The organism is Bacillus sp. LNXM12-1 (assembly GCF_003004375.1).
Lineage (GTDB): Bacteria > Bacillota > Bacilli > Bacillales > Bacillaceae > Bacillus.
The window spans coordinates 230686-288356 of record NZ_PVWX01000001.1; the positions used below are offsets into that span (position 1 = coordinate 230686).

General features: G+C 41.6%; 57 protein-coding genes (2 of these 57 only partly in view). All 57 read left to right on the plus strand.

Going from position 1 to position 57671, the window contains the following annotated elements; all coding sequences use genetic code 11:
- On the plus strand, positions 1-98 hold the end of the coding sequence (gene sucD / locus C6Y07_RS01190) for a succinate--CoA ligase subunit alpha (protein ID WP_003212080.1). The gene continues 805 nt to the left of window position 1, outside the view; only the last 98 of its 903 coding nucleotides appear in the window; its start codon lies off the left edge, out of view; it ends in the stop codon at positions 96-98.
- Between the two features lie 63 nt (positions 99-161).
- Entirely contained in the window at positions 162-1064 is a 903-nt protein-coding gene (gene dprA / locus C6Y07_RS01195; protein ID WP_106061506.1) for a DNA-processing protein DprA, read from the plus strand.
- 193 nt (positions 1065-1257) lie between these two features.
- A complete protein-coding gene (gene topA, locus C6Y07_RS01200; RefSeq protein WP_060596250.1) occupies positions 1258-3333 on the plus strand; it encodes a type I DNA topoisomerase in 2076 nt (691 codons plus the stop codon).
- A 70-nt stretch (positions 3334-3403) separates the two neighbouring features.
- Positions 3404-4708, plus strand: a complete 1305-nt coding sequence (gene trmFO / locus C6Y07_RS01205; RefSeq protein WP_034662383.1) for an FADH(2)-oxidizing methylenetetrahydrofolate--tRNA-(uracil(54)-C(5))-methyltransferase TrmFO — start codon at positions 3404-3406, stop codon at positions 4706-4708.
- Between the two features lie 62 nt (positions 4709-4770).
- Positions 4771-5688 carry a tyrosine recombinase XerC gene (gene xerC / locus C6Y07_RS01210; RefSeq protein WP_060596252.1) on the plus strand — a complete coding sequence of 306 codons (918 nt, stop codon included), beginning with the start codon at positions 4771-4773 and terminating at the stop codon, positions 5686-5688.
- A 14-nt stretch (positions 5689-5702) separates the two neighbouring features.
- Positions 5703-6248, plus strand: coding sequence for an ATP-dependent protease subunit HslV (gene hslV / locus C6Y07_RS01215; protein ID WP_003211247.1), 546 nt, complete (start codon positions 5703-5705; stop codon positions 6246-6248).
- A 16-nt stretch (positions 6249-6264) separates the two neighbouring features.
- Positions 6265-7665, plus strand: coding sequence for an ATP-dependent protease ATPase subunit HslU (gene hslU, locus C6Y07_RS01220; RefSeq protein ID WP_106030838.1), 1401 nt, complete (start codon positions 6265-6267; stop codon positions 7663-7665).
- Between the two features lie 34 nt (positions 7666-7699).
- Positions 7700-8479, plus strand: coding sequence for a GTP-sensing pleiotropic transcriptional regulator CodY (codY, locus tag C6Y07_RS01225; protein ID WP_012009951.1), 780 nt, complete (start codon positions 7700-7702; stop codon positions 8477-8479).
- Positions 8480-8766: 287 nt separating this feature from the next.
- A complete protein-coding gene (gene flgB, locus C6Y07_RS01230) occupies positions 8767-9156 on the plus strand; it encodes a flagellar basal body rod protein FlgB (RefSeq protein ID WP_012009952.1) in 390 nt (129 codons plus the stop codon).
- A complete protein-coding gene (flgC, locus tag C6Y07_RS01235) occupies positions 9156-9608 on the plus strand; it encodes a flagellar basal body rod protein FlgC (protein WP_012009953.1) in 453 nt (150 codons plus the stop codon). Before flgB ends, flgC begins: the two co-directional genes overlap by 1 nt.
- A gap of 11 nt (positions 9609-9619) precedes the next feature.
- The gene (gene fliE / locus C6Y07_RS01240; RefSeq protein ID WP_007499609.1) at positions 9620-9937 is read left to right on the plus strand and encodes a flagellar hook-basal body complex protein FliE; all 318 of its coding nucleotides are present in this window, start codon (positions 9620-9622) and stop codon (positions 9935-9937) included.
- A gap of 49 nt (positions 9938-9986) precedes the next feature.
- A complete protein-coding gene (gene fliF, locus C6Y07_RS01245) occupies positions 9987-11579 on the plus strand; it encodes a flagellar basal-body MS-ring/collar protein FliF (protein WP_060596256.1) in 1593 nt (530 codons plus the stop codon).
- A gap of 11 nt (positions 11580-11590) precedes the next feature.
- Positions 11591-12607 (plus strand): flagellar motor switch protein FliG, encoded by a 1017-nt coding sequence (gene fliG / locus C6Y07_RS01250; protein WP_008344808.1) that lies wholly within the window; start codon positions 11591-11593, stop codon positions 12605-12607.
- Positions 12600-13364, plus strand: coding sequence for a flagellar assembly protein FliH (fliH, locus tag C6Y07_RS01255; protein ID WP_106047791.1), 765 nt, complete (start codon positions 12600-12602; stop codon positions 13362-13364). The genes fliG and fliH overlap by 8 nt, the downstream gene beginning before the upstream one ends.
- Entirely contained in the window at positions 13361-14677 is a 1317-nt protein-coding gene (fliI, locus tag C6Y07_RS01260) for a flagellar protein export ATPase FliI (protein ID WP_034662365.1), read from the plus strand. Before fliH ends, fliI begins: the two co-directional genes overlap by 4 nt.
- 8 nt (positions 14678-14685) lie before the next feature.
- Positions 14686-15129 carry a flagellar export protein FliJ gene (gene fliJ / locus C6Y07_RS01265; protein ID WP_034620036.1) on the plus strand — a complete coding sequence of 148 codons (444 nt, stop codon included), beginning with the start codon at positions 14686-14688 and terminating at the stop codon, positions 15127-15129.
- Between the two features lie 11 nt (positions 15130-15140).
- The gene (locus C6Y07_RS01270) at positions 15141-15839 is read left to right on the plus strand and encodes a MotE family protein (RefSeq protein ID WP_066030910.1); all 699 of its coding nucleotides are present in this window, start codon (positions 15141-15143) and stop codon (positions 15837-15839) included.
- The gene (locus C6Y07_RS01275) at positions 15840-17162 is read left to right on the plus strand and encodes a flagellar hook-length control protein FliK (RefSeq protein WP_106061505.1); all 1323 of its coding nucleotides are present in this window, start codon (positions 15840-15842) and stop codon (positions 17160-17162) included.
- Entirely contained in the window at positions 17162-17608 is a 447-nt protein-coding gene (gene flgD / locus C6Y07_RS01280) for a flagellar hook assembly protein FlgD (protein ID WP_060596260.1), read from the plus strand. The genes C6Y07_RS01275 and flgD overlap by 1 nt, the downstream gene beginning before the upstream one ends.
- A 17-nt stretch (positions 17609-17625) precedes the next feature.
- On the plus strand, positions 17626-18417 hold the full coding sequence (gene flgG, locus C6Y07_RS01285; RefSeq protein ID WP_066030908.1) for a flagellar basal body rod protein FlgG: 792 nt from the start codon (positions 17626-17628) through the stop codon (positions 18415-18417).
- A 37-nt stretch (positions 18418-18454) separates the two neighbouring features.
- Positions 18455-18670 carry a swarming motility protein SwrD gene (gene swrD / locus C6Y07_RS01290; RefSeq protein WP_034662354.1) on the plus strand — a complete coding sequence of 72 codons (216 nt, stop codon included), beginning with the start codon at positions 18455-18457 and terminating at the stop codon, positions 18668-18670.
- On the plus strand, positions 18667-19095 hold the full coding sequence (fliL, locus tag C6Y07_RS01295; protein ID WP_034662353.1) for a flagellar basal body-associated protein FliL: 429 nt from the start codon (positions 18667-18669) through the stop codon (positions 19093-19095). The genes swrD and fliL overlap by 4 nt, the downstream gene beginning before the upstream one ends.
- Positions 19096-19127: 32 nt before the next feature.
- Positions 19128-20126 (plus strand): flagellar motor switch protein FliM, encoded by a 999-nt coding sequence (fliM, locus tag C6Y07_RS01300; protein ID WP_003212239.1) that lies wholly within the window; start codon positions 19128-19130, stop codon positions 20124-20126.
- Positions 20116-21240 carry a flagellar motor switch phosphatase FliY gene (gene fliY, locus C6Y07_RS01305; protein ID WP_106047794.1) on the plus strand — a complete coding sequence of 375 codons (1125 nt, stop codon included), beginning with the start codon at positions 20116-20118 and terminating at the stop codon, positions 21238-21240. The genes fliM and fliY overlap by 11 nt, the downstream gene beginning before the upstream one ends.
- 27 nt (positions 21241-21267) lie before the next feature.
- On the plus strand, positions 21268-21630 hold the full coding sequence (cheY, locus tag C6Y07_RS01310; RefSeq protein WP_007499584.1) for a chemotaxis protein CheY: 363 nt from the start codon (positions 21268-21270) through the stop codon (positions 21628-21630).
- Between the two features lie 18 nt (positions 21631-21648).
- Positions 21649-22308, plus strand: a complete 660-nt coding sequence (gene fliZ, locus C6Y07_RS01315) for a flagella biosynthesis regulatory protein FliZ (RefSeq protein WP_034662351.1) — start codon at positions 21649-21651, stop codon at positions 22306-22308.
- Positions 22301-22966: a flagellar type III secretion system pore protein FliP gene (gene fliP, locus C6Y07_RS01320; RefSeq protein ID WP_007499580.1), complete on the plus strand. Its 666-nt coding sequence runs from the start codon at positions 22301-22303 to the stop codon at positions 22964-22966. The genes fliZ and fliP overlap by 8 nt, the downstream gene beginning before the upstream one ends.
- Positions 22967-22982: 16 nt before the next feature.
- Positions 22983-23252, plus strand: a complete 270-nt coding sequence (gene fliQ / locus C6Y07_RS01325) for a flagellar biosynthesis protein FliQ (protein ID WP_003211206.1) — start codon at positions 22983-22985, stop codon at positions 23250-23252.
- Between the two features lie 6 nt (positions 23253-23258).
- Entirely contained in the window at positions 23259-24038 is a 780-nt protein-coding gene (fliR, locus tag C6Y07_RS01330; RefSeq protein WP_012009967.1) for a flagellar biosynthetic protein FliR, read from the plus strand.
- Positions 24035-25123, plus strand: coding sequence for a flagellar biosynthesis protein FlhB (flhB, locus tag C6Y07_RS01335; protein ID WP_060596264.1), 1089 nt, complete (start codon positions 24035-24037; stop codon positions 25121-25123). Before fliR ends, flhB begins: the two co-directional genes overlap by 4 nt.
- A 29-nt stretch (positions 25124-25152) precedes the next feature.
- Positions 25153-27186, plus strand: a complete 2034-nt coding sequence (gene flhA, locus C6Y07_RS01340; RefSeq protein WP_060596266.1) for a flagellar biosynthesis protein FlhA — start codon at positions 25153-25155, stop codon at positions 27184-27186.
- Positions 27186-28301: a flagellar biosynthesis GTPase FlhF gene (gene flhF, locus C6Y07_RS01345; protein ID WP_060596268.1), complete on the plus strand. Its 1116-nt coding sequence runs from the start codon at positions 27186-27188 to the stop codon at positions 28299-28301. The genes flhA and flhF overlap by 1 nt, the downstream gene beginning before the upstream one ends.
- Positions 28298-29203, plus strand: a complete 906-nt coding sequence (locus C6Y07_RS01350; RefSeq protein ID WP_106156147.1) for a MinD/ParA family protein — start codon at positions 28298-28300, stop codon at positions 29201-29203. The genes flhF and C6Y07_RS01350 overlap by 4 nt, the downstream gene beginning before the upstream one ends.
- Positions 29200-30273, plus strand: coding sequence for a protein-glutamate methylesterase/protein-glutamine glutaminase (locus C6Y07_RS01355; RefSeq protein ID WP_060596270.1), 1074 nt, complete (start codon positions 29200-29202; stop codon positions 30271-30273). Before C6Y07_RS01350 ends, C6Y07_RS01355 begins: the two co-directional genes overlap by 4 nt.
- Before the next feature lie 5 nt (positions 30274-30278).
- The gene (locus C6Y07_RS01360; protein ID WP_060596272.1) at positions 30279-32309 is read left to right on the plus strand and encodes a chemotaxis protein CheA; all 2031 of its coding nucleotides are present in this window, start codon (positions 30279-30281) and stop codon (positions 32307-32309) included.
- 24 nt (positions 32310-32333) lie between these two features.
- Positions 32334-32795 carry a chemotaxis protein CheW gene (locus C6Y07_RS01365; RefSeq protein WP_034662331.1) on the plus strand — a complete coding sequence of 154 codons (462 nt, stop codon included), beginning with the start codon at positions 32334-32336 and terminating at the stop codon, positions 32793-32795.
- Positions 32796-32807: 12 nt separating this feature from the next.
- The gene (locus tag C6Y07_RS01370) at positions 32808-33434 is read left to right on the plus strand and encodes a chemotaxis protein CheC (protein WP_106156148.1); all 627 of its coding nucleotides are present in this window, start codon (positions 32808-32810) and stop codon (positions 33432-33434) included.
- The gene (locus C6Y07_RS01375) at positions 33434-33934 is read left to right on the plus strand and encodes a chemotaxis protein CheD (protein WP_003212153.1); all 501 of its coding nucleotides are present in this window, start codon (positions 33434-33436) and stop codon (positions 33932-33934) included. Before C6Y07_RS01370 ends, C6Y07_RS01375 begins: the two co-directional genes overlap by 1 nt.
- Positions 33935-33958: 24 nt before the next feature.
- The gene (locus C6Y07_RS01380) at positions 33959-34726 is read left to right on the plus strand and encodes a FliA/WhiG family RNA polymerase sigma factor (RefSeq protein ID WP_012009976.1); all 768 of its coding nucleotides are present in this window, start codon (positions 33959-33961) and stop codon (positions 34724-34726) included.
- Between the two features lie 21 nt (positions 34727-34747).
- Positions 34748-35287: a hypothetical protein gene (locus C6Y07_RS01385; protein WP_060596274.1), complete on the plus strand. Its 540-nt coding sequence runs from the start codon at positions 34748-34750 to the stop codon at positions 35285-35287.
- A 155-nt stretch (positions 35288-35442) separates the two neighbouring features.
- Positions 35443-36177 (plus strand): 30S ribosomal protein S2, encoded by a 735-nt coding sequence (rpsB, locus tag C6Y07_RS01390; protein WP_003212093.1) that lies wholly within the window; start codon positions 35443-35445, stop codon positions 36175-36177.
- A 91-nt stretch (positions 36178-36268) separates the two neighbouring features.
- On the plus strand, positions 36269-37150 hold the full coding sequence (gene tsf, locus C6Y07_RS01395; RefSeq protein ID WP_106047797.1) for a translation elongation factor Ts: 882 nt from the start codon (positions 36269-36271) through the stop codon (positions 37148-37150).
- Positions 37151-37284: 134 nt separating this feature from the next.
- Positions 37285-38007, plus strand: a complete 723-nt coding sequence (gene pyrH / locus C6Y07_RS01400) for a UMP kinase (RefSeq protein WP_008344767.1) — start codon at positions 37285-37287, stop codon at positions 38005-38007.
- A 1-nt stretch (position 38008) separates the two neighbouring features.
- A complete protein-coding gene (gene frr, locus C6Y07_RS01405) occupies positions 38009-38566 on the plus strand; it encodes a ribosome recycling factor (RefSeq protein ID WP_003212469.1) in 558 nt (185 codons plus the stop codon).
- A 129-nt stretch (positions 38567-38695) separates the two neighbouring features.
- Positions 38696-39478: an undecaprenyl pyrophosphate synthase gene (gene uppS, locus C6Y07_RS01410; RefSeq protein ID WP_034662319.1), complete on the plus strand. Its 783-nt coding sequence runs from the start codon at positions 38696-38698 to the stop codon at positions 39476-39478.
- A gap of 12 nt (positions 39479-39490) precedes the next feature.
- Positions 39491-40285 (plus strand): phosphatidate cytidylyltransferase, encoded by a 795-nt coding sequence (locus C6Y07_RS01415; RefSeq protein WP_060596276.1) that lies wholly within the window; start codon positions 39491-39493, stop codon positions 40283-40285.
- A gap of 39 nt (positions 40286-40324) precedes the next feature.
- Positions 40325-41476, plus strand: a complete 1152-nt coding sequence (gene dxr / locus C6Y07_RS01420; protein WP_060596277.1) for a 1-deoxy-D-xylulose-5-phosphate reductoisomerase — start codon at positions 40325-40327, stop codon at positions 41474-41476.
- A 6-nt stretch (positions 41477-41482) separates the two neighbouring features.
- Entirely contained in the window at positions 41483-42748 is a 1266-nt protein-coding gene (gene rseP / locus C6Y07_RS01425; protein ID WP_106156150.1) for an RIP metalloprotease RseP, read from the plus strand.
- Positions 42749-42828: 80 nt separating this feature from the next.
- Positions 42829-44526 carry a proline--tRNA ligase gene (locus C6Y07_RS01430; protein ID WP_060596281.1) on the plus strand — a complete coding sequence of 566 codons (1698 nt, stop codon included), beginning with the start codon at positions 42829-42831 and terminating at the stop codon, positions 44524-44526.
- Between the two features lie 134 nt (positions 44527-44660).
- Positions 44661-48914 (plus strand): PolC-type DNA polymerase III, encoded by a 4254-nt coding sequence (locus tag C6Y07_RS01435; protein WP_240667871.1) that lies wholly within the window; start codon positions 44661-44663, stop codon positions 48912-48914.
- A gap of 419 nt (positions 48915-49333) precedes the next feature.
- Positions 49334-51184 (plus strand): glycoside hydrolase family 9 protein, encoded by a 1851-nt coding sequence (locus C6Y07_RS01440; RefSeq protein WP_106156152.1) that lies wholly within the window; start codon positions 49334-49336, stop codon positions 51182-51184.
- Between the two features lie 30 nt (positions 51185-51214).
- Positions 51215-53320: a glycoside hydrolase family 48 protein gene (locus C6Y07_RS01445; RefSeq protein ID WP_060596287.1), complete on the plus strand. Its 2106-nt coding sequence runs from the start codon at positions 51215-51217 to the stop codon at positions 53318-53320.
- An 84-nt stretch (positions 53321-53404) separates the two neighbouring features.
- Positions 53405-54634 (plus strand): endo-1,4-beta-xylanase, encoded by a 1230-nt coding sequence (locus tag C6Y07_RS01450; RefSeq protein WP_060596289.1) that lies wholly within the window; start codon positions 53405-53407, stop codon positions 54632-54634.
- A gap of 18 nt (positions 54635-54652) precedes the next feature.
- Positions 54653-55783, plus strand: coding sequence for a glycoside hydrolase 5 family protein (locus C6Y07_RS01455; protein ID WP_060596291.1), 1131 nt, complete (start codon positions 54653-54655; stop codon positions 55781-55783).
- Positions 55784-56024: 241 nt separating this feature from the next.
- A complete protein-coding gene (gene rimP, locus C6Y07_RS01460; RefSeq protein WP_003211398.1) occupies positions 56025-56498 on the plus strand; it encodes a ribosome maturation factor RimP in 474 nt (157 codons plus the stop codon).
- 32 nt (positions 56499-56530) lie between these two features.
- Positions 56531-57646 (plus strand): transcription termination factor NusA, encoded by a 1116-nt coding sequence (nusA, locus tag C6Y07_RS01465; RefSeq protein ID WP_007499530.1) that lies wholly within the window; start codon positions 56531-56533, stop codon positions 57644-57646.
- A 15-nt stretch (positions 57647-57661) separates the two neighbouring features.
- A protein-coding gene (gene rnpM, locus C6Y07_RS01470) for an RNase P modulator RnpM (protein ID WP_058013969.1) crosses the window boundary here: on the plus strand, positions 57662-57671 show its 5' end (the start). It continues 281 nt past the right edge of the window; only the first 10 of its 291 coding nucleotides appear in the window; it begins with the start codon at positions 57662-57664; its stop codon lies beyond the right edge, outside the window.

Consider the following 57671-nt stretch of genomic DNA (forward strand, 5'->3'; position numbering starts at 1 on the left):
GTGGAATTGAAGTGGCAGAGACACCATCTGTCATGGGAGAAACTTTAATTAAAGTGTTAAAAGAGAAAAATCTCTTCGAAGCTTGTAAAACGCATTAATGACACAAGAAGACTTGTTCTTTGACAAGTCTTCTTCTTTCTATCTTAAACTGGAGGAATGGTATGTACAACGTGTCCGAAAGAATGATTTTTCACCGCTTAAAAGGCCTCATCTCACCCTCTTTGTTAACAAAATGGTGGAAAGTCGATCCTGAGCTATATATAAATGAAGAAACACAACATTTCAAACAGGATCGATCATTACAAACGATCGACTTTACCCGCTTAAAACAAGCCGAAGAAAATGAATTCCCCATTTTTCAACACATCGTTCAAGCCTATTTAAAGCAAAACATTCACATGATACCCATCACATCACCCTTATATCCCAGCACACTAAAACATATTTATGATCCTCCCCCTGTGTTATTCCTAAAAGGAAACATATCATATTTAAATGAAGAAAAAAGTTTAGGTGTAGTAGGCACACGAGTTCCATCGTCTTATGGAGAAGCATGTGTGAAGAAAATTGTTGGTGAGCTTGTAAAGGAAGATTGGACGATTGTCAGTGGCTTAGCAAAAGGAATTGATGGACTTGCACATAAAGAGTGCATTCGGAATAAAGGGAAAACCATCGGTATTATAGCAGGCGGATTTCAGCACTTATACCCAAAGGAACATGTGCAAATGGCTCAATACATGGGAGAGCATCATTTGCTTTTATCCGAGCATCCGCCTTATGTGAAACCAGAAAAGTGGCATTTCCCAATGAGGAATCGTTTAATTAGTGCGCTGACAAGTGGAACCATCGTGATTCAGTGCAAAGAAAAGAGCGGTTCGCTCATTACCGCGTATCAAGCACTTGAGCAAGGTAAAGAGGTATTTGCGGTTGCAGGATCTATCTTTGATCCTAATTCCACAGGACCAGCCAGACTTATACAGCAGGGAGCAAAGCTTGTTCATTCAACGAAGGATATTTTAGAGGAATTCTCCTTCCACAGCGTTCAATATACTGAACTCTCATAAAAATATCGTTTGACAAAAGACATAGGAATATTTAATAATAGTGAGGATTTAAGTTTACACTTTGTTTTTCGTGTTTATAATGATGTTCATCATAAAGAATTTTTAATGATTGCCTGTTAGATAAGTGCAATTAACATAAATATGAATTGTGAAATGTATAAAGAGAGAACACCTCTTAAGGGGGATTTTGAGTATGGCTGATTATTTAGTCATCGTTGAGTCGCCAGCCAAGGCGAAAACGATTGAGCGTTATTTAGGTAAAAAGTATAAAGTAAAGGCTTCAATGGGGCACATAAGAGATTTACCGAAAAGTCAGCTTGGTGTTGACACTGAGCATGACTTCGAACCGAGATATATTACGATTCGCGGGAAAGGCCCCGTTTTAAAAGAATTAAAAACAGCTGCGAAAAAAGCAAAGAAAGTCTATCTCGCAGCTGACCCCGATAGAGAGGGAGAAGCGATTGCTTGGCATTTAGCGCATAGCCTTGACCTTGACCTCTCTTCTGACTGCCGCGTTGTCTTTAATGAGATTACAAAAGATGCCATTAAAGATTCCTTTAAGCATCCACGTATGATCAACATGGATTTAGTTGATGCACAGCAGGCAAGACGGATCTTAGATCGTCTCGTCGGGTATAAAATCAGTCCGATTTTATGGAAGAAAGTGAAAAAGGGCTTAAGTGCCGGTCGTGTTCAATCAGTTGCACTCCGCCTTATTATTGATCGCGAGAATGAAATTAATGAATTTAAACCAGAAGAATACTGGACAATTGACGGTACATTCCTAAAAGGAAAAGAAAGCTTCGAAGCGAGCTTCTTTGGCGTCAATGGCAAAAAGCATCCACTGAAAACAAAAGAAGATGTAAAAGAAATCCTTTCGAAACTAAAAGGGAGCAAATTCTCTGTAGAGAAAGTGACGAAAAAAGAGCGTAAACGCAACCCAGCTGTTCCGTTTACAACATCTACTTTACAGCAGGAGGCTGCAAGAAAATTAAACTTCCGTGCGAAAAAGACGATGATGATTGCACAGCAATTATATGAAGGAATAGATCTTGGTAAAGAAGGTACAGTCGGACTCATTACATATATGAGAACGGACTCAACACGTATTTCCAATACGGCGATTGAAGAAGTATCTGCTTTCATTGATCAGACGTACGGTAAGAATTTCTTAAATACAACAAAACGAACCGCTAAAAAGAACGAAAATGCACAAGATGCTCACGAAGCCATCAGGCCGACTTCTACGCTAAGAAAACCAGCAGATGTCAAACATGTCTTAAGCCGAGATCAGCTTCGTCTGTATAAATTGATTTGGGAACGATTCGTGGCAAGCCAAATGGCGCCGGCTGTTCTTGATACAATGAGTGTAGACCTTGACAATAACGGGCTTACATTCCGTGCTAACGGGAGCAAAGTGAAATTCCCTGGATTCATGAAGGTATATGTAGAAGGGAAGGACGACCAGCTAGAAGAAAAGGACAAAATGCTGCCTGATCTTAAAGAAGGTGATACGGTTCTTTCAAAAGATATCGAACCTGAACAGCACTTCACGCAGCCGCCTCCGCGCTACACTGAGGCAAGACTTGTCAAAACACTTGAAGAGCTGGGTATAGGCCGTCCGTCTACGTATGCACCAACATTAGATACGATTCAAAAGCGCGGCTATGTCGCACTTGATAATAAACGGTTTATCCCAACAGAGCTTGGGGAAATTGTTCTTAACTTAATCATTGAATTCTTCCCTGAAATCATTAACGTGGAATTCACAGCGAAAATGGAAAAAGAACTTGATAGCGTTGAAGAAGGTACGATCGAATGGGTTCGCATTATCGACAGCTTCTATCAAGACTTTGCAAAACGGGTAGAAAAAGCAGAAGCAGAGATGCAAGAAGTTGAGATTGAGCCTGAATACGCCGGAGTTGACTGTGAAGAGTGTGGACATCCGATGGTGTACAAAATGGGTCGATACGGTAAGTTCATGGCTTGCTCTAACTTTCCTGACTGCCGTAACACAAAACCAATTGTGAAAGACATCGGTGTGAAATGCCCGACATGTCATGAAGGAAACATTGTTGAACGAAAATCTAAGAAGCGCCGCATTTTTTATGGCTGTGATCGTTTTCCAGAGTGTGAATTCGTCTCTTGGGACAAACCGATTGAAAGAAAGTGTCCAAAATGCGAAAATATGCTTGTAGAGAAAAAACTGAAAAAAGGCATTCAAGTTCAATGTGTGAACTGTGATTATAAAGAGGAACAACAAAAATAGCGGTGAACAGCCTTGTTCACCTGCTTTTTTATGTCATCAAACAGAACTTACGAAATAGGAGAGTTGTACAATGAGTCAATTTGTAAATGTGATCGGAGCAGGTTTAGCCGGAAGTGAAGCGGCATGGCAAATTGCCAAACGCGGAATTAAAGTCAACTTGTATGAAATGAGACCTGTCAAACAAACGCCAGCTCACCACACAGATAAATTTGCAGAGCTTGTATGCAGTAATTCACTGCGTGCCAACGCTTTGACGAATGCGGTCGGTGTATTAAAGGAAGAAATGCGTCATTTAGATTCAGCGATTATCGCAGCAGCAGACGAAAGCTCAGTCCCTGCTGGCGGAGCGCTTGCAGTAGATCGTCATGAATTTGCAGCAAACGTTACCGATCGCGTGAAAAATCATCCGAATGTGACGGTTTTTCAAGAAGAAGTGCAAAGCATTCCTGAAGGTCCGACAATTATTGCAACGGGCCCGCTTACATCTGAAGCACTTTCAAAAGAATTAAAATCTTTAACTGGTGAAGAGTATCTGTACTTCTACGATGCAGCGGCACCTATTCTAGAGAAAGATAGCATTGATATGGATAAGGTGTACTTGAAATCACGTTATGACAAAGGAGAAGCCGCTTATTTAAACTGTCCAATGACAGAAGAGGAATTTGATCGTTTTTATGAGGCGCTCATTTCTGCTGAAACTGTGCCATTAAAAGAGTTCGAAAAAGAAATCTTCTTTGAAGGCTGTATGCCAATTGAAGTCATGGCGAAAAGAGGAAAGAAAACGATGCTGTTTGGTCCGATGAAGCCAGTAGGACTTGAAGATCCGAAAACAGGAAAAAGACCTTACGCTGTTGTTCAATTAAGACAAGATGATGCAGCAGGTACTTTATATAACATCGTCGGCTTCCAGACACATCTGAAGTGGGGCGACCAAAAGGAAGTATTCCGCTTGATTCCAGGTCTTGAAGAAGCAGAAATCGTTCGATACGGCGTAATGCACCGCAATACATTTATTAACTCACCAAGTCTTTTAAAACCAACGTATCAGTTTAAAAATAGAGAGGATCTATTCTTTGCCGGACAAATGACAGGCGTTGAAGGCTATGTCGAGTCCGCAGCTTCCGGACTAGTGGCTGGAATTAACGCCGCTCGTTTTGTCAAAGGAGAAGAGCTTGTGACACTTCCGGAGGAAACGGCGATCGGCAGCATGGCTTATTACATCACATCGACAAACAAGAAAAGCTTCCAGCCGATGAATGCGAACTTTGGCTTGCTGAAAGATCTTGGTGTTCGGATTAAAAACAAACAAGAGCGTTATGCAGAGTACGCTAAGCGCGCAATCGAAACTATTCAAACTATTTCGAAATCTCTGTAGTAAAACATTGCACGGAAAGCAAGATATGTGATACCATTTAAAAGCCTTAAAGAGGTGTAAAAATGACGAATAAACAGCGTCTTGTCCACTTATTCATTGAATATCTGCAAATTGAAAAAAACTATTCTGCTTTAACAATCTCAGGATATACAGAAGCGATTGAAGAGTTTGTCAGATTTATGAACATTCAAGGAATAGACGGTTTTGAAGAGGTATCCTATCAAGATACGAGAATTTATTTAACAGAAGCTTATGAAAAAGGCCTGACAAGAAGAACGATTAGTAAGAAAGTCTCTGCGCTTCGCAGCTTTTATAAATTTCTATTAAGAGAACAGCTTGTGAAAGAAAATCCTTTTTTACTCGTTAGCTTACCAAAGCAGGATAAGCGAATTCCTTCATTTTTGTATGAAGAGGAACTGAAAGAGCTTTTTACAGTTTCTGATGTCAGCACACCGCTTGGGCAAAGAAACCAAGCGATTTTAGAACTTCTTTATGCAACAGGTATGAGGGTCAGTGAGTTATGTTCATTAAAAGAATCTGATCTTGATTTATCGTTGGATACAGTGCTTGTTCATGGGAAAGGCAGCAAGCAGCGGTATGTTCCTTTCGGTTCATATGCTCATGAAGCGCTCATCACTTATTTAGAGGATGGAAGGCAGAAACTGAAAGCTAAGGGGAATGATCGTGCTGATGCATATGTGTTTTTGAATCAGCGCGGGGCGCCTCTTACAGACAGAGGCGTTCGATTCATTCTCACTGAATTAATGAAAAAGGCGTCAGGCACACTACATATCCATCCTCACATGTTAAGGCACACCTTTGCCACACACCTCTTAAATGAGGGGGCAGATTTGAGAAGTGTTCAAGAACTTCTCGGTCATTCGAATTTATCATCAACTCAGGTGTACACGCATGTATCAAAAGATTCTTTAAGGAAAACATACATGTCTCATCACCCAAGGGCTTTTAAACGATCCTAAAAGGAGGTTTTTTCATGTCATCATTTCATGCAACAACCATCTTTGCCGTTCAACATAAAGGAAAAAGTGCGATGGCTGGAGACGGTCAAGTCACTTTCGGGCAGGCTGTCGTGATGAAACACACGGCAAAAAAAGTGCGCCGTCTTTTCGGAGGCAAGGTGCTTGCAGGTTTTGCAGGTTCAGTAGCAGATGCATTTACACTCTTTGAAAAGTTTGAAACGAAGCTTGAAGAATATGGTGGTAACTTAAAGCGGGCAGCCGTAGAACTAGCGAAAGAATGGCGAAGTGACAAGATGCTCAGACAGCTTGAGGCCATGCTGATCGTTATGAACAAAGACAGCATCCTGCTTGTCTCTGGGACAGGAGAGGTCATCGAACCAGATGACGGTATTTTGGCCATCGGCTCAGGCGGCAATTATGCGCTTAGCGCCGGGAGAGCACTCAAAACACATGCAGGTGATCACCTCACAGCGAGAGATATTGCAAAGGCTGCTCTTGAAACCGCCGGAGAAATCTGTGTCTACACGAACGATCAAATCACTTTAGAAGAGCTTGAATAGAAAGGACATGAGACGTATGGAGAAAAAGCCGTTCACCCCAAGAGAGATAGTTGAAAAGCTTGATCAATATATTATTGGTCAGCTTGATGCGAAAAAAGCAGTGGCGGTGGCTTTAAGAAACCGTTACAGAAGAAGCCTTTTACATGATAAGCTAAAGGATGAAGTCGTTCCGAAAAATATTTTAATGATCGGCCCAACAGGTGTGGGGAAAACAGAGATTGCCCGCAGAATTGCAAAAATTTCTGGTGCGCCTTTTATTAAAGTGGAAGCGACGAAGTTTACTGAAGTTGGTTATGTCGGCCGTGATGTAGAATCGATGGTCAGAGATCTAGTTGAGACAGCGATCAGAATTGTCAAAGAAGAAAAGATGAAAGACGTTCAAGAAGAAGCAGAAAAACAAGCAAATAAACGTCTTGTTCATTTACTTGTTCCTGGCAAGAAAAAAAGCCAGTCTGTGAAAAATCCTTTTGAGATGCTGTTTGGCGGTTCTGATGAAGATGACCGTGATCGAGATCAATCAAGTGAAGAAGTTGAACTTGAATCGACAAGAAAGCGAATCGCACATCAGCTGGCTATGGGAGAACTTGAAGATCATTACGTCACGATCGAAGTTGAAGAGCAGCAGCCATCCATGTTTGATATGCTTCAGGGCTCGGGTATGGAGCAAATGGGCATGAACATGCAGGATGCGCTCGGCAATCTCATGCCTAAAAAGAAAAAACGCAGAAAGCTGACCGTCAGAGAAGCAAGAAAGGCGTTAACTGCTGAGGAAGCTTCAAAACTAATTGACATGGATGAAGTCAGTCAGGAAGCCGTTTATAAAGCAGAACAGCAAGGGATTATTTTTATCGACGAAATCGACAAAATCGCCAAAAGCGGTGGTGCATCATCTGCAGATGTTTCTCGTGAAGGTGTTCAACGTGATATTTTACCGATTGTAGAAGGTTCAACTGTGATGACGAAATATGGGGCAGTGAAAACAGACCATGTGCTTTTTGTAGCAGCAGGTGCATTTCATATGGCGAAACCATCAGATTTGATTCCAGAGCTTCAAGGGCGCTTCCCAATCCGTGTAGAATTAGATAAATTAAGTATCGAAGACTTTGTGAAAATCTTAACGGAACCAGATAATGCATTATTAAAGCAATATAAAGCTTTACTTGAAACAGAAGGTATATCTCTTGAATTTTCTGACGATGCTATTCATAAGATTGCCGAAGTGGCTTATCATGTCAATCAGGAGACAGATAACATCGGTGCAAGAAGGCTTCATACCATACTTGAAAAGCTGCTTGAAGAGCTTTCATTTGAGGCGCCTGATATTACACTGGAGACAGTGACCATTACCCCTCAGTATGTAGAAGAGAAGCTAGGAAAGATTGCAAATAACAAAGACTTAAGTCAATTTATACTTTAACAAATGAATAAAGTAATCTAGGAGGATCATTAATATGGCGTTACTACAAAAAACAAGGATTATTAACTCAATGCTGCAAGATGCAGCGGGGAAACCAGTTAATTTTAAGGAAATGGCAGAAACGTTGAGAGATGTCATTGATTCAAACATTTTCGTGTTAAGCAGAAGAGGGAAGCTTCTAGGCTACTCGATCAACCAGCAGATTGAAAATCCGCGTATGAAGAAAATGCTTGAAGACCGTCAGTTCCCTGAAGAATATACAAAGAGTCTATTCAACATCCCTGAAACATCTTCAAACCTTGACATTAATAGTGAGTATACAGCTTTCCCGATTGAGAACCGTGATTTATTCGAATCAGGTTTGACAACCATTGTTCCAATTATCGGAGGAGGAGATCGTTTAGGCACGTTAATCCTGTCTCGTTTGCAAGATACATTCAAAGATGATGATTTAATTCTTGCTGAATACGGTGCAACAGTTGTTGGAATGGAGATCCTTCGTGAGAAAGCAGAGGAAATCGAAGAAGAAGCAAGAAGTAAAGCCGTTGTCCAAATGGCGATTAGTTCTCTATCATATAGTGAGCTTGAAGCCATTGAGCACATCTTTGAAGAACTTGATGGCAACGAAGGGCTTCTTGTGGCAAGTAAAATTGCTGACCGTGTAGGAATCACTCGTTCAGTGATCGTGAACGCCTTACGTAAGTTAGAAAGTGCAGGCGTCATCGAATCTCGTTCTCTTGGAATGAAGGGAACGTATATCAAAGTGTTAAACAACAAATTTTTAATCGAACTTGAAAATTTAAAATCTCATTAATCAAAACCCCTTTTCGGCCAAAATTACAAGCTGAAAAGGGGTATTTTTTTATAAAAAAGAGGATTTGTCCGAAAAATGACACTCTTTTTTCCAAGAAAACCCTTACAATTCTTAGTTCTTTGAATCTAGGTCTTTATACCTATTCGTAAAATAGATATATATTACGAGTTTTTTTTACATATACATCATAGACTTTAATCCTATTATTTCTTACAATGAACATATGGTTTTACAAATCTCGACATGATTAAATGGAATGAAATACATATGATTGGAGGTATATGGTTTTGGATATATTTTCTGGAACGATAAGCAACCTTGAGAATGCCTTGGGCAGAGCGAATGTTAAGCAAAAAGTCATAAGCAATAATATCGCGAATATAGACACACCGAACTACAAGTCGAAAAACGTCGCTTTTCATGATATGCTAAACGATGCGTCGATCAAGTTAGATGCTAAAAAAACATACCAAGGTCACATTGATTTTTCTAAAACAGGGTCTAATTATTCAGTTGTTTCGAGCAACCGTACTTCATATCAAGAAAACGGAAATAATGTCGATATTGATCAAGAGATGAGTGAACTCGCTAAAAACCAAATTCAGTATAATGCGTTGGTTGAAAGAATGAGTGGAAAATTCAATTCTCTTAAAACAGTTTTGACAGGAGGTAAGTGATGTCAATTTTTTCAGGCGTTAACGCTTCGGCCTCAGCATTAACAGCTCAGAGGCTCAGAATGGACGTTGTATCCTCTAACCTTGCAAATATGGATACAACAAGAGCGAAACAGGTTGATGGCAACTGGGAGCCTTATAGACGTAAGCTCGTCACATTACAGCCGTCAGGTGAATCGTTTTCATCTATATTGAACTCAAGCATGAATTCGAGCGGCAAATTAGGAAACGGCGTGAAAGCAACGAAGATTACAGAAGACGAAACTCCATTCAACCTTCAATATGATCCTACAAATCCCGATGCCAATGAAAATGGATATGTTCAAACACCTAATGTTGATCCATTAAAGGAAATGGTTGACCTCATCAGCAGCTCAAGGTCATATGAAGCAAACGTGACCGCACTAAATGCGAATAAAAGCATGTTGATGAAAGCTTTAGAAATAGGAAAGTAAGGTGAAAAGAATTGGTTAACGCAATATCTCCTTTCCAGCTTCAAACCGCTCAGCAAGCAAGTGAATTGACGAATGCATCGTCCGTTCAGGCGGCTGCACCTAAAAGTCAAACGAATTTCTCTGATGTGCTGAAGAATTCCATTGAGGCATTAAATCAATCACAGCTGAAATCAGACCAGTATACAAATGCTCTTGCACAAGGAAAAGATGTCAATCTCGATGAAGTCATGATTGCCTCGCAAAAAGCGAGTGTGACACTCACAGCTGCAACGGAGTTTCGAAATAAAGCAGTCGAAGCGTACCAAGAGATTATGAGAATGCAGATGTAGGAGGTGCTGACGGACAAAAAAAGACTGAATGGAATGACCGGGGGTTAAGATGAATCGTACTTTAATGCAATTAAGAACAAAAACAGTTGAGTTTTGGCGAAATCGATCAAAATTACAAAAAATACTCATGATTGGCGGCGTTGCTGCCCTAGCAATCATTATTACGGTTGTTAGCATCTTTGCTTCTTCTGAAAAAATGGTTCCATTGTTTAGAGATTTGTCTGAGGCAGAAGCTGGGCAAATCAAACAGGAACTGGATGGCAAAAACGTTAAATCGGAACTTGCGAATAATGGAACAACGATTCTCGTTCCAGAAAAGCAGGCCGACACTTTAAAAGTAACACTCGCATCTGAGGGTCTCCCTAAGACAGGGAATATTGATTATTCCTTCTTTGCGAACAATTCCGGCTTCGGTTTAACAGATAATGAATTTGATGTTCTGAAAGTAGACGCAACTCAGACAGAACTATCCAATCTGATCAACACGATTGATGGGATTAAAGATTCAAAAGTTATGATTAACCTGCCAAAAGATTCCGTTTTTGTTGGAGAAGAGCAAAGTAATGCATCAGCATCCATTGTGCTGCAAGTTGAGTCTGGCTACACGCTCGCGCCGCAGCAAGTAAAAGGCCTTTATCATCTTATTTCAAAAAGTGTGCCGAATTTAAAGACAGAAAACATTGTCATTATGGACCAAGATTCCAACTACTACGACTTAAACAGCAGTTCCGATTCTTATGCAAGTGGAATGGATGCACAGCAGCAGAAAAAAGAAGAGATTGAAAAGAACCTTCAAAGAAAAATTCAACAGCTGCTCGGAACAATGATGGGTCAAGAAAAAGTGGCTGTATCGGTCACAACAGACATTGATTTTACTGAAGAGAAAAGAAAAGAAGATCTTGTAGAACCAGTTGATAAAGAAAACATGCAAGGCATTGCTGTCAGTGCTGAAAAGATTGCTGAAACTTATTCAGGAAATGGTGCAGCAGCTGGAGGCACCGCTGGAACAGGCGACGATGATGTCACAAATTATCAAGGCGCCGATGGAGCGAACGGTAGCGGAGATTACGAAAAGAGCGAAGATCGTATCAACTATGAAGTCAACCGCATTCATAAAGATATCAAAGAGAGCCCTTATAAAATTAGAGATGTTGGCATTCAAGCATTGGTCGAACCACCAACTGCAAACGATGTGAACTCTTTAACACCTGAAAGGCAAGATGATATCAAAAAGATTCTTTCAACGATCATTAGCACTTCAATTGATAAAGAATACACAAATGGTCAAGCGCTCACTCAAGCGGACTTAGATAACAAAATTGTTTTATCTGTATCAAAATTAGACGGTAAACAGCAAACTGCAGCAGAAAACCCATCAAACAATATTCCAATCTGGGTTTATATTGTAGGCGGTGTGCTACTACTTGCAATTATCGCTCTCATTATTCTTCTTGTGCGTAAACGCCGAAAAGAAGAGGAAGAAGAGTTTGAGTTTGATGAACGTACACCAATCCATGTTCCTGATATCGACACTGAACCAGAAACAGAAGAAATGGTGAGAAAAAATCAGCTTGAAAAAATGGCAAAAGAAAAACCAGAAGACTTTGCTAAATTGCTACGCAGCTGGCTGTCCGAGGATTAGGAGGAATACACATGTCGAGAAAAGATCCAAATCGACTAACAGGCAGACAAAAAGCAGCAATCCTAATGATTTCCTTAGGGCTAGACGTGTCAGCATCTGTATACAAACATCTGTCTGAAGACGAAATAGAAAAATTAACATTAGAAATTTCCAATGTACGAAGTGTAGATACTGCTAAGAAAGATGAAATCATCGAAGAGTTTCACAGCATCGCCATCGCGCAGGACTACATATCACAAGGCGGTCTTATGTACGCAAGACAAGTGCTTGAAAAAGCGCTTGGTGAGGACAAAGCGGACAGCATCTTAAACCGATTAACATCCTCGCTTCAAGTGAAACCGTTTGATTTTGCTCGAAAGGCTGACCCAGAACAAATCTTAAACTTTATCCAGCATGAGCATCCACAAACCATCGCGCTCATCCTTTCCTACTTAGATCCAGTCCAAGCTGGGCAGATTTTATCTGAATTAGGAGAGGAAGTACAAACAGAGGTTGCGAGACGTATTGCTTTAATGGACCGCACATCTCCAGAGATCATCAATGAAGTGGAACGCATTCTTGAACAAAAGCTTTCTTCAACCTTTACGCAGGACTATACGCAAACGGGCGGGGTCGAAGCGGTTGTAGAAGTACTAAATGGTGTAGACCGTGCGACCGAGAAGACCATTTTAGACACACTTGAAATTCAAGATCCTGAGCTTGCTGATGAAATTAAGAAACGTATGTTTGTCTTTGAAGATATTGTCACTCTTGACAGTAGAGCGATTCAGCGCGTGATCAGAGATGTTGAAAATGACGACTTATTGCTCGCGCTCAAAGTGGCAAGCGAAGAGGTCAAAGAAATTGTCTTCCGCAACATGTCACAGCGAATGGTCGAAACGTTCAAAGAAGAAATGGAGTTTATGGGACCTGTCCGGCTTAGAGATGTCGAGGAAGCACAAACTCGTATTGTCAGCATCGTAAGACGACTCGAGGAAGCTGGAGAAATCGTCATAGCTCGAGGCGGAGGAGACGATATCATTGTCTAGGATTATCAAACATGAAACATCTGTTATTCCTGAGCAAGGCCGGCAAACGATTCCTTTGCAGCAAGTGGAGTTTAAAAAAGAACATCACGAAGAAGAGCTTGTCAATGAAACAGAAGCATCGCAGCTTGTACTAAGTGATGCTGAAGATCAAGCAAGCCGTATAGTAGAACAAGCAAATAGTGAGCTTGAAAAAACAATGGCTGAAATCAATCAGCGCCGCGCTGCTTTTGAAGAAGAAAGAATGCAGCTCATTGAAGAAGCGAAACAAGCAGGTTACCAAGATGGCTTCCAGAAGGGTGAAACAGATGCGAATATGCAGTACCAATCGATTCTTGATCAAGCGAATGACATTGTCAGTCTTGCCAAGCAGGATTACGAAGAAAAAATTGAAAGCTCCGCAGAAAAAATTGTGGAACTGGCTTTCGAACTCGCCAAACGCGTTTGGTACTCGGCTGAGGACACGATAGATCAATTTTTGGCTCTCGTGAAGCAGGTCATTTCAGAAGTGAAAGAATATGACGATATTTCCATCTATGTTGACCCTGAACATTACGATCATGTGATGGAGTATAAAGACGAATTAATCAGAATCCTTCAAAAGGATACACACCTTGCCATTTACTCGGATGAAAAAGCGCCAAAAGGGACTTGTTACGTAGAAACAAGCTTTGGAAAAGTGGAAGCGAGTGTTGATACCCAAATGAATCAGTTGAAAGAAAAGTTACTAGAAGTCATTGATTCAGGTGATCACAAATGAACATTGATGTGTTAAAAGAAACAATTGAAACCGCCGATCCTTATAAACGATTTGGCAAAGTCAATCGAGTTGTTGGGCTGATGATTGAATCTAAGGGGCCGGAGAGTTCTATCGGAGACGTGTGTCTCATTCATAAAAAAGGGCGTAGGCACGATCCGATAAAAGCAGAGGTCGTAGGGTTTAGAGATGAAAACATTCTGCTCATGCCTTATGTAGAAGCATCCAATATTTCACCAGGAAGTCTAGTTGAAGCGACAGGTGAGTCGCTGAAGGTCAAAGTTGGGACTGGATTAATCGGCGAAGTCGTTGATGCCTTCGGTGATCCGCTGGACGGCAGTATGCTTCCAAAGGGACTTGCGCCTGTTTCGACAGAACAGTCTCCCCCAAATCCGATGGACAGGCCGCCGATTCGAGAAAAGATGGGCGTTGGTGTCAGAGTGATCGATAGTCTGCTCACAGTTGGCACTGGTCAAAGGATCGGGATTTTTGCTGGAAGTGGTGTTGGAAAAAGTACCTTAATGGGGATGATTGCAAAGCAGACAGAAGCAGATCTGAATGTCATTGCCCTTGTAGGAGAGCGTGGCCGTGAAGTTCGTGAGTTTATTGAAAAGGATTTAGGTGCCGAAGGACTGAAGCGATCAATTGTTGTTGTCGCAACTTCTGACCAGCCTGCACTGACGAGAATGAAAGCTGCTTATACAGCAACAGCTATTGCGGAATATTTTAGAGACAGAGGGAAAAATGTCATGTTCATGATGGACTCTGTTACACGGGTCGCTATGGCACAAAGGGAAATCGGTCTTGCAACTGGCGAACCGCCAACGACAAAAGGATATACGCCTTCGGTGTTCGCTATACTGCCTAAATTACTTGAACGAACTGGAACGAATCAGCTTGGTTCCATCACAGCGTTTTACACAGTGCTTGTTGATGGTGACGATATGAATGAGCCAATCGCTGATACAGTCAGGGGGATCTTAGATGGCCACATTGTACTTGATCGTGCTTTAGCCAACAAAGGACAATTTCCCGCTGTCAATATTCTGAAAAGTATCAGCCGCGTTATGAGCAATATCGCAAGTCATGATCACAAGGAGGCGGCCAACCGGTTCCGCCAGCTTTTATCCACTTATCAAAACGCTGAAGACCTCATTAACATTGGAGCTTATAAAAAAGGCTCCTCGAAAGACATTGATGAGGCCATGCAGGCTTATCCTCATCTGATTTCATTTTTGAAGCAGGATGTAGAAGAGGCTGTATCTATTGAAGACAGTGTGAATTTATTGCTCCGTTTGATGAATAGAGAGGATTGACAAAAACAGTGAGATATCAATACAAATTTCAAAAGCTCTTAGAACTGAAAGAAAGTGAAAAAGACAAGTCACTCGCAGCGTACCAACAATCCGTTTCAGCATTTGAGCAAGTCGCTGAAAAACTCTATGAAAATATGAGTAAAAAAGAATTAATGGAAAAAAGCAAAGAAGAAAAGCTGAGAAGTGGTATGAGTGTTCAAGAAATGCGTCATTACCAGCAATTTGTGACCAATTTAGATAACACCATTCAGCACTATCAGCAGCTTGTGATCATGAAACGCCATCAAATGAATGAAAAACAATCTGATTTAACTGAAAAAAACATTGAGTTTAAAAAGTTTGAAAAAATGAAAGAAAAGCAGTATGAAAAGTTTTCCCTTGAACATAAGGCCATTGAAATGAAAGAAATGGATGATATCTCTATCAGCCAATTCATGTTTCAAGGACATTAGGAGTCGAGATAATGCCTAAGAAGGAAAAAACGAAGGAATCAAGCGGCGGTAAATTTCAATGGATCTTGTTTATTGTCATTATCCCATTGATTGTGCTTGTGATTGTGACTGGCACAATCCTTTATATTGCGGGTTTTGATCTAAAGAAACCGCTCCAAAACATTCCGGTGATCAGCAGTTTGGTTGGTTCAGATGACACCTCAAAAACGTCATCTTCACATAATGATCAAAGCGATGCAGAATTGAAGGAACTGAAAAAGACCATTAAAGAGCAAAAAAATGAACTTGAAATTGCGCAAAAAGATTTAAAAACAAGTGATGAAGAGATTAAAAGACTGAATCAAAAAATCAGTTCGCTTGAAAAAACATCTAAAAATGATGCGAATAATACGTCAGCGAGTGATAGTTCAACAAACAACAGCTCATCAAGAGATACATCAGGTAATAATGCGTCAGGGACAACTTCTGATGGGGCAGGAGCCTCTAACCAGAAACCTAAAGGGAAGATTGTCAGTATCTATGAAAGCATGGACGCAGGGAAATCCGCCAAAATTTTATCAGAATTAAGTGATAAAGAGGCATTGAAGATCCTCGAAGAGCTGAGCAAAAATAAACTAACAGACATATTAGCAAAACTAACACCTCAGAAGGCAGCTACGTTTACGAAAGAGCTTTCTAAAAAAGAAAGTGAAAATGGGGGTGGACAATAAGTGAAGCTATTGGATATTGGAGCCTTACAGCAATCGTCTCAAGGTCTCTCGGGACCAAAGGGGAGCGGCGTGGCATCTGCAAGCGGGTTGTTTAAACAATTACTTAGCGGGGCAGGCGCTCAAAGCGACCTTGTGAATACTGAGACAGCGGGTGCCACTCTTTCCATCAATGATGCGATGCAAATCATTGAAAAATGGATGCAATCACCTGAAGAAGGCATCAACGGAGACCTTCTTAGCGCGCTTCAAACACTTCAAGGTCAAACGCTTGATTCGACTGATCTCAAGTCACTAGAAGAGCTATTTAAAAAAATGGAATCATCCATTTACGGTGATCAAGCTGATAAGCCAGCTTCTGAACATAGTGAGCAGCTCATACAAGTCCACTTTTTCTTATATCAACTGCTCAATCAACAGCCGCTCAGCTTTGATGCAAAGTTAGTGCAGGATATTGAAGCAAAGGGTCAAGACTTCATTCACTTTCTTTCAAAAAATGGGGTAGATGAGAAACTGATTCAGCAAGTAAAAGAGCAGTTTTTCTCGCAGGGTTCAGCACCAAAGCTGAATTCGATGTCTCAAAGTGAGCTGAAACACTTTAATCAGTTAATCGACCATATGATGGCAAACGCAAAAGGATCAGACAAAGAGTTGAAAATTGCTTTAGGAGAGTTAAAAGAATTGGTCTCTCCAAGACAAGAATCTACTCTTGCTTCTCCGGCAAAAGGTGCTTCCTCCCTTGAATGGCTCATCAAAAAGGAAGTTGTCAAAGGACAAAGCACTGCTGCACCTGCTTCTGAAAAAAACATCACTCATACGCTTTTGCCAGGTCATAAGCAGTTTTTTCAACTGCAATCAGCAGCTCCTGTTCAGCAGACACAAACAACTGATGAAAAGCCAGGAACGGTTGATCAACAAATACTAAATACGTGGAAGCAAATGAAATTCACGCCATTTGGAAACTCAAGCGGACGCTTCACAGTTCGATTAAATCCAGAAAATCTCGGATTTATCACGATTCAGCTGACGAAGCAAAACGGGATGTATGCGAGTAAAATTACAGCTTCAACGCAAGCAGCGAAAGAGCTGTTAGAGCACCATCTGCCGCAGCTCAAACAGGCGCTTCCGAATATGTCGGTTCAAGTGGACCGTTTCCATATACCGCTTCAATCAAATGAGCAGTCGTTATTTGGACAGTTTAATGAAGAAAACAAGCAGCAGCAGTCAAAAGGGCAGAATTTCCAGAAGCCTGATGAACAGGAAGCAGAATTCCAAGATGTACTGGATGCTCTTGTTGGGTCAGATGAAGAAGAGGAGGAAATCTAATGGCAACAGTTGATGCTACAAATAGAACAGTCGCACAAACAGACACTTCTTCAAAGGCAGAAAAGAAAACAGATACGCTCGGTAAAGATCAATTCTTGAAAATATTGCTTACACAGCTTCAAAACCAAGATCCAACAAACCCACTAGATGACCGTGAGTTTGTCACACAGCTTGCAACATTTTCATCTTTAGAACAACAAACCAATATGAATGATTCTATTACCAAGCTGAATCAGCTCATGTCTACATTTGTTGCTCACCAAGATCCGTTTACGACGTATGTAGGATGGATTGGTAAAGAAGTATCCGGTAAACAAGATGATAAAGAGATATCAGGCACTGTGAAGTCTGTTAAAAACATAAACAATGAATACTTCTTGTATTTAGAAGATGGAACGAAAATCAGCCCTTGGGATGTTACAGCAGTTGGAGAAAAAACGAAGTAATTCGAGGAGGAAAATAAATGTTACGCTCACTTTACTCAGGAATTAGCGGAATGAAAAACTTCCAATCAAAATTAGATGTTGTAGCCAACAACGTAGCCAACGTCAATACACACGGATACAAAAAAAGCCGTATCACTTTTAAAGATATGGTCAGCCAAACCATTGGAAGTTCTGGTGGACCAACGAACAACTCTGGTTCAATCAACTCAAAACAAATTGGTTTAGGATCATCTTTATCTTCTATTGATAAAATCATGTCAGCGGGATCTTCTCAAAATACAAATGAACCTTACGACTTCTATATCAATGGAGATGGGTTTTTCCGGATTGAAAGTCAAGGAGAAATTCTTTATACAAGAACAGGGAATTTCGACACTGATTCAGAGGGAAGCTTAGTCACCCCTGATGGAAATTATCTGCTTGGAATGAATGGACAAAAGATAACGATTCCAGACGGCGTTTCGAGTGTGAGTGTTGGTCCAGATGGAACGGTTTCGGTTGTTGAAAACAATGTATCAAGAACCGTTGGTCAAGTATCACTCGTATCTTTCCGTAACGCAGGAGGATTAGACAAAGTTGGTGACAACCTTTACCGCCAAACGTTAAGCTCAGGTGCTCCAAGTAACCCTATCGTACCTGGTGAACAAGGAACGGGCGTCATCCAAACAGGTAGACTTGAAATGTCAAACGTTGATTTAACAGACGAGTTTACTGAAATGATTATCGCACAGCGTGGTTTCCAATCGAATGCAAAGACGATCACAACATCTGATGAAATCCTGCAAGAGCTTGTGAATCTGAAACGATAGGAGGTAGGGGGAGCGGTTTATCGCTTCTCTGCTTAATATGATTGAAGTGACAAGATTAAATGGCAAAGGATTTATGCTGAACGCTCTCCATATCGAGCAAATCGAAAGCTTTCCAGACACGACCATTACATTAGCCAATGGAAAGAAATTCGTTGTGAAAGAAGATAAAGAGCAGCTTCAAGAGAAAATCATTTCTTTCTACAGAAAAATCCAAGTCATTTCATTGAATCAAGGAATAGAGGAGTTTGAATGAAGAAGAAATTAGTCGTAGTAATGCTAATCATGATTATTGCCATCGTCGGAATTGGAGCAGGCATCTTTTTTCTGCTGAATGGGTCAGACGAAGCAAAAGCAGAAAAAGAGCCAACAGCAGATGAAGTCGTAAAAGCTTCTGTTGAAATTCCTGAGATTATTACTAATTTAAAGTCTGAAGGAAATGCTGTCAAACTTGTATTGAATATTGAAACGGATTCTGAAAAAGCAAAAGAAGAGCTCGAGAAAAGAAGTTTTCAAGTGAAAGACGCCGTAATCGACATTTTATCAGACACGAATGCAGATGAACTTGATGGCAAAAAAGGCAGAGAACATTTTAAAACACTAGTCAAAAACAAAGTGAATAACTATTTGCAAGATGGCAAGGTGAAAGAAGTATATATAACCTCCTTTAATCTGCAATAGAGGCGATTAATTGACACGATGGAGGTGAAGAAATGTCAGGAGAAGTGCTTTCCCAGAATGAGATCGATGCATTATTATCCGCCATATCTACAGGCGAAATGGATGCAGAAGAGCTGAAAAAAGAAGAAACGACGAAAAAAGTGAAGGTGTATGATTTTAAACGTGCACTGCGCTTTTCGAAAGACCAGATTCGAAGTTTAACAAGGATTCATGATAACTTCGCTAGACTGCTCACCACGCACTTTTCAGCTCAGCTAAGATCATATATTCAAATTACTGTCAGCTCGGTTGACCAAGTACCATACGAAGAATTTATTCGTTCGATTCCTAATATGACATTATTAAACTTATTTTACGTCAGCCCGCTTGAAGGAAGAATCATGCTTGAAGTGAACCCAACAATCGGCTATGCCATGATGGACAGGCTGATGGGCGGGATTGGCATTAGTCATAATAAGACAGAATCACTTACAGAAATCGAAACAAAGATTATCTCAAACATGTTTGAGGGAGCTTTGGAAAATTACAGAGAAGCGTGGCAGTCCATAACCGACATCGAGCCTGAAATGGCAGATTTCGAGGTAAATCCCCAGTTTGTTCAAATGGTGTCACCAAACGAAACAGTTGTCGTCATTTCTCTTAATACACAAATTGGTGAGGTCAGCGGGGTTATTAACCTATGTATTCCTCATGTTGTATTGGAGCCTATTATTCCGAAGCTGTCTGTACACTACTGGATGCAGTCTGAACGAAATGAACCAAAACAACAAGAAACAAAGGCCATTGAAAAACGGATTATGACGGCAAAAATACCGGTAGTCGCAGAGCTAGGGGAATCGGAAATGACGGTGGAAGAGTTTTTGAATTTGGAAATTGGTGATTGTATTGCCTTGGACAAACCAGTAAATGCGCCTCTTACTGTTATGGTCGGAAATAAACCGAAATTCTTGGGACAGGCCGGCCGCGTGAATCGGAAACAGGCGATTCAAATTCTAGATCACGACATAAGAGGTGAAGAAGATGGAGAATAACGGAAGTAAATTATCACAAGACGAAATCGATGCGCTCCTTAAAGGAGGCAGCAATGACGATATAGAGCCTGATACAATCCTTTCTGCAATGGAGCAAGATGCCATTGGGGAAATCGGAAACATTTCATTCGGTAGCTCTGCAACAGCACTTTCAACCCTATTAAATCAAAAAGTGGAGATTACTACTCCAACTGTTACAGTGATTCAAAAAAGTATGCTGAATGAGGAATTTCCTCATCCGTATGTCGCTATTGAAGTGAATTATACAGAAGGCTTCAGCGCAAGTAACTTGCTTGTCGTCCAGCAAACAGATGCAGCAGTCATTGCGGACTTAATGATGGGCGGAGACGGGACAAATGCTGACCCTTCTTTAAGCGAGATTCACTTAAGTGCAGTGCAAGAAGCAATGAACCAAATGATGGGTTCTGCTGCGACATCCATGTCGACGGTCTTTAATAAAAAGATTGATATTTCTCCGCCGCGCGTCGAATTACTTGATGTGAAAGAAGGAGAAGGGACAGACCGCATTCCAGCTGAAGAAATGCTTGTCAAAGTATCCTTCAGATTAAAAATAGGTGAACTCATCGATTCAAATATTATGCAGCTTTATCCTATTACATTTGCGAAAGATTTAATCGCAGAATTAACAGACCCTGCGCAAGAGGAAGAGCAGGTTCAAGACACTCAAGTGAGCACACCTGAACCTCAGCCGGCAGCTCCGCAAACGCAGTCTGCACCAGCGCAGCAAGCAGCTCCGGCGAAAAGACAGGCGAAGCCAAAGCCGGCAGCACCTGTAAATGTAGCGCCTGTTGAATTTGAAGCGTTCAGTGAGCCTCAGCATACAACAAGCCAGCTTGGAAATCTTGATATGCTGATGGATATTCCGCTTTCCATTACGGTGGAACTTGGAAGAACTCAGCGCAGTGTAAAAGAAGTCCTTGAGCTTTCAGCTGGAAGTATCATTGAACTGGACAAACTTGCTGGGGAGCCAGTAGACATTCTGGTGAACAAACGAATCGTCGCCAAAGGGGAAGTCGTTGTCATTGATGAGAACTTTGGTGTTCGTGTGACTGATATATTAAGTCAGTCAGAAAGACTTTCTAATTTAAAATAAACAAACATATAGGGAGAGAATAAGTAAATGGCTACTAAGGTATTAATCGTAGATGATGCAGCATTCATGAGAATGATGATAAAGGATATTCTTGTAAAAAACGGATTTGATGTCGTAGGAGAAGCAGAAAACGGCGCTCAAGCAGTTGAAAAATACAAAGAAACGTCTCCAGATCTTGTCACAATGGATATCACAATGCCAGAAATGGACGGGATCACAGCGCTAAAAGAAATTAAACAAATCGACGCTTCTGCAAAAATCATCATGTGTTCTGCAATGGGGCAGCAGTCAATGGTTATTGACGCGATCCAAGCAGGTGCAAAAGACTTTATCGTGAAGCCGTTCCAGGCAGACCGTGTACTTGAAGCAATTAATAAAACGTTAGGCTAAAAAAGGGTGTAAGACTTGTTGAAAAAACGTTTGATATGTATAGCAATGATCAGTTTTTTGCTTTTCTTGACGATGCAGCCTGCCTCACTGTTTGCTGAAACGAAAGATCCTGAAAATGGCACAGTGAATGACTGGCTCAAAGAAGAGAAAGGCAGCAAAAAGGATACAGAAAAGACAACCACTGACAATCAAACGAATCCGGCAGAAGAAGTTCCCTCTTCTTCTGTCTCCATTATGGATTTTGTCAAAATGATTGGTGCTTTACTTTTTGTCATCCTGCTCATATATGGTTTGGTGAGATTTGTTGGTAAGCAAAACCGCTTACTTAAACCATTTCGCTATGTTGAAAATATTGGCGGAACGACGGTTGGCCAAAACCGTTCAGTCCAGCTTATCAAAGTGGGCAGACGAGTATTAGTTGTTGGAGTAGCGGACTCAATCCAGCTGCTAAAAGAAATTGATGATGAACAAGAATGTGAAGCGATCGTGAAACAATATGAAGAAGCGATGGAAAGCAAAACAGATTTACCAAAAATCGTTCAAAAATTCACATCGCAGGTAAAGAAACAAAATCAGCCAACCACTTCTTCTTTTTCAGCCAATTTGAAGGCGCAGCTAGCCGAATTGAAAAAGACCCAAGCAGAAGTCAGAAAGAAAGGCCCGAAACAAAATGAATGAGTTTATCGATTTATTTAATTCCAGCGGTGCAGGGAACATTAGCACGTCTGTCCGTCTTCTTTTACTTTTAACCGTATTTTCGGTTGCACCAGGCATTCTCATTTTAATGACATGTTTTACACGAATAGTGATTGTACTTTCATTCGTTAGAACGTCACTTGCAACCAACTCAATGCCGCCAAACCAAGTGCTTGTAGGGCTTGCTTTGTTTCTCACATTTTTTATCATGGCACCCACGTTCTCAGAGATTAATAAAGAGGCACTGACGCCGCTTTTAAATGATGACATTACGCTAAATCAGGCATATGAAAAAGCCGAAGTGCCAATTAAAGAGTTTATGAGTAAACATACGAGACAGAAGGATTTGGCTTTATTTCTTAGTTACGCAAAAATGGATACACCTGAATCGATAAAAGATATTCCGTTAACGGCGATGGTACCCGCTTTTGCGATTTCAGAATTAAAGACGGCATTTCAAATTGGTTTCATGATCTTTATTCCATTTTTAATTATTGACATGGTGGTCGCAAGTGTCCTGATGTCAATGGGGATGATGATGCTTCCGCCGGTTATGATATCGCTCCCTTTCAAAATATTGTTATTTGTTTTAGTCGATGGATGGTATTTGATTGTTAAATCTTTGCTGCAAAGCTTTTAGAGTAGGTGCTTAAAACATGAGTTCAGAATTTGTCATTACGATGGCTGAAAGATCAGTGTATGTGGTATTACTTGTCAGTGGGCCGCTTCTAGCGCTCGCTCTTATTGTGGGACTGATTGTCAGTGTGTTTCAGGCGACAACCCAAATTCAAGAACAGACGCTTGCGTTCATTCCTAAAATTGTTGCAGTTCTGATTGGGCTTGTTGTGTTTGGTCCATGGATGCTGTCAACCATTGTGTCCTTTACGACAGAGCTGTTCTCGAATTTAGATCGATTTGCAGGTTAACCAGCGATGTCAATCATAGAATTATTCCCTGCTTTTCTGTTAGTTTTTATTCGGATCACCGCTTTTTTTGTGACAGTACCGCTTTTAGCGCATAGAACGATCCCAGCTGTACACAGAGTTGGCTTCTCACTGTTTTTAGCCGTGATTAGTTTTAGCACGATTAAGGAACCGCCAGCACTCGACATAGACGGTCTTTATATGATGCTTGCGGTGAAAGAAGCAATGGTCGGACTTCTGCTTGGGCTGATTGCATATATCATGGTGTCCGCTGTTCAAATTGCCGGCTCATTCATTGATTTTCAAATGGGCTTTGCGATCGCCAATGTGATTGATCCACAAACAGGGGCACAAACGCCGCTGATGGGGCAGTTTTTTTATACGGTCACATTGCTATTGATGCTGGCAACCAATGCACACCACCTGCTGCTTGATGGAATCTATTATAGCTTTCAATATATTGCAGTTGATCAGTACGCACTGAATTTCGGCAGTGAATCCTTTGCTTACTTTATTGCAAAGAGCTTCAACCAAATGTTCATCATTGCCTTTCAAATCTCAGCACCGGTTGTCGCCAGCTTGTTTTTGGTCGATTTGGCACTGGGCATTGTGGCACGAACAGTTCCGCAGATGAACGTTTTTGTGGTCGGACTTCCTATTAAAATGGGTGTGAGTTTTATTATGATCATCATCTGTATGGGCGTCATCTTCGGTGTTGTCCAAAATACATTTGATACGATTGTACTCACCATGAGGAATTTCTTAGCATTGGTCGGTGGTTCGTCATGATGACAAGGCTTAGACTAGACTTGCAATTTTTCGCAGGTGAAAAAACAGAAAAAGCAACGCCGAAAAAGAGACAAGATTCACGTAAAAAAGGTCAGGTTGCCAAAAGTACCGACGTCAATACAGCCATCTCATTTCTATTAATCTTTTTATCATTCTTTTTTATTGGGCCTTTTATGAAAGAGCGTATTATTGCGCTTATTGAACGTTTTTATTCAACAACCATGCTAATGAAGGTTAGCACATCTAATATTCATCAACTATTTGTGGAATTGCTTCAGGAAACAGCGCTCCTTCTCATGCCAATCCTTGGTGTTGGTATGCTGGCAGGCGTCATCAGTAACTATTTACAAGTTGGCTTTCTCTTTTCAACAGAAGTCATCAAACCGAAATTAGAAAAGCTAGATCCTATCAAAGGGTTTAAACGGATATACAGTATTCGAGCCCTCGTAGAGCTGTTAAAATCCATTTTGAAAATTGGTTTTGTTGGTTTTGCGACATTTATTGCACTTTGGATGCACTTTGATGAAATTCTGCGGCTTCCTTTATTAACAGCAGAGGAAACCCTTCATTTCGTCGCAAATATGACCTTGATTATGGGTCTATATGCAGCAGGTGCTCTCATGATCTTAGCAGGGCTTGATTATATGTACCAGAAATTTGATTATGAAAAAAACTTGCGGATGTCCAAACAAGACATCAAAGATGAGTATAAAAAATCTGAGGGTGACCCGCTCATAAAATCAAAGATTAAACAGCGCCAGCGGGAAATGGCCATGAGACGGATGATGCAGGAAGTCCCAAAAGCGGACGTCATCATTACAAACCCAACCCACTATGCAATTGCTTTAAAATATGACGAAGAAAAGATGGACGCGCCCTTTGTTGTGGCAAAGGGAACAGATATTTTGGCTTTGAAAATTAGAACGATTGCGAAAGAGCACGATATCATGACCGTAGAAAACCGGCCGCTCGCTCGTGCACTATATGATCAGGTCGACATCGACCAAGCGGTGCCAGAGGAATACTTTAAGGCGATCGCAGAAATTTTAGCTTACGTATATAAAACGAAACAAAAGATTTTATGAATTTTTGGTTTTAAAAGGAGAGAACAGGCATGGCAGCAAGAGATTTATCTGTTTTATTCAGTGTTATTTTAATTGTGGCGATGCTGGTCATACCATTTCCGCCAATGCTATTAAGTATTTTAATCATTATTAATATTTCTCTTGCGCTTATCGTGCTTCTCACCACAATGAACATGCAAGAACCACTGCAATTTTCAATATTTCCATCATTGCTTTTGCTCTTAACGCTGTTCCGCTTAGGGCTTAACATCTCTACAACACGATCTATCCTATCAACTGGAGACGCTGGAAAGGTTGTAGAAACGTTTGGTTCATTTGTTGTTGGAGGTAATGTACTCGTGGGTCTGGTGGTCTTCCTTATTCTGATCATCATTCAATTTGTTGTAATCACCAAAGGGGCTGAGCGTGTTTCAGAGGTTGCGGCAAGATTTACCCTCGATGCAATGCCAGGGAAACAAATGAGTATTGATGCAGATTTAAATGCAGGGATGCTGACAGAAAGTGAAGCAAGAAATCGCCGTGAAAAAGTAGCGAGAGAAGCAGACTTTTATGGTGCAATGGATGGTGCAAGTAAGTTCGTCAAAGGGGATGCCATCGCAGGTATTATCATCGTCATTATTAATATTATTTTTGGCATTATTATTGGGATGCTTCAGCAAGGAATGTCGATTCAAGAATCAGCTTCCCACTTTACACTATTAACGGTAGGAGACGGGATTGTTTCACAAATTCCTGCACTTCTCATTTCAACAGCGACAGGGATTGTCGTCACAAGGGCTGCTTCTAATGGGAACCTTGGTTCAGATATCACTGAACAGCTGTTTGCATTCCCGGCTATGCTTTACGTCACATCAGGTACGATCTTCCTTCTTGGGTTGTTTACTCCAATCGGCGTACTTTTGACAGGACCGATCGCAGGTTTACTTGCCCTCGGCGCATACTTGATGTCGAAAAACAAACAGGATCAAGAAGAAATCGAAGAGGTACTAGAGGAACAGGCAGAGGTAGAAGAGATGAAAAGTCCAGAAAGCGTCATTCACCTTCTGCAAATGGATGCCATTGAATTTGAATTTGGCTACGGCCTGATTCCGCTAGCCGATGCAAATCAAGGCGGTGACCTGTTAGACCGAATTGTGATGATCCGAAGGCAGCTTGCCCTCGAACTAGGTCTTGTGATTCCAGTTGTCCGAATTCGAGACAACATTGCACTTAACCCAAATGAGTATCGGCTCAAAATAAAAGGGAACGAAGTGGCAAAAGGTGAGCTGCTGCTTGATCACTACTTAGCGATGTCTCCTACGCCTGATGATGATCCGATTGAAGGGATTGAAACAATCGAGCCATCCTTTGGTCTTCCGGCTAAATGGATCTCAGAAGCAGAAAAAGATCAGGCTGAGATGCTTGGCTATACGGTTGTAGATCCTGCATCTGTTGTGTCTACTCACATCACAGAGAAGATTAGACAAAACACACACGAACTGCTCGGACGCCAAGAAACGAAGCAATTAATCGATCATCTGAAAGAAAGTTATCCTGTCTTAGTGGATGAGGTGACGCCAAATCCACTAGCAGTTGGTGATATTCAAAAAGTATTGGCAAAACTGCTGAAAGAAAAGGTTTCTATTCGAAATCTTGTCACCATTTTTGAGACGCTTGCAGACTACGGAAAATTAACGACGGATACAGATTTGTTAACAGAGTATGTCAGACAGGCGCTGGCAAGACAGATTACCGCACAATATGCAAGAGAAAATGAATCGCTCAAAGTCGTGACATGCTCAGGTCGAGTCGAAAAGGTAATTGCTGACAGCGTACAGCAAACAGAGCATGGCAACTACTTATCATTAGATCCAGAATCCTCTGAAAGTGTGATTCAATCAGTGGCGAGAGAAATTGAACAGCTTTCGCTTCGTCAGGAAACGCCGGTTCTATTGTGCTCACCTCCTATAAGAATGTACGTCAAACAGCTGTTAGAAAGATATTTCCCGGATTTACCGGTACTATCTTATAACGAACTAGAAGCAAATGTGGAAGTACAGAGCATCGGAGTGGTGGATATCTAATGAAAATGAAAAAAATCACAGCGAATTCAATGCAGGAGGCAACGATTCAAATTAGGCAGCAGCTTGGGAAGGATGCCGTCATTTTAAATTCCAAAACCGTTGTTAAACGAAAGCTATTCGGTTTAAAGAAACAGCAAATGGTTGAAGTAATAGCTGTGCTGGATCAAGATTTTGAAGAAAGAGCGGGTAAAGGTGTACATCCTGCGCCTCCTCTTCCAGTAATTCCGAAAAAGGAGCAGGTTCAACACCGGCCTGCAGAGCCATCCCTTGCTCCTGAGGCAGTGAAACCAGTGCCTTCTCATGCTCAGCCTTTAGAATATGCGAGGAATGAGCGGCATGCTGGTATTCTGCCCGATCCTCTCATGGCAATCGATCAAAAGCTTAAGGATCAAGGTCTTGATGATTCAATTCGAGACGAATGCCTAAAAGGTCTTTTAACGAAGGGTGCTGTCAAGGAAGATCAAATTCAAAAAGAACTTGAACAACTGCTGACAGGTATGCTGCCGGCTCATACCTCTGATGAGCCGATGATTCGTTCAAAATACATTGTGCTGTTTGGTTCAACTGGGGCTGGTAAAACAACAACAATTGCAAAGCTGGCTGCCAAAACTGCCATTCAGAAGCAAAAGAAAATCGCTTTTATTACAACAGATACGTACCGAATTGCAGCGATCGAACAACTGAAAACATACGCGGAACTGCTCAATGCACCGCTTGAGGTTTGTTATTCGAGAGAGGATTTTGTGAAAGCTCAAGAGACCTTTAAAGAGTATGATCATATTTTCGTAGACACAGCCGGTCGTAACTTTAAAGAAGAAGCGTATATCAAAGAGCTGACAGACATTATTCCATTTGATGAAAGCTTTCAAAGTTTCCTAGTGATGAGTGCGACCTCGAAGTATCAGGACATGAGAGCCATGGTTAAACGATTTGAACACGTTCCAATCGACCAATTCATTTTTACAAAGGTAGATGAAACAGACACGATGGGAACAATCTTTCAAATCATTACAGACTCTCAAATCGGACTTGGCTTTTTAACAAATGGTCAAAATGTACCTGAGGATATTCTTGAGGGCTCTCCTCTTGAATTAACAAGGATGGTCTTACAATGATGAAGCCCGACCAAGCAGAAGGTTTAAGAAAGCTCGTTCAGCAGAATCAAACGATTACACCAGCTCCTCTTGGTATAAGCAAACAGGCAAAAACCATTGCTGTCATGAGCGGTAAAGGCGGAGTAGGAAAATCAAATTTGACGCTGAATATGGCACTGTCTATCGCAAATGCAGGCAAGCGAGTGTTAGTCATCGACCTTGATTTTGGTATGGGGAATATTGATATTTTACTAGGAAAAACATCGACTAGCTCTATATTAGATGTTCTTGTCAGGAAGGAATCTATCCGAGCAGCTATGACACAAGGAACGAACAACCTTTATTACATTTCTGGCGGAAGCGGACTTGAACAGCTGTTTTCTTTAGATAAAGATCAATGGTCGTTCTTTCTAGAGGAAATGGAAAGAATGATCTACGACTTTGATTGTATCTTCTTTGATATGGGTGCCGGCTTGTCAAAAGATCAACTGCCTTTTGTTTTATCAGCAGGAGAAGTTGTGGTTGTGACAACGCCAGAACCAACATCGATCATGGATGCTTACAGCGCAATTAAACACTTAGCTATTCATCAGTTTGAACAATCTGTGCAAATCATTGTCAACCGGTGTAAAACCTCGTCAGAAGGGTCTGAAACCTACCGGAAATTAGCAGGAGTGGTCACATCATTTCTACACAGAAAACTAGTATTTGCTGGTGCTGTGCCAGATGATCCTGCGGTTCCTAAAGCAGTGGCTGAACAAATTCCATTTTATATCAAGCAGCCTCACTCAAGGCTGAGTAAAACGATCAAGATGCTGGCAGAAACACTTTATCAACAGCAGATAAGAGAGGCACAGAGAGAGCAGCATACGTTTATAGATAAGTTGTCCTCTTTTTTTAAAAGGAGGAAGGTGGACTCATGATTAGAGTGCTTGTAGTAGATGACTCGGCCTTTATGCGAAAGCTCATTAGTGATTTCCTAAGTGCCGAGCAAGAAATAGAAGTCGTCGGAACGGCGCGAAATGGGGAAGATGCCTTAAAACGGATCAAGGAACTGAATCCAGATGTTGTCACACTAGATGTAGAAATGCCTGTTTTAAATGGAACAGAAGCATTAAAACAAATTCTGGCTGAACACGACCTTGCCGTGATTATGGTGTCAAGCCAGACAAAGCAAGGGAAAGATTTAACCATCCATTGCTTAGAACTTGGTGCGTTTGACTTTGTGACAAAACCTTCAGGAAGTATTTCCCTCGATTTGCACAAAGTAAGAGGCCAAATTGTAGAGCGGGTGCTTGCGGCAGGGATGTCAAGGAAACGCACAGAAGTGCAGATTTCTCCTAAGCCGGTGATGAAGACGCCAAGTCCAGTGGCTTTTCCTCGCCCGCAAGCAGTAAAAAGCAGCTCACTCCGAAAGATTATTTCAATCGGAACATCGACGGGAGGGCCAAGAGCACTTCAACGAGTCGTCACGAAGCTGCCAAAGGACATAGAAGCACCCATTTTGATTGTGCAGCATATGCCGGCAGGATTTACGGCATCACTTGCTACTAGGTTAGACCATTTATCTCAAATTTCGATTAAAGAAGCACAAGATGGAGATATCGCTAAAAATGGAGTGGCTTACATAGCTCCTGGTGGAATGAATATGTCACTTCATGAACAAGGGGCATCCTTAGTCATCAGGCTGTCTCCAGAGGACACGGAAAGCCGGCACAAACCTTCTGTTAACTATTTATTTGAATCCATCAGCAATATAAAGGGTTACGAGAAAATTGCTGTCATTATGACAGGCATGGGTAGTGACGGCACAGAAGGTGTCAAAAAAATGGTCGCAAGCGGTCATACGAAAGTCATTGCAGAAAAAGAAGAATCATGTGTTGTTTTCGGAATGCCTAAATCAGTCATTAAAGCAGGCCTTGCACATGAAACAAGGCATGTGGATGACATCGCACATGCAATTATAAGCTCCATGAAAAAAGAGAGGGCGTGAACACGTTGGATGTAAACCAATACTTAGATATCTTTTTAGATGAAAGCAGAGAACACTTACAAACTTGTAATGAAAAACTTCTTGATTTAGAAAAGAACCCAACCGACTTGCAGCTAGTGAATGATATATTCAGAGCGGCTCACACATTGAAAGGCATGAGTGCAACGATGGGCTACGCTGATATGGCTCAGCTCACACATCATTTAGAAAACATGTTTGATGCCATTCGAAATGAACAAATGATTGTCACACCTGAGTCAATGGACACGATGTTTGAAGCACTTGATCACCTTGAAGCAATGGTTCAATCAATTGCAGAAGGCGGAGATGGGAAACGCGATGTCACAGAGGTTAGTAAAAAGCTAGATGTGACAGGAAGCCATGCTGAGGCAGCTCCTAGTGTTGAAACAGCGGATGTATCAGCTGCGGCTGCTAACGACTTAGACTATAACGAATTTGAACGAACAGTGCTTGATGAAGCGAGAGAACAAGGCTTTAAATGTTATGAACTCAATGTAACATTAAGTGACGCATGCTTATTAAAAGCTGTTCGTGTCTATATGATCTTTGAAAGACTGAACGAAGCAGGCGAGGTCGTCAAAACAGTTCCAAATGCAGAACTTTTAGAATCAGAAGATTTCGAATCTGAATTTAGTATTTCTTATTTATCTAAACAACCGATGGATGAAGTGAAAAAAATCGTGATGACGATCTCAGAAGTTGAACAAGTTGAGATCTCAGAAGTCTCTGCATTTGAAGACGCGGCTCCAGCTGAAAAACAAGAAGCAAAACCTGAACAGGAAAAAGAAGAAGTCTCCGTGCCTGCTGCGAAAGCACCAGCAAACGATGCGCCAAAAGCAAACGGCAATAACGGTGCAGCTGCCGGCGGAACAAAAACGATTCGTGTCAACATTGACCGTCTCGATTCTCTCATGAATCTATTTGAAGAACTGGTGATTGACAGAGGCCGTTTAGAGCAGATAGCCAAAGAATTAGAAAATAATGAACTTACAGACACAGTTGAAAGAATGACACGTATTTCTGGAGATCTGCAATCGATCATCCTGAACATGAGAATGGTCCCTGTGGAAACAGTGTTTAACCGATTCCCTCGTATGATCCGTCAATTGACAAAAGAGCTGAATAAGAAAATTGAACTGATCATTGAAGGTGCTGAGACAGAGCTTGACCGAACAGTCATCGATGAGATTGGAGATCCGCTCTTACACTTACTTAGAAACAGTCTAGATCACGGTATTGAATCGCCAGAAGAACGTGTGAAAAAAGGCAAGCCAGAAAAAGGCACCGTTCTATTAAAGGCGTATCATAGCGGAAACCACGTCTTCATTGAAGTAGAAGATGATGGCGGCGGAATTAACCGTAAGAAAGTGCTTGAAAAAGCATTAGAGCGCGGGGTTATTACTGAAAGAGAAGCGGAAACGCTTGAAGATCATCAAATTGATTCATTGATCTTTGCAGCAGGTTTCTCTACAGCTGATACGATTTCTGACATCTCAGGCCGCGGTGTAGGCCTTGACGTTGTGAAAAACAAGCTGGAATCACTAGGCGGATCTGTGAGCATCAACTCAACAGAAGGACAGGGCTCACTATTCTCGATCCAGCTTCCGCTTACATTATCGATTATTTCCGTTCTTCTTGTGAAATTGGAAGAGGAAACATTTGCGATTCCGATTTCTTCTATTATTGAAACGGCTGTCATTAAGAAAAGCGACATCCTTCAAACGCATGATCGTGAAGTGATTGATTTCCGCGGATTTATCGTACCGGTCGTGTACTTGAAGAAACAATTCCACGTACCAAATGCGAATGAATTAGAGGAAGAACTGCACATCATCGTTGTTCGTAAAGGAGATAAGCTGACAGCATTTGTGGTCGATTCATTTATTGGTCAGCAAGAGGTTGTATTGAAATCACTAGGAGATTACCTGCCAAACGTGTTTGCGATCTCAGGCGCAACAATCCTAGGTGACGGTCAAGTTGCACTCATCGTTGACTGTAATGCACTGATCAAGTAAAAAACAATAGAGGAGCGGTCTGAAATGAGTACAGATATCAAAACTGGCGAAAAGATGATTGTGTTTATCGTAAACAAAAAAGAATACGCCATTTCAGTATCAGAAGTAAAGTCCATTGAAAAATGGCAGCAGCCAACAAGAGTCCCTGGCGTTGCCCCTTATATATGTGGTGTTATTAATCTGCGCGGTGTCGTGACACCTGTCATCGACCTTAGAGTCAGACTTGGATCAACTGACAACGACATTACAGATGAAACAAGAATGATTATTGTACAAGTTGGTGACATTGAAGTCGGCTGGATTGTTGATGAAGCGAATGATGTCATTACAGTCCATCAAGAAGAAGTAGAATCTTCTCCTGAATCAGCTGAAAAAGAAGGACAATCATGGGTGACAGGTATCATTAAGCATGATCAGCGTCTATTTAATATCATTCATCCTGGTGCCGTCCTCGACAAGAGCGTTCAAGATGCACCTGTTCATTAAGGAGGATGTGAAATGAGCATTTTCAATGAAATAAAAGATGAACAGCTGGATGTATTAAGAGAGGTTGGGAATATTGGAGCAGGCCACGCCGCGTCTGCTCTTGCCAGCCTATTGGATCGCAAAATAGATATGACTGTTCCGTTTGTCAAGGTTCTCTCGTTTGAAGAATTAATGGATTTCTTTGGCGGTGCAGACCTCCCAGTTGCAAGCATTTTCCTGCGGATGGAAGGAGATTTATCCGGCTCTATCTTTTTCATTATGCCATTTGAGCAAGCAGAGCAATTTGTAAGAGAGCTTGTACAGGATCCGGCATTTGATATTGATACCATTCACGAGCATGTGATGGGGACGTCAGCACTACACGAGCTGGGAAATATTTTAGCAGGCTCTTATTTATCAGCCCTTGCCGATTTAACAAAATTGCAGCTTCACCCAAGTGTTCCAGATGTTACGCTCGATATGTTCGGGGCTGTCATTAGTGAAGGGTTAATGCAATTCAGCCCTCTAGGGGATCAGGCAATTGTGATTGATACATCGATTTTTGATGATCAAAATAAGCAAGAGCTGAAAGGAAATATGTTTCTATTACCAGACTTTGAATCGTTTGAAAAACTATTCAAAGCATTAGGTAACCTGTAATGAACGTTCAGATTCCGGCAGTTGTAAAGGTTGGTATAGCGGATGTTCAGCTTGTGAAAACACCGGACCGCATTCGGACATCCGGACTTGGTTCTTGTGTAGGACTTGTTCTGTTTGATCAAGAAAAAAAACTGGCAGGTCTTGTCCATGTCATGCTTCCAGACTCATCCCTTGCAAAAGGGGCAGTGGAGAACTTGGCTAAATATGCAGATACAGGTGTCAAGCATACAATTGATCTGCTTCTTAAAGAAGGAGCGCGCAAACATGCGCTAAAGGCAAAACTTGCTGGCGGCGCAGAAATGTTTAAGTTTAAGTCAACCAATGATCTAATGAGAATTGGACCTAGAAACGTATCAGCTGTTAAAGAACATCTGTCTCTTTATCGCATCCCGATCATTAGTGAGGATACGGGCGGGAACAATGGCCGTACGATTGAATTTGATCCGCTTACGACAGAGCTTGAGATCCGCACTGTGAAGCAAGGCATTATGAAGATATAACTAAGGAAGTATAGGGGGAGAAAGATGCAATCCTTAAATTACGAAGATCAGGCGCTATGGGCTAGATGGAAAGAGTGGAAGGACCCAGCTGCTGGAGATGATCTTATGCGCCGCTATATGCCGCTCGTCACATATCATGTTGGAAGAATTTCCATCGGTCTCCCGAAGTCAGTGCATAAAGAAGACTTGATCAGTCTAGGGATGCTCGGTTTATATGATGCCCTTGAAAAATTCGACCCCGGAAGAGATCTGAAGTTTGATACATATGCATCCTTCAGAATCCGCGGGGCCATCATCGACGGTCTTCGTAAAGAGGACTGGCTGCCTCGTACATCAAGAGAAAAAACAAAAAAAGTAGAAGCGGCTATTGAAAAGCTTGAACAGCGCTATTTACGAAATGTGACGCCGACAGAAGTGGCAGAGGAACTTGGCATGAGTGAACAGGATGTTGTAACAACAATGAATGAAGGTTTCTTTGCGAATCTGCTTTCAATCGACGAGAAGCTGCATGATCAAGAAGACGGTGAAAACGTCCAAGTCATGATTCGCGACGAGAAAACAGTGACACCTGAAGAGAAGATGCTGAAAGATGAATTAATAGAACAGCTTGCTGAAAAAATGACCGAGCTATCGGAAAAAGAAAAGCTCGTGATCAGTCTTTTCTATAAAGAGGAACTGACGTTAACAGAAATCGGTCACGTGCTCAATTTATCGACCTCGCGCATTTCGCAAATTCATTCAAAGGCATTGTTCAAGCTTAAGCATCTGCTTGATAAAGCCATTCAATCTTAAAGAGTTAGTGAGTGAAAAAATATGTTATGGCTGATTAGCTTCATGCTTCATGCTGCACTTATTTATTTTGTGATCATTTTATATACGAGAATGAATTCGCTGAAGATAACTGAACAAAAGCAGCGAGAACTTCTAGAAGAAACGGAAAATACCCTGGCTGCATTTTTGATGGAAGTCAAAGAAGAGAATGACAAACTATCAAAAGTGGCAGCCGCTTCCCCTGATTTTTCTGCTGAAGAGCTGAAATCGGATTTTCAGACACCAAAGCAGCCACAACCACCAATTGAATCCCAGCAATCGGTAGAAAGTGAAGATCCAGTACCAGAGCACTTGTCGGCTCTCCTTAGTGAAGTTGAAGTGCAGGAAGAGAAGGTAAACGAACCCGTTCCACATCTTGAATCAGAAGCTTCTGTGCCTTCTGAAAGTGAAATAGAAGAAACATTCGAGGACCAAGTGAAGACCTTATATGACAAAGGGCATTCGCTAGAAGAAATAGCGAAAGAACTGAAAACTGGCAAGACAGAAATCGAGCTTTTATTAAAATTTAGCGGAAAGCTGTAAAGGATTCTTGATTGTCAGTCCATCATGTGTTATATTATTTCTTGGTGTTAAATACACACGCTTAATGATTCGTATGAAGGTGCTGCCGTGGCGCAGTTTTATGTGAACATGACTTGAGCGGAGGAAAAAAAACCATTATATTAGGAGGCAACAAAATGTCAGTTATTTCTATGAAACAATTGCTAGAAGCTGGTGTTCACTTCGGTCACCAAACGCGCCGTTGGAACCCAAAAATGAAGCGTTACATCTTTACAGAGCGTAACGGTATCTACATCATCGATCTTCAAAAAACGGTGAAAAAAGTAGAAGAAGCTTACAACTTCACGAAAAACCTTGCTGCTGACGGAGGAAAAATCCTTTTCGTTGGTACGAAAAAGCAAGCACAAGATTCAGTGAAAGAAGAAGCAATCCGTTCTGGTATGTTCTATGTGAACCAACGCTGGCTTGGTGGAACTTTAACAAACTTTGAAACAATCCAAAAACGTATCAAACGTTTAAAAGATATTGAAAAAATGCAAGAAAACGGTACATTCGATGTTCTTCCTAAGAAAGAAGTCGTTCAACTGAAAAAAGAATTAGAGCGTCTTGAAAAATTCCTAGGCGGAATCAAAGACATGAAAGGTCTTCCGGATGCACTTTTCATTATCGACCCTCGTAAAGAGCGTATTGCAGTTGCAGAAGCTCGTAAATTGAATATCCCAATCATCGGTATCGTTGACACAAACTGTGATCCAGACGAAATTGATGTTGTGATCCCTGCAAACGATGATGCAATCCGTGCTGTAAAACTTCTAACTGCTAAAATGGCAGATGCGATTCTTGAGTCTAAACAAGGCGAAGAAGAAGCTGTTGTAGAAGAAACGACAGAAACTGAAACAACAACTGCGTAACCTATTCAAAAGGTGATAAGAGGGAAATGCCTTTTATCACCTTTTTTTCACCTAGTAATCCGTGTTTTAACATAGAAGGAGGAAATGTAAAATGGCTATTACTGCTCAATTAGTTAAAGAACTGCGTCAAAAAACTGGTGCAGGTATGATGGACTGTAAAAAAGCGTTAACAGAAACTGATGGTGACATCGACAAAGCAATCGATCTTCTAAGAGAAAAAGGAATTGCAAAAGCTGCGAAAAAAGCAGACCGTATTGCTGCAGAAGGATTAACTCTTATCAAAACTGACGGCAACACAGGCGTGATCCTAGAAGTGAACTCTGAGACTGATTTCGTTGCGAAAAACGAAGGATTCCAATCACTTCTTAACGAACTTGCTGATCATTTGCTTGCTGCTAAACCTGCAACAATTGAAGAAGCTCATGCTTCTAAAATGGAAAACGGTTCAACAGTTGAAGAGCATATCACATCTGCAATTGCAAAAATCGGAGAGAAAATCACTCTACGTCGTTTCTCTGTTATCACGAAAGAAGATAACGCAGCATTCGGTTCTTACTTACACATGGGCGGACGCATCGGTGTGTTAGCTGTTCTTAACGGAACAACTGACGAAGAGTTTGCAAGAGACATTGCAATGCACGTTGCTGCTGTAAACCCTAAATACATTTCTCGTGACCAAGTGTCAGAAGAAGAAGCAAACCGTGAGCGCGAAGTATTAACACAGCAAGCGCTTCAAGAAGGAAAGCCTGAAAATATCGTAGCTAAAATGGTAGAAGGCCGTCTAAACAAATTCTTCGAAGAAATTTGCTTACTTGACCAAGCATTCGTTAAAAACCCAGATGAAAAAGTGAAACAAGTAGTAGCTGCGAAAAACGCAAGCATTCAAACTTATGTTCGCTATGAAGTGGGCGAAGGTATTGAAAAGCGTCAAGACAACTTTGCTGAAGAAGTTATGAGCCAAGTGAAAAAATAATGTTTGAAAAGCTCTCTGGGGCTTTTTTAGGGAGCACAAGCACTGTGTTCCCTATTTTTTAGAGGATATTGATTTACAAAAGACAGTTTCTTACGCATAATAAGAGACGGTATAGTTTACACTTGGAGGTTATCATGAGCAAACCGAAATATAATCGCATTGTACTGAAGCTAAGTGGTGAAGCACTAGCAGGTGATGCTGGAAATGGAATTAACCCAACTGTCATTCAATCAATTGCAAAGCAAGTAAAAGAAATTGCAGAGCTTGATGTTGAGGTTGCAGTTGTTGTAGGCGGAGGAAACCTTTGGCGCGGTAAGACAGGCAGTGACTTAGGAATGGACCGTGCAACAGCAGACTACATGGGCATGCTGGCAACAGTGATGAATTCACTCGCGCTACAGGACAGCCTAGAAACGCTTGGCATTCAGTCTAGGGTACAAACCTCTATCGAAATGAGACAGGTTGCAGAGCCATACATAAGAAGAAAAGCGATCCGTCATCTTGAGAAGAAACGTGTCGTGATTTTTGCTGCAGGTACTGGTAACCCTTATTTCTCTACAGATACAACGGCAGCACTTCGTGCAGCAGAAATTGAAGCAGATGTCATTTTAATGGCGAAAAATAATGTAGACGGTGTCTACAGTGCTGATCCTCGTACAGATGCGGATGCAGTAAAATATGATAAGCTTTCATATCTTGACGTGTTAAAAGAAGGGCTTGCTGTAATGGATTCTACTGCGTCCTCATTATGTATGGACAATGACATTCCATTAATCGTATTCTCCATTATGGAAGAAGGAAATATTAAACGTGCCGTCAATGGCGAATCAATTGGAACGATTGTGAGGGGGAAATAACGTGTCAAAAGAAGTATTGAACCAAACGAAAGAAAAAATGGAAAAAGCCGTTCAAGCATACGGACGTGAACTAGCAACTGTTCGTGCGGGCAGAGCAAATGCTTCATTGCTTGATAAAGTGACGGTTGATTATTACGGTGCACAAACACCACTCAACCAAATCGCGTCAATCACAGTGCCAGAAGCGCGTATGCTGATTATCACACCTTATGATAAAACAGCCATCGGTGATATCGAAAAATCGATCCAAAAGTCTGATCTTGGCATCACGCCAACAAGTGACGGAAATGTGATCCGCATTGCGATTCCTGCACTAACAGAAGAAAGACGTAAAGAGCTTGTGAAAGTGGTAAGAAAATATTCAGAAGAAGCAAAAGTAGCTGTTCGTAATGTTCGTCGTGATGCAAACGATGAGTTGAAAAAGCTTGAGAAAAATGGTGAGATCACTGAAGATGAATTAAGATCATCGACAGAGGATGTTCAAAAATTGACAGATGAATATGTCGCTAAAATTGATGACGTGACGAAAGATAAAGAAAAAGAAATCATGGAAGTTTAAGAAAAAACTATGTACAATAGATAATAGTGAAAAGACCCTCTTCATGTTTACAGGGGGTTTTTTTGTTAATACTGTTGGTGACTATATTATTAGCGGGAACGCAACCTTTTTGGGTGATGGAGGAATCTCATGCTCAATATACTCAAAAATTGGAAGAATCAGCAAACTGCTGCTTCCAACTTAGAAAGCCTGACAAAAGAAGACATATTAAATGGAGAAATTCCTGAACATATCGCCATTATCATGGATGGGAACGGAAGATGGGCGAAAAAACGTGCTCTTCCACGGGTAGCAGGACATCATGAAGGAATGAAAGTCGTCAAGCGCATGACAAAGCTTGCAAATGAGCTGAATGTCAAAGTGCTGACTTTGTATGCTTTCTCTACGGAAAATTGGAAACGTCCAAAACTAGAAGTAGACTTTTTAATGAAGCTTCCTGAAGAATTTTTGAACATCTACCTGCCTGAACTCATCGAGGAAAATGTCCGTGTGCGCTTAACAGGTGATCCAGACGGCCTCCCGCAGCATACGAAAAGAGCGGTAGAGAACGCAGTAAAGAGTACGGCGAATAACGACGGACTCGTTTTGAATTTTGCGCTCAACTATGGAGGGCGCACAGAAATCGTCTCCGCATGCAGACAAATTTCTGAAAAAGTCAAAGAAGGTAAGCTTCAAGCAGAAGACATCACAGAAGAGATGTTTTCAGCTTATTTAATGACAGAATCTCTTCAAGATCCGGATTTGCTTATTCGCACAAGTGGAGAAATTAGATTAAGTAACTTTATGCTTTGGCAAATTGCATACAGCGAGTTTGTCTTTACGGATGTGCTTTGGCCTGACTTTTCTGATGAGCATCTTATAGGCGCTATCGGAGAATACCAGCGCCGCGGCCGGAGGTTCGGTGGAATTTAGAGGGTGGTGCAGATGAAACAAAGAATTTTGACGGGTGTTTTGGCAGCTGCAGTCTTTTTACTTGCGGTTATATATGGACAGATGCCATTTACCCTGCTGATTTACTTAATGGGAAGTGTCGCTCTCTTTGAGCTTCTAAGAATGAAAAAGATATCGATTTTCAGCTTTCCTGGTATTGTCAGCTTAATATTGCTTTGGCTTTTAATGGGCGGAGAGAACAGCTTCTTCCCGAACGTAGACGCATCAAAAATGCAAATTGCTTTATTTGCAGTCTTAATCCTTTTAACTTATACAGTGTTGAGCAAAAACTCTTTCACATTCGATGAGGTTGCTTTTGTTGTATTAGCGACATTATATATTGGCGTCAGTTTCTATTATTTCATCCAAATTAGAGGCTTATATGGCATGAGTGCGATCTTCTTCGCAGCAGTGATTATTTGGTCCACTGACTCAGGTGCATACTTTATTGGGAAATCTATGGGGAAACGAAAGCTCTGGCCAGAGATCAGTCCAAACAAAACAGTAGAAGGATTTATCGGCGGAATCGTCACAGCGGTCGTGTTGTCATTTGTGTTTCAGGCGGTTACAGGATTTTTGCCATCATATCTGCTTGTTATGTTTATTACTCTTTTGCTCAGTATCTTTGGACAGCTTGGCGACCTTGTGGAATCTGCTTTAAAGCGTCATTATCACGTAAAGGATTCAGGGACAATTCTCCCTGGACATGGCGGGATTTTGGACAGGTTTGACAGCTTTTTGTTCGTTCTGCCGTTTTTATATTTACTGCTCGCAACGTTTGCCAGCTAACCTCATAGAAACTTATTGAACGAGAGAAGGAGTGGCAATTTGAAATATATTTCGCTATTAGGCGCAACAGGATCAATTGGAGAACAAACATTAGATGTGATTAGGCAGCACCCAGACAAATTTAAGCTGAAAGCCATGACATTTGGCCGAAATGTAGATAAGGCCATTCCAATCATAGAACAGTTTCAGCCTGAATTTGTCGGATGTTTAAGTGAAGAGACTTATCAGACGCTAAAAGGTCATTCATTTGAATACGATGTCAAGATGGCTGCTGGTGATGAAGCCAACATCGAGGCAGCGACCTATGATGCAGTGGACGTTGTGGTCAATGCACTTGTAGGAAGTGTTGGGCTTGTTCCAACATTAAAGGCCATTGAACAAAAAAAGACGATTGCACTCGCAAATAAGGAAACACTTGTCACAGCTGGTCATATAGTAAAAGAGTACGCGAAAACATATGATGTACCTTTACTTCCTGTCGATAGTGAGCATTCCGCTATTTTTCAATGCCTGCAAGGTGAACAAGCTAAAAACATTGAACGCTTAATCGTGACAGCTTCAGGTGGTAGTTTCCGAGATAAAAAACGAACTGAACTTGAAGGTGTTACGGTTGAAGAAGCGCTGAACCACCCAAACTGGTCAATGGGAGCGAAAATTACCATTGATTCAGCGACGATGATGAATAAAGGGCTCGAGGTGATTGAGGCACATTGGTTGTTTGATATACCGTATGAACAAATTGATGTGCTGTTACATAAAGAGAGCATTATCCATTCGATGGTGGAATTTCACGATAAAAGCGTCATGGCTCAGTTAGGGACACCAGACATGAGAGTGCCCATTCAATATGCACTCACATACCCTGACAGGGCGCCATTACCAGAAGCGAAATCATTGAACCTTTGGGAGATTGGACAATTGAATTTCCAAAAAGCGGATTTTGACAGGTATCGCTGCTTACATTTTGCTTATGAATCAGGTAAAATAGGAGGGACAATGCCTGCTGTGCTCAATGCAGCAAATGAAATGGCAGTTGATGCATTTCTGAAAGGCAAAGTAACGTTCCTGCAAATTGAAGAATTGATTGAAAAGGCACTAAATAGACATCATGTGATTTCAACGCCTAGTTTGCAAGATATCCATGAAGTGGACAAAGATACACGAGACTTTGTTCAATCAATCCTCACATAAGGTGGTATGTTCGTGAATACAGTGATTGCGTTTATTATTATTTTTGGAACGCTCGTTTTTTTCCACGAGCTTGGCCATTTAATTATGGCGCAGCGAGCGGGGATTTTATGCCGCGAGTTCGCAATTGGTTTTGGGCCGAAGATTTTCTCCTTTAAACGAAAGGAAACCGTTTATACCATTAGACTGCTCCCTATTGGCGGATTTGTTAAAATGGCAGGAGAGGACCCTGAAGTCATTGAAATTAAACCAGGTCATACAGTGGGGCTCTTATTCAATGAGCAAAATGAAGTAGAAAAAATCATTTTAAATGACAAAGAAAAATATCCTGATGCACTTGTCATCGAAGTTGAGCAGATTGATTTAGATCATGCCATGAGAATCTCAGGATATGAAGCTGGAAATGAAGATATTTTAACTGGCTACAATGTCAGTCAAACAAGCTTTTATATTGCAGATGGTGAAGAAATTCAAATCGCACCATACAATCGTCAATTTGGATCAAAAACGGTATGGCAGCGTATTAAAACGATCGCAGCTGGACCGATTATGAACTTTATCCTGGCGTATGTGATTTTGGTTGCTTTAGGCTTTATTCAAGGGGTAACCGTTGATGATCCTATACTCGGCAAGCTGACGAAAGACGGCCGAGCGGCAGAAGCTGGACTCATGCAGGGAGACCACATCGTGTCCATTAACGGGGATAAAATGAATTCTTGGACAGACGTCGTTCAAACCGTTCAAAAGAACCCTGAGAAAAAAATGAATGTCGTCATTGACCGAGACGGCAAAGAAAGCACTGTGCAGGTTGTACCAGAAGCTGTGAAAGCAGACGGAAAAAGCATTGGCCGTTTCGGATCTTATCCGCCAACTGAAAATGGATTTCTGAAGGTTATTTCATCCTCAGGAACGACTGTGATTTCAACAGCAGGACTGATTTTAACGAACTTGCAAAAAATTGTCACAGGACAATTTTCACTAGATATGTTAGCAGGTCCTGTTGGGATCTATGACATGACAGGAGAAGTAGCCAAGCAAGGTGTGTTAACATTAATGCAGTTTGCGGCGTTCCTTAGTATCAACTTAGGCATCGTGAATTTATTACCGATTCCTGCACTAGACGGAGGACGTTTACTATTCTTGTTTGTTGAAGCCATTCGTGGTAAACCAATTAATCGTGAGAAAGAAGCACTTGTTGTCTTTATCGGTGTTGCATTCCTCATGCTGTTAATGCTAGTGGTTACGTGGAATGACATCCAGCGATTATTTTTATAAAAACCAATGTCTCTTGTTTCTCATTACGGGAAACAAGAGTTTTTGTGAGTAGTCCTATTTCATAAATGAGGTGTAACGACATGAGACAATCCCTGACTTTCATTCCAACTCTTCGAGAGGTGCCGGCAGATGCTGAGGCAAAAAGTCATCAGCTCTTAGTAAGAGCTGGGTTCATTAGACAAAATACAAGCGGAATCTATCATTATCTGCCGCTTGCTCATAAAGTCATCCAGCATATTCAATCCATTGTTCGCAAGGAAATGGAAAAGGCAGGAGCAGCTGAGCTGTTAATGCCAGTGCTGCAGCAGGCAGAAATGTGGCAAGAGTCAGGAAGATGGTATACATACGGTCCAGAATTGATGCGTATGAAAGATCGTCATGGCCGCGAGTTCGCACTTGGCCCAACGCACGAAGAGGTGATCACATCACTCGTACGCAGCGAAGTAAAATCGTATAAGAAGCTTCCTTTAACTCTTTATCAAATTCAATCAAAATTCCGCGATGAACAGAGACCGCGTTTTGGGCTGCTGCGCGGACGTGAATTTATTATGAAGGATGCGTACTCATTCCATTCTTCACCAGAAAGCCTTGATGACACATACAACAAGATGTTTACAGCTTACTCCAATGTATTCTCAAAAGTAGGTCTTAATTTTAGACCAGTCATTGCAGATTCTGGTGCAATGGGAGGAAAAGATACACATGAGTTTATGGCACTGTCAGAAGTAGGAGAAGATACAATTGCATACTCTGACACATCTTCCTATGCTGCGAACATTGAAATGGCTGAAGCTGTTTATCACGGAGAAGAAGCAAATCCTGCGGACTTCAAAGAACTTGAAAAAGTCCACACACCGCAAGTGAAAACGATTCAAGACATCGCTGGATTTTTAGAAGTTGATTCTTCTCTTTGTATCAAATCTGTTTTGTTTAAAGCAGATGATGCGTATGTTCTAATCCTGACTAGAGGCGACCATGAAGTAAATGATGTGAAAGTGAAAAACTTGGTAGGAGCACAGCTTGTAGAGCTTGCTACTCGCGAAGAAGTACTAGAAGTCATTGGAACAGAGCCTGGATTTGTTGGTCCTGTGAAGCTGGAAGCAGAAGTCGATATTTATGCAGACCTTGCGGTTAAAGGCATGACAAATGCTGTCGCAGGTGCAAACGAAGCGGATTATCACTATGTCAATGTCAATCCTGCGCGTGATGTATCAGTGAAAGAATTCACAGATCTTCGTTTGATTCAAGAAGGAGATGTTTCTCCAGATGGAGAAGGCACAATCCAGTTTGCCAAAGGGATTGAAGTAGGACAAGTCTTTAAACTAGGCACTCGTTATTCTGAGTCAATGGATGCGACGTACCTCGATGAGAATGGACGAGCGCAGCCAATGATTATGGGATGCTATGGTATCGGTATCTCTAGAACTCTTTCAGCAATTGTTGAACAGCATCACGATGAGAAAGGAATCATTTGGCCCGAAACTGTTGCGCCATATGACCTTCATCTCCTTGCATTAAATATGAAAAACGATGCTCAAAAAGAGCTGGCTGAAACGTTATACGAGCGCTTAGAAGATGAGGGCTTTGACGTACTTTTCGATGACCGCCAAGAGCGTGCCGGAGTAAAATTTGCAGACAGTGATTTAATTGGGCTGCCAATTCGCATTAGCTGCGGAAAACGTTCAGAAGAAGGCATTGTTGAAGTGAAGTTTAGAAAATCAGGTGAATCACATGAAGTATCTGTTGATGAGCTGATTTCATTTATACGCCAAGCATAAAAACGAACAAAAAAATGAAGGTACCTCCTGTAGAAAAGAGGTACCTTTCTGATTGACAAAAGGAGGGTTCTGTCTTGGATGAACAATTACCGATCACACGGCGGCAATTTCATATATTACTCAATCAGATTCAAATGACAGATGATGACCTCAGTCGTTACTTTGAAGAAGGAGAAATCGTCAAATTGACGGTGCATAAGGCGACGAAAACGTGGCATTTCCTTTTTAAATTTAAGGCGCTTCTGCCTTACAAGGTATATGCGATGTTTCTCAGCAGGCTGACAAATGCATTTTCTCATATTGCACAAGTCACTTGTACGATTGAAGTCAATGATCCGAACATCTCTGAAGAGCTCGTTCAATCGTATTGGTCACATTGTGTGGAAGAGCTTCAAGGAATTTCTCCTCCAATCATCAGCTTGCTTCAGCAGCAAAAACCATCGCTGTCTGGACATAAAATCATCATCAAAACGAAAAGCGAAACAGAGGCTTTGGCCATCAAGAAGAAGTACAGCCCAATGCTCCAGGCTGCTTTTAAACAAGTGGGCTTTCCAGAGCTGCAATTCGATACAGAAATTTTTGTATCAGATCAAGAGATTCAGAAGTTCAGAGAACAAAAGCTTGCTGAAGATCAAGAAAGAGCGATGCAAGCCCTCACTGAGATGGAGAAGAAGGAAAGTGAGGAGCAGGATGAAGCTCCGTCTGGCCCTCTCATGATTGGCTATCAAATTAAAGACAATGAAGAAATTCGTACGCTTGATAGTATTATGGATGAGGAACGAAGAATCACCGTTCAAGGCTACGTATTCGATGCAGAAACGCGTGAGCTGAAAAGCGGCAGAACGCTTTGTATCTTTAAGATTACAGATTATACAAACAGTATTTTAATCAAAATGTTTGCAAGAGAAAAAGAAGATGCCCAGCTGATGAAATCATTGAAAAAAGGCATGTGGGTCAAAGCAAGAGGAAGCATTCAAAACGATACGTTTGTCAGAGACCTTGTCATGATTGCCAATGACGTCAATGAAATGAAACCTCAGCTGAAAGAGGATACGGCACCTGAGGGTGAGAAACGTGTCGAGCTTCATTTGCATTCCCCAATGAGCCAAATGGATGCTGTCACTGGCATTGGCAGGCTGGTGGAACAAGCAAAAAAATGGGGACATGAAGCGATTGCCCTGACGGATCATGCGGTTGTACAATCCTTCCCAGATGCGTATGCAGCAAGTAAAAAGCATGACATCAAAATGATGTACGGTGTGGAAATCAACTTGGTCGACGACGGAGTACCCATTGCCTATAATCCGGAGCACCGTTTGTTAGATGACGCGACGTATGTCGTATTTGACGTAGAGACAACTGGACTTTCAGCCGTTTATGACACGATCATTGAGCTGGCAGCAGTGAAAATAAAAGGCGGGGAAATCATTGACCGCTTTGAGGCATTTGCAAATCCTCATCACCCATTATCAGCGACAACGATCGAATTAACGGGTATTACGGATGATATGGTCAGAGATGCTCCAGATGTCGTCGATGTCGTGCGCGATTTCAAAGAATGGATTGGACAAGATATCCTTGTTGCGCACAATGCAAGTTTTGATATGGGCTTTTTAAATGCAGCGTACAAACGCCTGTTAAAAACAGATAAAGCGTCAAACCCTGTGATTGATACACTTGAACTCGGCCGATTCCTTTACCCTGAATTTAAAAATCACCGGCTCAATACACTTTGTAAAAAGTTCGATATAGAACTGACGCAGCATCACCGGGCCATTTACGATGCAGAGGCGACAGGCTACCTCATGCTGAAGATGCTAAAAGATGCGGCTGAAAAAGAAATTGCCTATCACGATCAATTGAATGAAAACATGGGTCAGTCTAATGCCTACCAGCGCTCACGTCCTTACCATGCCATTCTGATCGCACAAAATGAGACCGGTCTGAAAAATTTATTCAAACTTGTTTCTCTTTCTCATATTCATTATTTCTACCGGGTGCCGCGCATTCCGCGCTCACAGCTTGAGAAATATCGAGAAGGTTTAATTATCGGGTCTGCCTGTGATAAGGGTGAGGTCTTTGAAGGGATGATGCAAAAATCACCTGATGAGGTGGAAGACATTGCAGCATTTTACGACTATTTAGAAGTTCATCCGCCAGAAGTGTATCAGCATCTGCTGCAGCTGGAGCTTGTTCGAGATGAACGTGCGTTAAAAGAAATCATCACAAACATTGTGAAGCTTGGCGAAAAGCTCAATAAACCAGTCGTGGCAACTGGAAATGTGCATTATCTGCATCCAGAAGACAAAATTTATCGTAAAATCTTAATTTCATCACAGGGTGGAGCAAATCCGCTTAACCGTCACGAACTGCCAAAAGTTCATTTTAGAACGACAGATGAAATGCTTGAAGCATTCTCCTTCCTAGGAGACGAAAAAGCGAAAGAGATCGTCGTGGCGAATACGAAAAAAGTATCTGAGATGGTCGAAAGCATTAAACCAATCAAAGATGACCTATACACACCAAAAATTGAAGGTGCAGATGAAGAAATACGGGAAATGAGCTATCAAATGGCGCGCAGCATCTACGGAGATGATTTGCCGAAAATTGTAGAAGACCGTATTGAGAAAGAATTAAAAAGTATTATCGGCCATGGATTCGCCGTTATTTACTTAATCTCTCATAAGCTTGTAAAGAAATCACTTGATGATGGATATCTTGTTGGTTCAAGGGGATCTGTCGGCTCATCTCTTGTTGCAACATTAACAGAGATTACCGAAGTGAACCCACTTGCTCCGCATTATGTATGTCCAAGCTGTAAGCATTCGGAGTTCTTTAATGACGGATCTGTTGGTTCAGGCTTTGACCTTCCTGACAAAGACTGTCCAGAATGTGGTACGCCGTACAAAAAAGATGGACATGATATTCCGTTTGAAACGTTCTTAGGTTTTAAAGGAGACAAAGTCCCTGATATCGACTTGAACTTCTCAGGTGAATATCAGCCGATTGCACATAACTATACGAAAGAGCTGTTCGGTGAAGAGTATGTATACCGAGCAGGTACGATTGGTACTGTTGCAGAAAAAACAGCATATGGTTACGTGAAAGGCTACGCTGGAGATCATAATCTTCATATGAGGGGCGCAGAAATCGACCGGCTTGTCCAAGGCTGTACAGGGGTCAAACGGACAACGGGCCAGCATCCAGGCGGTATTATCGTAGTGCCGGATTATATGGACATTTATGATTTCTCACCAATTCAATATCCAGCAGATGCGACAGGTTCTGATTGGAAAACGACGCATTTTGATTTCCATTCAATCCATGACAACTTGCTCAAGCTGGATATACTAGGGCACGATGATCCAACGGTTATTCGTATGCTACAGGATTTAAGCGGAATCGATCCAAAAACGATTCCAACAGACGATCCAGAAGTGATGAAAATTTTCCAAGGAACAGAGCCTCTAGGTGTAACAGAAGAGCAAATTGGCTGTAAAACAGGTACACTCGGTATTCCGGAGTTTGGGACAAGGTTTGTTCGGCAAATGCTTGAGGATACAAAACCAACGACCTTCTCAGAGCTCGTTCAGATCTCTGGACTATCACACGGGACGGATGTATGGCTCGGAAACGCGCAAGAACTCATTCACAATAAAACGTGTGAACTAAGTGAAGTGATTGGGTGTCGTGACGATATTATGGTCTATCTCATCTATCAGGGCTTAGAGCCGTCACTCGCATTTAAAATCATGGAGTCTGTTCGTAAAGGAAAGGGACTTCCCCCTGAATGGGAAGAAGAAATGAAGAATAATAATGTACCGAACTGGTATATTGATTCTTGTAAAAAGATCAAATACATGTTCCCTAAGGCCCACGCAGCTGCTTACGTATTAATGGCTGTACGGATAGCCTACTTCAAGGTGCATCATGCACTTTTATACTATGCGGCTTACTTTACCGTTCGTGCAGATGACTTTGATATCGAAACGATGACAAAAGGATCGAATGCGATTCGAGCAGTCATGGACGATATTAACTCAAAAGGTCTAGATGCATCACCGAAAGAAAAGAACCTATTAACTGTACTAGAGCTTGCACTTGAAATGTGTGAAAGAGGCTACCATTTCAAAAAAGTGGACCTCTATCGATCAAGTGCAACAGAGTTTATCATTGATGGAGATGGATTAATTCCGCCATTCAACTCGATCCCTGGACTCGGAACAAACGTTGCGTTAAATATTGTTCGCGCACGACAAGACGGGGAATTCCTTTCAAAAGAAGATTTACAAAAACGCGGAAAAGTGTCGAAAACGATTCTAGAATATTTAGATCGTCAAGGCTGCTTAGAAGCACTTCCCGATCAAAACCAGCTTTCTTTGTTTTAATGCGATTCATGAAGAGCGTCCTTAAAGGGGCGTTCTTTTTTCATATACAATAATTTTATTATGTTAACTAATAAAGATTTTCCACCAAATGGAATCATTTTCTTATTCATTCATATACCTTGATTTAACGTGATGTTTTAAGAGAAGAGATTGTATGTCATTCTTTCTACCCAAATAGAGCAAAAAAGAGAATTTCGCCGTCTGAAATGTTCTCATGCGACATATGATCATTCTGGGTACAGTCACAAAAAGAATCAAGAGAAAAAACCTTCGATGAGCGTAAAGCTGATTGCTGTTTACTATGCTTATTTTTGAAACGTATTTGATTCTTTTCAAAACTGTTCAAATCACGTTCTGAATAAAAGGAGGTGGCTTGTCTATTCATGTTTGACTAAAAAGAAGGAGTGAGTCATACGGAAATGGCATCTTATAACTATGTAGAGGTTCTTCAAAAATCCTTGTTGTTTTATGAAGCGCAGCGGTCTGGAAAGCTTCCCGAAAGCAGCCGTCTCAACTGGCGGGGAGATTCTGGACTAGAGGACGGGAAGGATGTAGGGCATGATTTAACTGGCGGCTGGTATGACGCAGGTGATCATGTGAAATTTGGGCTTCCGATGGCCTACTCAGCAGCTGTGCTTGCATGGACAGTATATGAATACCGAGAAGCCTATGAAGAGGCAGAACTGCTTGATGACATCCTCGATCAAATCAGGTGGGCAACGGATTATTTTTTGAAAGCACATACAGGTCCGAACGAGTTTTGGGCGCAGGTAGGTGATGGGAACGCTGATCATGCTTGGTGGGGACCGGCAGAAGTGATGCCGATGAGCCGGCCAGCTTTTAAAATTGATGAAAATTGTCCAGGAACAGAAGTAGCCGCACAAACTGCTGCAGCTTTAGCAGCGAGTTCTATCATTTTTAAAGAGACAGATGCCCCTTATGCAGCAAAGCTTCTGACCCACGCGAAACAGCTTTATGCATTTGCTGACAGGTATCGCGGCGAGTATACAGATTGTGTCACAAACGCTCAGCCGTTTTACAACTCCTGGAGCGGCTATATTGACGAACTCATTTGGGGCGGAATCTGGCTGTACTTGGCAACAAATGAAGAGACCTATTTAAATCAAGCACTAAAAGCAGTAGAAGAATGGCAAAAGGATTGGGATTATACGTTTACCATGTCATGGGACAATACTTTCTTCGCTTCACAAATCTTACTCGCAAGAATCACGAAGGAGAATAGATTTATAGAATCGACAGAGCGTAACCTCGATTACTGGACCACAGGTCTTGTTCAAAATGGAAAAGTCGAAAGAATCACTTATACGCCTGGCGGTTTGGCATGGCTAGATCAATGGGGATCGCTTCGTTATACAGCAAATGCAGCATTTTTAGCCTTTGTCTATGCTGATTGGGTTTCAGATGAAGAAAAAAAGAATCGATATCAAACGTTTGCGGTCAATCAAACTCACTATATGCTTGGTGATAATCCGCTCAATAGAAGCTATGTCGTTGGGTTTGGCCAGAACCCGCCGAAGCATCCACACCATCGAACTGCACATGGCTCATGGTCTAACCAGCTGACAAATCCTCCGTATCATCGGCACACTCTTTATGGAGCGCTTGTTGGCGGGCCTAATGCACAGGATCAATATGACGATGACATCTCCGATTATGTATCAAACGAGGTGGCGACGGACTATAATGCCGCCTTTACTGGAAATATAGCCAAAATGGTGCAGCTGTTTGGAAAGGGGCAATCTAAGCTTCCAAATTTCCCGCCTAAAGAACAGGCTCAGGATGAGTTTTTTGTAGAGGCAGCTCTGATGAATAACGATACAACATCAACTCAGGTGAAGGCGGTTCTATACAATCGGTCCGGCTGGCCGGCAAGAAGCAGTCAAACGCTGTCCTTTAGATATTATGTCAATCTAAGTGAGGTCTTTGCAAAGGGATTCACTGAAAAAGATATTCAAGTGACAGCAGCCTACAATGAAGGCGCTTCCTTATCTCCGCTGAAGGTATATGACGCATCAGCCCACGTATATTATGCAGAAATTGATTTTACGGACGTAGCGATTTTTCCTGGAGGAGAATCAGAGCATAAGAAGGAAATACAATTTCGATTATCTGCACCAAATGGGGCGAATATATGGGATGCCTCAAATGATTATTCCTTTCAAGGCTTAACATCTAATATGCAAAAAACAGCGAGGATTCCTGTTTTTGATGATGGTGCTTTGGTATTTGGTGCACTTCCAGACAAATAAAAATCAAGATGTATTGAAAGGGTGAAGGACTTGTCAAACAAAGAACGGTTTTTAACGCTTTATCATCAAATTAAAAGTGATGCGAATGGATATTTTTCACCAGAAGGAATTCCGTATCATTCAATCGAGACGCTCATTTGCGAAGCGCCTGATTACGGGCATATGACGACTTCAGAAGCGTATAGCTATTGGCTGTGGCTTGAGGTGTTGTACGGACATTACACAGGGGATTGGAGCAAATTAGAGGCAGCCTGGGACAATATGGAGAAGTACATCATCCCAGTAAATGAAGATGGAAATGATGAGCAGCCGCATATGAGCGCCTACAATCCTTCTAGCCCAGCCACATACGCAGCAGAAAAACCATACCCGGATCAATACCCTAGCCAGTTAAGCGGTGCTCGTCCTGCGGGTCAAGATCCGATTGATGGTGAATTGAAATCAACCTATGGAACGAATGAAACGTATTTAATGCACTGGCTGCTTGATGTCGATAACTGGTATAAATATGGAAACTTGCTCAACCCATCACATACAGCTGCATATGTGAACACATTCCAGCGTGGTCCACAGGAATCCGTATGGGAGGCCATCCCTCATCCTTCACAAGATGATAAATCTTTTGGAAAGCCGAATGAAGGCTTTATGAGCTTGTTCACAAAAGAAAATCAAGCACCAGCTGCTCAGTGGCGCTATACCAATGCGACGGATGCTGATGCGCGTGCAATACAAGTGATGTATTGGGCGAAGGAACTCGGCTATAATGAGTCAGCCTATCTTGATAAAGCGAAAAAAATGGGGGATTTTCTTCGTTACGGTATGTACGATAAATATTTTCAAACGATTGGAAGCGGCAAACAGGGGAATCCGTACCCTGGAAACGGAAAGGGTGCCTGTCATTACTTAATGGCGTGGTATACCTCTTGGGGCGGAGGACTTGGCGACCATGCCAACTGGTCATGGCGTATTGGAGCTAGCCATTGTCACCAAGGGTATCAAAACCCTGTCGCCGCTTATGCTTTATCCTCAGACAAAGGAGGCTTAAAGCCATCTTCCGCTACTGGTGCAAGCGATTGGGAAAAAACATTAAAAAGGCAGCTTGAATTTTATGTATGGCTTCAATCTAAAGAGGGAGCGATTGCAGGAGGTGCAACCAATAGCTGGAATGGAGACTATAGTGCTTATCCGGCCGGAAGAAGTACTTTTTACGATATGGCATATGAGGATGCACCTGTTTATCTTGATCCGCCTTCTAATAACTGGTTTGGGATGCAGGCATGGCCGATGGAGCGCGTAGCAGAGCTTTATTACATTTTTGTGAAAGATGGAGACAAAACATCTGAAAATGTCCAAATGGCCAAATCTTGCATCACAAAATGGGTCAACTATGCATTAGATTACATTTTTATCGGCAGCCGTCCTGTGTCGGATGAAGAGGGTTATTTCTTAGATGACCAAGGACAAAGAATTCTAGGAGGAACAAATGCTGCTGTTGCTACAACGAGTGCACCTGGCGAGTTTTGGCTTCCTGGAAATATTGCTTGGAGCGGACAGCCTGACACTTGGAATGGGTTCCAGTCTGCAACAGGAAATCCAAACTTAACAGCTGTAACAAAAGATCCAACTCAGGATACGGGCGTACTAGGGAGTCTAGTCAAGGCTTTAACTTTCTTTGCTGCTGCCACTAAGCTAGAAACAGGGGATTATACAGCGCTTGGTGTCAGAGCGAAAGATGCTGCCGCACAGCTCCTTGAGGTTGCGTGGAATTACAATGATGGCGTGGGCATTGTAACAGAAGAAGAAAGAGAGGACTATGACCGCTTCTTTAAAAAAGAAGTGTATTTCCCAAATGGTTGGAACGGGACATTTGGTCAAGGGAATCAGATTCCTGGAGCCAGCACTATTCCTTCTGATCCGCAGCGAGGAGGTAATGGGGTCTATACGAGTTTTGCTGATCTTCGTCCGAACATTAAACAAGATCCAGCATGGTCTTCACTCGAGAGTAAATATCAGTCTTCATTTAATGAAGCAACAGGCAAATGGGAGAATGGGGCACCGGTTTTCACCTATCACCGTTTCTGGTCTCAAGTGGATATGGCCACTGCCTACGCTGAATATCATCGTCTCATCAACTAGCAGGTCAAATTTAAGCTGCCGGTTTCTTTGAGCCGGCAGTTTGATTAGGAAATATAAATCCAGTGAAGATAAGGGTGTTTTTACATGGTCAAAGAAAGAAGTTTTCTTCATCAATCATTAAACAAGGGCGAAAATGGGCAGATAAATCTGAAGTGGAAAAAAGAGGCGAATGATCGAATTTCAGAGCATAGACAAAGAGATCTTGAAATAAATGTCACAAATCACGAAAAAAAGCCAATAGCAGGTATAGAGGTTGAGATTAAGCAAAATAGGCATGAATTCGCATTTGGTTCAGCGATGAATGACCAAGTGTTGTTTAATCAACAATATGCCGATTTTTTTGTGAAGTATTTTAATTGGGCTGTTTTTGAAAATGAGGCAAAATGGTATGCGAATGAACCTGAAAGAGGGAAAATCACTTACGAAAAAGCAGATGCGATGCTGAATTTTGCAGATAAACATCAACTTCCAGTGAGAGGGCACGCTTTATTTTGGGAGGTAGAGGATGCGAATCCAAGCTGGCTGAGGTCACTACCGAATCACGAAGTGTATGAATCGATGAAAAACCGGCTTGAGCATGCGGGTAATCATTTTAAAGGGAGATTCCGTCATTGGGATGTAAACAATGAAATGATGCATGGTTCATTTTTTAAAGATCGCTTCGGGAAAAATATTTGGAAGTGGATGTATGAAGAAACGAAAAAAATTGATCCTCAAGCACTATTGTTTGTGAATGATTATAATGTGATCTCATATGGTGAGCATCACGCTTATAAAGCGCATATCAATGAACTGCGTCAGTTAGGCGCACCTATTGAGGCGATTGGTGTTCAAGGACATTTTGAAGAACGGGTCGATCCAGTCGTTGTAAAAGAGAGGCTCGATGTGCTTGCTGAGCTTGGTCTTCCTATATGGGTTACAGAGTACGATTCTGTTCACCCTGACGCTAATAGAAGAGCGGATAACCTAGAGGCTTTATATCGCGTCGCATTTAGTCATCCAGCCGTAAAAGGAGTGCTAATGTGGGGATTTTGGGCAGGTGCCCATTGGAGAGGTGAGCATGCGGCCATCGTGAATTATGATTGGTCTTTAAATGAAGCAGGCCGACGTTACGAAAAGCTTCTAAATGAGTGGACGACACAAAGAGTTGAAAAAACAGATGCGAATGGCAATGTGACATGTCGAGCATTTCACGGGACATATGAGATTCGAATCGGTAAAGAAAGTAAACTGTTAAAACAACAAACAATTGAACTTGATTCAAATGAACAAACACCGCTTCGGCTAGATGTGATCGTACCTGAAGAAGGCTAGATTGTGAGGGGAATTTAAATGAAGAAATGGACTCAAAGAGTGTCTTGCTTCATACTTGTGGTCGCTATATGGGCCGGCTGGTTTTCACTTACGATTAAGGCCGCCTCTTATGTACAGACGTCTGGTACACAATTTACGCTGAACAATCAACCATTTTACTTCGCTGGCACAAATAATTACTATTTCCATTACAAATCTAAAAAGATGGTAGATGCTGTGTTCGATGATATGAAAGCAATGAATTTAAAGGTCATACGTATTTGGGGATTTCACGATGGGGCCCCTCAAGAAAACTCAGTTTTACAATCTAGTCCAGGGATCTATGAAGAATCGGGTTTTCAAAAACTAGATTATGCGATTTATAAAGCGGGACAGGAAGGCATAAAACTTGTCATCCCACTAGTCAACAATTGGGATGATTTTGGCGGGATGAATCAATACGTAAAGTGGTTCGAGGCAGGAACGCATGATGCCTTTTATACAGATCCTCGTATACAAAAAGCTTACAAAAATTATGTGCGCTATGTATTAGAAAGAACCAATACGTACACAGGTGTTCAATATAAGGACGATCCAGCTATTATGACTTGGGAATTAGCCAATGAGCCGCGTGTGCAGTCAGATCCAACGGGAAATATACTAGTCAAATGGGCAGATGAAATGAGTACGTGGATCAAATCGCTGGATCGTCACCATCTTGTTGCAGTAGGAGATGAAGGGTTCTTTCGCATACCAGGACATGAAGACTGGTTTTATGGAGGCGGAGAAGGCGTCGATTGGGACCGTTTGACGGCTCTCTCTAATATCGATTATGGAACCTATCATCTGTACCCAGATCACTGGAACAAGTCAGCTGCTTGGGGAGTGAAATGGATCGAAGACCATATCACCCGCGGGAAGTCAATCGGAAAACCAGTTGTGTTAGAAGAGTTTGGCGTTCAAAATCATTCAGCGCGTCCTGACGTATATCAAAGCTGGCTGTCAGCGGTTGAGCGGCTCGGAGGAGCTGGCAGTCAATTTTGGATTTTAACAAGTATTCAGGACGATGATTCGCTCTATCCGGATTATGACGGTTTCCGCATCATAAAGGGGAGCAGGGAGGCAGCACTTATCAGTGAACATGCGAAAAGAATGAACGAAAAGAACTGATGGCGAATGCCTGCTGAATAAGGAACTTCATTTGCATAAAAAAATTGGATATGGTATAGTTTTTATGGAAATGCTAACGATTACCGAGACAAGAGTGGGGAAACCCGCTCTTTTGTATTGAACAGGCAATTTTTGTCTCGACATTATTCATCCGTTTTCTGCTCCCCCTGCTCACATAAAGCAGGGTTTTTATGCAGAATGATTGATAAGAGCGTTTATCGAAAGCACAAGGAGGAAGAGAATGAGCAAAAAAGTAGTGGATGTCGTAAGCGAAATGGTGCAGCCAATTTTAGATGGCTTACAGCTTGAACTCGTTGATGTTGAATTTGTCAAAGAGGGTCAAAACTGGTTCCTTCGCGTGTTTATTGACTCTGATAAAGGTGTCGATATCGAAGAATGTGCCAAAGTGAGCGAAGCCTTGAGCGAAAAGCTTGATGAGGCAGATCCGATTAGCCAAAACTACTTTCTTGAAGTGTCCTCTCCTGGAGCGGAGCGCCCATTAAAGAAAAAAGCTGATTTTGAAAAAGCACTTGGAAAAAATGTTTTCATGAAAACATATGAACCAATTGATGGTGAAAAAGCATTTGAAGGTGAGCTTACAAGCTTTGATGGTGAGATTGCAACAGTGACAGTGAAGATCAAGACAAGAAAGAAAGAGATCAATATTCCATACGAAAAAATAGCTAACGCAAGATTAGCAGTTTCGTTCAATTAACCTTTTCATTGATATAAGGGGGAACCATAAAAATGAGTAGTGAGTTGTTAGATGCCCTGACTGTTCTTGAGAAAGAGAAGGGTATTAGTAAAGAAATTATTATTGAAGCGATAGAAGCTGCACTCATTTCTGCATATAAGCGTAACTTTAATCAAGCACAAAATGTTCGTGTTGATTTAAACCGCGAAACGGGAACGATTCGCGTATTTGCAAGAAAAGATGTTGTAGATGAAGTGTATGATTCTCGCCTTGAAATCTCTGTAGATGATGCAGCCAATATCAACCCGAATTACATGGTAGGTGACGTCGTTGAAATTGAAGTCACGCCAAAAGACTTCGGACGCATTGCAGCTCAGACAGCGAAACAAGTGGTGACGCAGCGAGTGAGAGAAGCAGAGCGAGGCGTGATCTACACTGAGTTTATCGATCGCGAGGAAGACATTATGACGGGAATCGTTCAGCGAATTGACAGTAAATTCATTTACGTGTCACTTGGCAAAATCGAAGCCCTTCTTCCGGTCAACGAACAAATGCCAAATGAGGATTACAAACCACATGACCGCATTAAGGTGTTTATTACAAAAGTCGAAAAAACAACAAAAGGACCACAAATTTATGTGTCTAGAACACATCCAGGTCTTTTAAAGCGTTTATTTGAAATTGAAGTGCCAGAAATTTATGATGGTACTGTAGAGCTTAAATCGGTTGCTAGAGAAGCTGGGGACCGTTCTAAAATATCTGTTCGTACAGATGATCCTGATGTTGACCCAGTTGGTTCTTGTGTTGGACCAAAAGGTCAGCGTGTACAAGCAATTGTCAACGAGCTAAAAGGCGAAAAAATTGACATTGTCCATTGGTCTAATGACCCGGTTGAATTTGTTGCCAATGCATTAAGTCCATCAAAAGTACTTGATGTCATTGTAAATGAAGAAGATAAGGCGACAACAGTTATTGTCCCTGATTATCAGCTGTCGTTAGCCATTGGTAAAAGAGGTCAAAATGCTCGTCTTGCAGCAAAGCTGACTAGCTGGAAAATTGACATTAAAAGCGAAACAGATGCAAGGGAACTCGGTATTTTCCCAAGAACTGAAGACTCTGAATCTCTTTTCTTAGAGGCTGAACCAGTAGCTGAGGAATCTGACGAATAAGAGGTGATGTAAAAGGTGAATAGCC

Bases quoted from the DNA above. Each gene is read 5' to 3' on its own strand.
- dprA (WP_106061506.1), top strand. From the start codon at position 162: ATGTACAACGTGTCCGAAAGAATGATTTTTCACCGCTTAAAAGGCCTC.
- topA (WP_060596250.1), top strand. From the start codon at position 1,258: ATGGCTGATTATTTAGTCATCGTTGAGTCGCCAGCCAAGGCGAAAACG.
- trmFO (WP_034662383.1), top strand. From the start codon at position 3,404: ATGAGTCAATTTGTAAATGTGATCGGAGCAGGTTTAGCCGGAAGTGAA.
- xerC (WP_060596252.1), top strand. From the start codon at position 4,771: ATGACGAATAAACAGCGTCTTGTCCACTTATTCATTGAATATCTGCAA.
- hslV (WP_003211247.1), top strand. From the start codon at position 5,703: ATGTCATCATTTCATGCAACAACCATCTTTGCCGTTCAACATAAAGGA.
- hslU (WP_106030838.1), top strand. From the start codon at position 6,265: ATGGAGAAAAAGCCGTTCACCCCAAGAGAGATAGTTGAAAAGCTTGAT.
- codY (WP_012009951.1), top strand. From the start codon at position 7,700: ATGGCGTTACTACAAAAAACAAGGATTATTAACTCAATGCTGCAAGAT.
- flgC (WP_012009953.1), top strand. From the start codon at position 9,156: ATGTCAATTTTTTCAGGCGTTAACGCTTCGGCCTCAGCATTAACAGCT.
- fliF (WP_060596256.1), top strand. From the start codon at position 9,987: ATGAATCGTACTTTAATGCAATTAAGAACAAAAACAGTTGAGTTTTGG.
- fliG (WP_008344808.1), top strand. From the start codon at position 11,591: ATGTCGAGAAAAGATCCAAATCGACTAACAGGCAGACAAAAAGCAGCA.
- fliI (WP_034662365.1), top strand. From the start codon at position 13,361: ATGAACATTGATGTGTTAAAAGAAACAATTGAAACCGCCGATCCTTAT.
- C6Y07_RS01270 (WP_066030910.1), top strand. From the start codon at position 15,141: ATGCCTAAGAAGGAAAAAACGAAGGAATCAAGCGGCGGTAAATTTCAA.
- flgD (WP_060596260.1), top strand. From the start codon at position 17,162: ATGGCAACAGTTGATGCTACAAATAGAACAGTCGCACAAACAGACACT.
- flgG (WP_066030908.1), top strand. From the start codon at position 17,626: ATGTTACGCTCACTTTACTCAGGAATTAGCGGAATGAAAAACTTCCAA.
- swrD (WP_034662354.1), top strand. From the start codon at position 18,455: ATGATTGAAGTGACAAGATTAAATGGCAAAGGATTTATGCTGAACGCT.
- fliL (WP_034662353.1), top strand. From the start codon at position 18,667: ATGAAGAAGAAATTAGTCGTAGTAATGCTAATCATGATTATTGCCATC.
- fliM (WP_003212239.1), top strand. From the start codon at position 19,128: ATGTCAGGAGAAGTGCTTTCCCAGAATGAGATCGATGCATTATTATCC.
- fliY (WP_106047794.1), top strand. From the start codon at position 20,116: ATGGAGAATAACGGAAGTAAATTATCACAAGACGAAATCGATGCGCTC.
- cheY (WP_007499584.1), top strand. From the start codon at position 21,268: ATGGCTACTAAGGTATTAATCGTAGATGATGCAGCATTCATGAGAATG.
- fliP (WP_007499580.1), top strand. From the start codon at position 22,301: ATGAATGAGTTTATCGATTTATTTAATTCCAGCGGTGCAGGGAACATT.
- fliQ (WP_003211206.1), top strand. From the start codon at position 22,983: ATGAGTTCAGAATTTGTCATTACGATGGCTGAAAGATCAGTGTATGTG.
- fliR (WP_012009967.1), top strand. From the start codon at position 23,259: ATGTCAATCATAGAATTATTCCCTGCTTTTCTGTTAGTTTTTATTCGG.
- flhB (WP_060596264.1), top strand. From the start codon at position 24,035: ATGATGACAAGGCTTAGACTAGACTTGCAATTTTTCGCAGGTGAAAAA.
- flhA (WP_060596266.1), top strand. From the start codon at position 25,153: ATGGCAGCAAGAGATTTATCTGTTTTATTCAGTGTTATTTTAATTGTG.
- flhF (WP_060596268.1), top strand. From the start codon at position 27,186: ATGAAAATGAAAAAAATCACAGCGAATTCAATGCAGGAGGCAACGATT.
- C6Y07_RS01350 (WP_106156147.1), top strand. From the start codon at position 28,298: ATGATGAAGCCCGACCAAGCAGAAGGTTTAAGAAAGCTCGTTCAGCAG.
- C6Y07_RS01355 (WP_060596270.1), top strand. From the start codon at position 29,200: ATGATTAGAGTGCTTGTAGTAGATGACTCGGCCTTTATGCGAAAGCTC.
- C6Y07_RS01365 (WP_034662331.1), top strand. From the start codon at position 32,334: ATGAGTACAGATATCAAAACTGGCGAAAAGATGATTGTGTTTATCGTA.
- C6Y07_RS01370 (WP_106156148.1), top strand. From the start codon at position 32,808: ATGAGCATTTTCAATGAAATAAAAGATGAACAGCTGGATGTATTAAGA.
- C6Y07_RS01375 (WP_003212153.1), top strand. From the start codon at position 33,434: ATGAACGTTCAGATTCCGGCAGTTGTAAAGGTTGGTATAGCGGATGTT.
- C6Y07_RS01380 (WP_012009976.1), top strand. From the start codon at position 33,959: ATGCAATCCTTAAATTACGAAGATCAGGCGCTATGGGCTAGATGGAAA.
- C6Y07_RS01385 (WP_060596274.1), top strand. From the start codon at position 34,748: ATGTTATGGCTGATTAGCTTCATGCTTCATGCTGCACTTATTTATTTT.
- rpsB (WP_003212093.1), top strand. From the start codon at position 35,443: ATGTCAGTTATTTCTATGAAACAATTGCTAGAAGCTGGTGTTCACTTC.
- tsf (WP_106047797.1), top strand. From the start codon at position 36,269: ATGGCTATTACTGCTCAATTAGTTAAAGAACTGCGTCAAAAAACTGGT.
- pyrH (WP_008344767.1), top strand. From the start codon at position 37,285: ATGAGCAAACCGAAATATAATCGCATTGTACTGAAGCTAAGTGGTGAA.
- uppS (WP_034662319.1), top strand. From the start codon at position 38,696: ATGCTCAATATACTCAAAAATTGGAAGAATCAGCAAACTGCTGCTTCC.
- C6Y07_RS01415 (WP_060596276.1), top strand. From the start codon at position 39,491: ATGAAACAAAGAATTTTGACGGGTGTTTTGGCAGCTGCAGTCTTTTTA.
- rseP (WP_106156150.1), top strand. From the start codon at position 41,483: ATGTTCGTGAATACAGTGATTGCGTTTATTATTATTTTTGGAACGCTC.
- C6Y07_RS01430 (WP_060596281.1), top strand. From the start codon at position 42,829: ATGAGACAATCCCTGACTTTCATTCCAACTCTTCGAGAGGTGCCGGCA.
- C6Y07_RS01435 (WP_240667871.1), top strand. From the start codon at position 44,661: ATGACAGATGATGACCTCAGTCGTTACTTTGAAGAAGGAGAAATCGTC.
- C6Y07_RS01440 (WP_106156152.1), top strand. From the start codon at position 49,334: ATGGCATCTTATAACTATGTAGAGGTTCTTCAAAAATCCTTGTTGTTT.
- C6Y07_RS01450 (WP_060596289.1), top strand. From the start codon at position 53,405: ATGGTCAAAGAAAGAAGTTTTCTTCATCAATCATTAAACAAGGGCGAA.
- C6Y07_RS01455 (WP_060596291.1), top strand. From the start codon at position 54,653: ATGAAGAAATGGACTCAAAGAGTGTCTTGCTTCATACTTGTGGTCGCT.
- rimP (WP_003211398.1), top strand. From the start codon at position 56,025: ATGAGCAAAAAAGTAGTGGATGTCGTAAGCGAAATGGTGCAGCCAATT.
- nusA (WP_007499530.1), top strand. From the start codon at position 56,531: ATGAGTAGTGAGTTGTTAGATGCCCTGACTGTTCTTGAGAAAGAGAAG.